We start from the raw sequence: 57,671 nt of genomic DNA, 5'->3' as shown, positions 1-57,671 counted from the left end.
GATCTTGTAGTCCTTGGCGTAGGCGGCCTCCCAGTTGAGGACGACCTTGCTGAGGTTCGCCGACGCGCCGAGGTCGACCTGGAACCACTGCGCGTCAGTGGCGGCGGACGACCAGCGGGTGGCGGTGTCACCGTCGACGGCGTACGACGCGGGTGTCCCGCCGTTCTCGGTGGAGGAGGCCGTGGCGGTCTTGCCCTGGGAGAGCGGCGTCTCGGCGGCGGCCGCCCCCGAGGTCTGGGCGGGGATGGTCAGCAGCGCCGCCGCCGTGGCGAGCGCGATCCCCAAGGATCTGTGTCTCATGCGTGTCACTCCGTGCGGGGGTGAGGGCGAGGCGCCCCGGAGGAAGCCTTCACCAACTGAGCGCACGTCTGGGACGACGGGCGCGATGGAGCGCACTCCTGCCGCGGGGCGGAAGGAGTGAACGGCTTTGTGAAACGGCTTAGTTCGAGCTTTGATTTAAGGGTCGAGGCAATTGTTCGGCAAGACCTCGGGAGCGACTTCTTTTCAGGACCCGAACGAAGCGATCACCGGGCTCGACGCGCCTGGCTCGCCCACCTGCGCCGATCCCGCGGCGGGGTGTCCGTGTGCGTGTGGGTGTTGTCAGGAAATGGAGACGTCCGCCGTATCCGGGGGTGCGTCCGGCGCGCGCCGCCTCACTCGTACATCACGTACGACGGGCGCGGACGCAGCCCCAGGACCTCGTCGGGGGTCATCAGCTTCCCGCCGCCCTCGGTGTCCTCGTCGAAGAAGAGCTTGAAGCCGGTGAGCAGCCCCTCGGGCATCGTGTCGACCAGCTGTTCCCAGGTGTCCCGTTTGAGCCGCGGGCTGCCTATCCCGTCGGCGCTCTTGACCACGGCGACGCCCTCGGGGATGTCGAGCCGCCGCTCGTCGTGCACGACCGACTCGGCGACCTGGTGGTAGACGAGCACCTTCTCCGGCAGGTCGTGGCGCTCCACGAGCGAGGAGAGATGGCGGGCGACACGGGTCAGCTCGGCGCCGCTGGTGTGCCCGTAGGTGTCGCCGGGAACCTGCCCGGGGCCCATCTCCCACTCCGGATCCAGGGCGATGCCCACGTCCGGCCGGACGAGCCACTTCTCCAGCGCCTTCACCTCGTCGAGGACGTCCGCGCGGCCCGGCTGGATGTTGAGCAGCAGCAGGGCCTTGTGCCGGCGGGCGGCCTCGTGGAAGGTGCGGATCGTCGCGTCGGGCGTGCGGGTGCGGTACGTGCCGTCGGGGCCCGCGCCGGCGTTGGCGACGACGGCGAGCAGTTCGAGGACGGGCAGCACGGAGCGGCCGTCCGCGTAGGCGCGCCCGCGCCGTTCGATCTCCGCGGCGCGGTCGTCGAGATCACCCGTGCCGAGCCGGCCGAGCGCGGCCGCGCCCGGCAGCCCGCAGTAGCCGACGAGCCGGTGTTCGGGGAAGATCCGGCGTCCACCGCGCGGCAGCTCCGGGCGGCGGCGGGTGGGCCGCGGCGACGGGCGCCGCGACGACCCGGAGGGATCGGGCGAGCTCTTCCCGGCGCCGGACGGCTGCCGCCCGCTTCCGGAGGACGCGCCGTCGGCCCCGGTGGTGCCGCACCCGGCGATGAGCGCGGCCGCGGACGTGGCCCCCGCCACGAGCAGCCGCCGCCGCGGTGAACCGTCCGCCCCGGGGCCCGTGTTGTCGTGGCCGTCGTTGTGGCCGACCGTCCGCATCTGGCCTCCCGTCCGCCGCCGCACGGGTGCGGCGGCCGCGCGCCGTGATCATCGTCCGTGGGGGCGCATTGCCGACGGGCGCGGACCGAAACGTGTGAGGTGGGGCATGCGGCGTTGATGAGCCACGGTGCGCGGAGGGCGTTGTTCCACGGCAGCCCCGCGGCGGGCGGGTCCCGCGGGCCGCCGCCGAGGTACGGAGCCGGGTCCGGCCGGGGAACTGTGGCCGGAATGCGGGCTGCCGCGAAGGGCTGTAGCCCGTCGCGGCAGCGCCGTGGAACCGATGCGTCGGAAGTCGCCTGCGGGGCGGCCGTTACGCGTCGGGGTCCGGCGGACTGCCGGGCCCCCCGTCCCCGTGCGGGCGCAGCGCGTCGGCCACGAGGTCGAGGAGCGGGCGGGTGCGGTCCTGCCGGTCGCCCGCCGCCGTGGACAGGAACACGCCGAGCAGCATGGTGATCACGTCGTCCGCGGGCACGTCGTCGCGCAGCGTTCCCTCGCGCGCGCCGGCGTCCAGGATCGTCCCGACCGCGGCGGTCAGGCGCTCCCGGGTGTTCGCGGTGACGCCGCGCCCGCCGGCCGGGGCGATGGACAGGGTGCCGGCCATGGCGCGCTTGGCCGTGACGAGATCCGCGTACCGGTCCATCCACGCCCGCAGCGCGACCTGGGGCGCCAGCTCGCCGAGCAGGGTCTCGGCGGCGGCCGTGACGGCGTCGAGCTCGGCCGAGTAGACGGCCTCGACGAGGGCCTCGCGGGTGGGGAAGTTCCGGTACAGGGTGCCGATGCCGACCCCCGCCTCGCGGGCGATCGTCTCCAGCGGCACGGTCGTGTCGTCCCGGGTGAAGGCGGCCAGGGCGGCGGCGAGGAGCCGGTCGCGATTGCGGCGCGCGTCCGCGCGGGCGGGACGGCCGCCGCCCCCGGTGGGGGCCGGAGTCGGGCCTGATGTGGACGCAGGCAAAGCGGAGGCACCTCCGGTTATGCTACTTTCGTTGTAACGGAGGAACCTCCGTTTCCCTCATTCTCGCACGAGGAGGATTCCCATGACCTCTTCCACCTCCACTCCCGTACCCACGCCCGGCGGCACCGGTCGGCTTCTCGGCCGCGACGTCGCGCGGGTCGGGTTCGGCGCGATGCAGCTGCCCCGCCTGGACCCGGACCGGGCCGCTGCCGTCGCCCTGCTGCGCCGCGCCGTCGAGCTCGGCGTCGATCACATCGACACCGCCCAGTTCTACGGACACGGCTTCTCCAACGAGATCATCCGCGAGGCGCTGCGCCCCGAGGACGACGTCCTCGTCGTCAGCAAGGTAGGCGCCACCCCCGACGAGGGCGGCCCGCTGCCGCTCCGACTCGCCCAGCGCCCGGAGGAACTGCGCGCCGGAGTCGAGGACAACCTCAAGAGCCTCGGCGTCGAGCAGGTCCCGCTGGTCAACCTGCGCCGCGCCGAGGTCGGACCCGGCCTGCGCGCCGAGGGCGACCAGGTCGTCGGCATCGACGACCAGCTCGCCGTGATGACCGCCCTGCGCGACGAGGGCAAGATCGGCGCCATCGGCCTCAGCAACGTGGGCCTCGACGAGCTGCGCCGCGGCCTGCCCGCCGGGATCGCCTGTGTGCAGAACGCCTACAGCCTCGTGGCCCGCGACGACGAGGAGATGCTGCGGCTCTGCCTCGCCGAGGACATCGCCTGGGTGCCCTACTTCCCGCTGGGCAGCGCCTTCCCCGGGATGCCCAAGGTCACCGACGAGCCCGCCGTCGTGGCGGCCGCCGACGCGCTGGGGGCGACGCCGGCCCAGGTCGGCCTGGCCTGGCTGCTGCACCACGCGCCGCACGTGCTCCTGATCCCGGGCACGGCCAACCCCGACCATCTCGCGGCGAACGTCGCGGCGGGCGGGCTGACCCTCGACGCGCAGACGCTGGCACGCCTCGACGCCGTACCGACCCGCTCGGGCGACATCGAGATCGAGGGCGAGGACGAAGAGCGGCGATGAGTCCGAACGCCGACGAACGCCGCCGTACGGGCGAGGAACTCACCAGCGACCTCGCCCTGTGCGGCCGCACTCTCCAAGAGGCCGCCGCCGACCTGGAGTTCACGCCGGAACGGCTGCTGCGCCTGCTCGACGTCGGGCCGGGCGCCGACCCGGTCGACGTGTGGCAGACCCGGGACCACCTCGAACAGGCGGCCTCGGACGCGGGCGCCCGGTCCGTGCCGTTCACCGTCCTGACGGCGCGGGCGTGCGTCATGGCCCGTGCCTGGTACCGCCTGCGCCCGGCGCCGCGGCACGCGTTTCCGGTGGACGGGTGCGCGTGACGCCGTAGCGGTCGATGCCCCGAGTCGTCTACACGAACAGCCTGTTGGTCAGTGCGCGGCGCCCTCCCAGGTGTCCCCGCACGGTCCGCCGCCGGTGCTCTCGCTGGTCCGCACGTCACGGCCGTCCGGGGCGAGCAGCGGCTGGTAGTAGTGGGCGACCTCGACGCTGGCCCGCGGAACGTAGTGGAAGATCAGCGAACGCCGGAACCGGTCCTCCGTCCGGTTCGGCAGCGAGCCGTGCACCGTGCTGCCGTGGAAGAACAGCACATCGCCCGGCCGCATCTCGGTCTGCACGACGGGCAGTCCCTCCGGGGGCCGCACCAGCCCGTCGGTGAAGGACTCGGAGCGGTCCGCGGTCTCCGGGCACACCACCTCCATGGTGTGACTGCCGGGCACCACCCGCAGCGCGCCGTTGGCCGCGTCGCACCCGTCGACCGCGATCCACGCGGCGAGACACGTCTCGGGGTGCGCGCGGAGGAAGAAGTTGTCCTGGTGCATCGCCTGGCCGCGGGCCGTCGGCGGCTTGAAGTAGAACATCGACTGAGCGGCGTGGGCCGGCCCGATGAGCGCCGTCACCACCTCGAGGACGCGCGGATCGAGGATCAACCGCCGGGCGAAGCGCCCCACTTCGAGCGCGGGGCTGCGGTGCGGCTGCATGAAGCGCGGATACCGGGCGAGGACGTCGTCGTCGGCGACGACATCGGAGGATCTGAGGCGCGCGGGGTCGGCGTTCACCTGGTTCATGAACGCGGTCCGGATCTCGTCCACTTCCCCCGGAGGGAGAACCCCCCGGACCTGGACGACACCGTCACGGTCGTACCGCTCGCGCAACGCGTCCGGCGAACCGGGATCCTCGGCGACGACGGAAGGAGTGGCTGCTGTCATGGCTCCAGCATCACGTCGTACGGGGCACGTGGGTATGGAGTGAGCGGTCCAGCTCCATGTACGTTCCTGCTGTGCAGGTTCCCGCGGGGAGGCGTCCGGGCGCGGCCACGAGCGCTCCGGTCACGCACGCCGTCCCGGACGAGCCGGTGATCGCGGGCAGCATGGTGCAGGTCGCGGCGCATCGCACCGTACGACCCGGCGGAACCGCCGACTGGCTGCTGATGGCCACCGTCGAGGGCCGTGCCCGGCTGCGGCTGCCCGACGCCCCCGACGTACTGGTGGGCCCCCGGCAGGTGACCGTCATCGAGCCGCGAACTCCCCACGACTACGGGCCCGATGAGGAATCCGGCAGCTGGTCGCTGCGGTGGGCGCACATGCTGCCGCGCCCGGAGTGGCTGCCGCTGCTCCAGTGGCCGTCCGTGGCGCCGGGGGTACGCCGGATCGACGTCGACGAGACCGTCCACGCGCGCATCGTGCGGGCGCTCGACCGCGCGATCCTCGCCCGGCGCGGCGGTCTGCGCCACGAGACGCTGTTCGCGATGAACGCGCTGGAGGAGGCACTGCTGTGGTGCGACAGCGCCAACCCGCGTGAACCGGTCCTCGATCCACGCCTGTTGGCCGTTCTCGAGCACGTCGCCGCGCGGCTGCAGGAACGGCACACGGTCGCGTCCCTGGCCCGGGTCGCCGGACTGTCCGCCTCCCGTCTTGCGCACCTGGCCGCCGAGCAGCTCGGCACCAGCCTGATGGCGTACGTGGAACGCCGTCGCATGGACGTGGCCCGCCGGCTCCTGACCCACACGGATCTGCCGATCGCCCAGGTCGCGGTCCAGGCGGGCTTCGCCGACCCGCTCTATTTCTCGCGGCGGTTCCGTGCCGCCTCGTCGCGCACCCCGTCCGAGTTCCGGGCCACGGCGACCGCGACGGACGCCTCCTCCTCCCCGCCCGCCGGGTAGCGAATTCGCCGACAGGGTGGCGAATTGGGCGTCCCCCTACGACCCCGTGTCGGCGAATCTATGCTGACATCGAGGGAGAAAACGTTCAGGGGGGTCATGCCTCATGAAGGCAGTGAACAGGGGGAAATCAGTGGTGAAATCGGGAGCCAGGAGGCTCTTGCGGCGTACCGGATTCGACATCGTGCGCAGCACCGACAACCTGGGGGGTGTCGACGACTTCATCCCGTTCGAGGCGACGATGCGGGCCGCACGGGCGGCCGGCCTTTCGGTCGGTGACCACATCGACGCGGTCATGAACGGGACACCGGGCGCCACCCAGTCCACCATCGACGAGCTGCGCGCCCTCGGTGTCTTCGCCGCCGGGCCGGACACCGTGCTCGAGATCGGGCCCGGGTCGGGGCGGTATCTGGAGAAGACGCTGAAGGAGTGTTCACCGGGGCGCTACGAGATCTACGAGACGGCGGAGCCCTGGGCCAACTACCTGGTGGAGACGTTCGGTGTGGTCGCCCAGCCGACGAAAGGCAGCTCTCTCGCCGCGACGCCCGACAGCAGCGTCGATCTCGTCCAGGCCCACAAGGTCTTCAACACCGTGACCTTTCTCTGCGCCTCCCGCTACTTCTTCGAGATGGCGCGCGTGACGCGACCCGGCGGCCGGATCGTCTTCGACGTCATGACGGAGACCTGCCTCGACCCGGCAGCGGTCCGCACCTGGGCGACACAGGGCGGCGCGGGGCACGACTCCTTCCCGGCCGCCATGCCCCGTACGACGTGCGTGGACCTCTTCAAGACCCTCGGCTGCGGCCTGGAGGCGGGCTTCCGGGCCCCGTTGGGTGTCGGGTCCACCGAGGTGCTCGTCTTCGCGAAGGGGGGATGACCCTCAGGGGGTGAGCTCGGCGGCCGGCAGCGTCCGGTCGCCGACCACCCGCCTTCCGGGCGCACGGCGGCGTCCGGAGCCCGATCGTCCCTTATCGCGCATATTGCCCAGCTTGCCGTGGGTCCGCGTTCGTTCACCTGTCGTTCGGTGCGCAACCATCAGCCGTTTCCAGACGTCTCGCAGGTGAACCACATGCGAATCACATCCGTGCGCACGCGTCTCGACATCGCTCGCGGCTCGCGCTTTGAGGAGGAACCGTGGGCATCCGCCGACCCGCCCTGTCGACCGCCGTGGCCGCCGCCCTGATCGGCTCACTGGGCGTACCGATCGTCGCGGGCAGCGCGTCCGCGCAGGCCGGCGCCACCACCGTGCGCGAGGACTTCGACGGCGACGGCTACCAGGACATCGCCGTCGCCGCCCCCCGCGCGAAGGTCGGCGGCCACCTCTGGGCCGGCTACATCACCGTCAGCTACGGCTCGGCGCACGGCATCGACCCCGCGCGCACCACGGTCATCACCCAGGACACCCCCGGAGTGCCCGGCACCGCCGGCGACAACCAGGCCTTCGGCTACGCGATGGTCTCCCGCGACCTGGACGGCGACGGCCTCACCGACCTGGCGGCGGTCGCCCGCGACTACCGGCCGGAGGACAGCGCCAACGGATCGGTGATCGTCCTGTGGGGACGGAAGACCGGCCTCACGGGACAGGACGCCGTCCGCATCGGCGCACCGGCGAACGCCCAGGTCGGCGACGACCTCACCGCGGGCGACTTCGACGACGACGGTCACGTCGACCTGTTCATGCGCAACGGCGACGACTACGACTACCACGACGTGCTCTACGGCCCCATCGGCCGGAACGGCGCCCCCGCCCGCGAGCAGCAGGTGCAGGTCTACAGCAGCGACAACTTCATCGACTCCACCGCCGCGGGCGACTTCAACGGCGACGGCATCGAGGACCTCGTGACCTTCTACGTCTACGAGAACCACGCCGAGGGCGGCAAACTGTGGCTCGGCACCAAGAACGGGCTGTCCACCACCTCGAAGCCCCTCAACTCCGCGGCCGGCACCGCCGTCGCCGACTTCGACCGGGACGGCTACGCCGACCTCGCCACCCGCACCTACCCCGGCGGCGACACCGAGGGCACCGAGACCGACCCCGGCACCGTCAAGATCTACTACGGTTCGGCGTCCGGCCCGAGCCTGACCCGGACCCAGAGCATCACGCAGAGCACGGCGGGTGTGCCCGGGGCGAGCGAGAAGGGCGACCAGTTCGGCGGCCGGCTGAGCACGGGCGACGTGAACGGCGACGGCTACCCCGACCTGGCCGTGGGCGTCCCCGGCGAGGCGATCGGCTCCAAGGCCAAGGCGGGCGCCGTGGTGGTGCTCAAGGGTGGCAAGAACGGGCTGACCGGCACGGGCGCGCAGGCGTTCCACCAGGACACGGCGGGCGTGCCCGGGGTCGCCGAGTCCGGCGACGTGTTCGGCGGGTCGCTCCGGCTGCTCGACGTGACCGGTGACGGCAAGGCGGACCTGATCGCGGGGGCGCCGGGCGAGAACCTGGGCAGCGTCGTGAACGGTGGCGCGGTGTGGCAACTGCGGGGCAGCGCCTCCGGCGTGACGGCCTCGAACTCGGTCGCGGAGAACCCGACGGACATCGGCGCACCGGCGGCGAACGCCCTGTTCGGCGAGAACCTGAGCAGTGACAACGGGCTCGGAACGGTGATCCCGTAGCGCCCACGGACGAGGCCGGGGCACTGCCCCGGCTCAGCCCGACGCGTGCATCAGGGCAGTGACGTAGGCGTCCAACCGCCGTTCCACGACGGGTGTGGTCAGCTCGGTCCTGCCCGCCTCCCGCCAGGGCCGCGCCACGGCCCCCACCTCCTCCGAGAACGCCAGCGCGTCCCGCACCCGCCAGTACAGCCGCTCGTCGGGGGAGGAGGCGAGCACCCCGCCCGCCTCCACGTACGCCTCGGCGAACCGTGTGCCCCACGCCGGGCCGTGCAGCATCGCGAGGGCGGTGGAGCAGTGCGCCACATCGAGGTCGGCCGGGCCCCAGGAAGCCTGGGCCCAGTCGACGACACCGGTGATCCGGGCGTCCGATTGCCCGGTGGGGGACACGTCGAACAGCACGTTGCCGGGCTGGAAGTCCCGGTGCAGGAACAGCCCTTCACCGGACGGCGCGGGCCCGCGGATCACGTCGATCGCCGCGGCCCACACCGCCGCGTCCGCGTCGTGCGGGGTCACGACGGTGTCGGGGGTCGTCAGCGTCTCGTACTTCGGCGGCCGCTCGGCGGGGCGCACCGCGTGGATCGCCGCGAGCTGACGGGCCAGCAGAGGGACGCGGGTCTCCAGCCCCGCGTCGCCGATGACCGGCCTGCCTGCCAGACGGGTCATCAGGAGCGATGGATACGCGCAGTGCACGGCCGTCGGATCGACCGCGACCATCCGAGGAGCGGCCACCTCGGTGCCCGTGAGCAGCGTCAGGGCGCGGGCCTCCCTGTCGAGGGCGTCCTCGGCCTGCGCCACGTAGTACGGGTCGACGAACGACCGCAGCACCAGCTCACGGCTGACGCCGTCCCGATCGCCGACGGTCAGCCTGCGCATCTCGGCGGTGATGCCGCCGTGCAGCGCCTCGACCGAGACGATCCGTTCGCCGGCGCCGAGGTGCCGGCTCACCCACGCCAGGGTCGACGGATGGACGGCCGACACCTCAGCGATCTCCCTTCGCCGCGAGCAGTTCGCGCTCCCGCTCGCCGCTGAGGCCCGCCCTGCGGGGCCGGTCCAGGCCCTGCTCCCGCTCCCAGCGCAGGACGTCGGCCAGCAGTTCCGCGCGGGGCCTGTGCCGAAGTCCGGCCGCGGCGGCCGCCGAACCGTCGCGGGCGCTGAAGCCGGCCCAGTCCGGGTCGGCCATCCACATCGCGAGCGACTCCGGGCCCATGAACTGCCCCACCTTCCGGTCGAGCAGCCAGTCGGTGCCGGCCTCGACCAGCGGCCCGGTGTGCCCGCCGATCTCCCGCGACAGCGCGACCCACTCGGCGAACGGCACGATCGGGCCGACCGCGTCGTACGTTCCGGTCGTCCCCTCCTGCGCGCAGTCGAGCAGCCACGAAGCCAGGTCCCGGGCGTCGACCGCCTGCGTCGCCATGGAGGTTGAGGCCGGTACCAGCAGGGGCGTCCGCGGCTCACGGGCCGCGCGGCCGACCCAGTATCCGGTGCGGCCGCTGTGGTCACCGGGGCCGCCGATCAGTCCGGCGCGCGCGATGAGCAGCCGGTCGCCGACCGCGGCCGACGTGGCCGCCTCGCAGGCCACCTTGGCCTCCCCGTACTGCTCGCGCTCGACCTCGTCGTGCTCGGTCGCCGGGAGCAGCTCCGCGGACTCGTCGGCGCCGAGCTGCCGGTGCGAGGCGTACGCGCTGATCGAGGACACGTACGACCAGTGGGCCGCACGTCCGCCGAGAGCGGCCAGCGCCCCGCGGACGAATCCCGGCTGCCACGACACCTCGAACACGGCGTCCCAGTCCCGCCCCGTCAGCCCTTCGTACGCCGACGGAGCACGCCGGTCCGCGACGACCAGGTCGGCGCCGTCCGCCACGGCGCCGCTCTCACCGCGGGCCAGGCAGGTCACCCGATGCCCGCGCTCCAGCGCCTGCCGCGAAATCTCCCGGCCCACCCACGCTGTCCCGCCCAATACCAAGATTTCCATCAGCCGACCCAAACACAGCCGACGCCCCTGCGGCATCCGCTTTGCCGAGGGCAGAGAGGGCCGTGGGGCGGTGTCGTCCCTCGGCCGCGCTACGGCTTCGGGTCGTCCGGCTCCTCCCAGGAGTCCTGTCGTGGCTGAGGCGTCTGCGGCGGGTTCGGGCGCCGGGCCAGCCGGCGCCTGCTCGTCCACAGCAGGACGAGCAGGGCCACGACGATCAGGACGCCGACGACGGTGAAGATCCAGGAGGCGCTGCCTCCAGCAGCCAAGGTGTGCATACCTGCCTGTACCTCGCTGCGCCGTGGTCAATCACGTCACCGGCGCGGGCCACCCGGTTGCGGGGTGGGCTTTCGGTGGAAGTGGGCGAGCGCGAGGCGCCGACGTGGTGGACCCGATGCCCGAGCCCACCACGTAGGCGCCCTCCGCCTCGTCACCCCTGCCGAGCCGTCAGCTGTTCCACCACCGCGCCCAGCAGGTCCGTCGGTACCCGCAGCGCGTGCAGCGCCGACAGCTTCGACGTCAGGGGGCCGGGGGAGGTGACGATCCGCCACATCTCCAGCTTCGTGGGGTTGTCGAACTGAGCCGCGCCGAGGATGCGCCGGACATGGTCGATGGTGCGGTCCGCGACGAGGGGCGGAGCGAGCTTCAGCTCGATCCGCGTACCGGACGCGGTGGCGGCTTCGACCGTGACGCTGAACCGGCCCGCCTCTCCGGTGATCTCGACCGGCTCGCCGTCGACCAGGGCTGGTCCTGTCGGCAGGTCCGCGAAGAAGGTGACGGTCCAGGTGCGGGTGGCGGGCACCGTGCCCCCGAGGTCCTCGGGTCCCTCCGCCGGGCCGATGCGCAGCACGCCGGACGCGGCGTCCCACTCCAGGGCCGTGGTGACCGTGCGCAGGTTGGTGCCGTCACCCTGCCCGTCGTCCTCGATCAGGGTGAACGTGCCGCTGTCGGAGGGCGCGACGAGCAGTTCCAGGTGCTCGGGGTTGCGGGTCGCGTCCAGGTCGTCCGGACCCGCCAGCGGAAGGATGCCACCGCCGCGCAGCAGGGCCGGCACCCCGTCGAGGCCGCGGTGCAGCTCGATGTGGCGGTCGCCGTCGTACACGGTTCCGGTGAAGATGTCGGTCCAGGTGCCGGGCGGCAGCCAGGCCGACGTGGCGGAGAGCAGGGTGACCGGGTCGCGCGGGGTGGTGATCGGGGCGACCACCAGTTCGCTGCCGAAGGCGAACTGGTTGGGCACCCCGTACGCCTCGTCGCGCTCCGGCTCCACGTGGTACATCGGGCGCACCAGGGGCGTACCGGTGGCCGCGACGTGGTTCATGGTGTGCAGATAGGGGACGAGCCGGTGCCGGAGGCGCAGGGCCTCGCCCATCGCCTGCCGGGGCTCGGCCGGGAACTGCCACGGCTCCTTGCGGATGAACGGATTGCTCGCCGAGTGCAGCCGCAGAACGGGGGAGAAGACGCCCAACTGGAGCCAGCGCGTGGCGAGTTCGTCGTCGCGGATGCCGCGCGTGTGCCCGCCGATGTCGTGACTCCACCAGCTGTAACCGATGTTGGCCGCCGACGCGGTGAACTCGGGCTGGAAGGCCAGGGACTCCCAGGAGACGACCGCGTCGCCGGAGAAGCCGACGCCGTAGCGCTGGCTGCCGGGGCCGGCGTACCGGGAGAAGGCCATCGGGCGGCGGCCCTCGCGCCCGGAGTCGAGGAAGTGGAAGTGGTTGAGGAGCCAGAGCGGGTCCACGTCCGGGATCCGCGACGTGCTGCCCTGCTGCCAGTCGATCCACCAGAAGTCGACGCCCTGGTCCTCCAACGGGTGGTGCAGGAGGCGGAAGTAGGCGTCCAGGAACGCGCGGTCGGTGAGGTCGAACGGGATCGTCGCGTCCGACGCGGGATCGACACCCACCGCCCGCGCCACCTCCGGATAGGCGTCCTCGAACGGACGGACCCCGTCGGCGGGATGGAGGTTCAGGGTGGTCCACAGGCCCCTGCGGTGCAGTTCGCCCAGGAACGCCTCCGGGTCGGGGATGAGGCGGCGCTCCCACGAGTAGCCCGTCCACCCGGTCCCGTACCGGGGCGGCACCGAGTCGACGCGGTGCCAGTCCATGTCGATCACGGCCACGGAGAACGGCAGCTGCTCGGCGTCGAAGCGGTCGAACAGCTCCAGGTACGCGTCCGCGGTGTACGCGTGGTAGCGGCTCCACCAGTTGCCCAGCGCCCAGCGCGGCAGCACCGGCGGCCGCCCCGACAGCGCGTACAGCGCCGCGACCGCCTCGCCGTAGTCGTGGCCGTACGCGAAGACGTACAGGTCGCGCCGCCCGGGCTCGCGCGGTGCGACCCACCCCTCGTCGTCGAAGAGGAACGACGCCGAGTCGTCGATGACGGCGATCCCGTCGCGGGCGGCGACACCGTCCTCCAGGGGGATGCGCCCGTCCGCGTCGTCCAGGGTGCGGGCGGTGCCGCCCAGGTTGTCCGCGCGGCGCTCGCCGAACCGCCAGCGGCCACCCGCGGGCACCGTGACCACGAGCCCGTTCGCGCTGAACTCCCGCCGGTCGTACAGGAGATGGAAGCGGTCGGTGGACACCTCCAGAACGTCGTCGCTCTCCCGGACGGTGAACTGTGGTGTGGGCAGGTCGCGGTGGAGGGCGAAGCTCGACGCCCGGTCCTCGAACGCGCCGTCCTCGGACCATTCGAGGCGCAGCAGACCGTCGGTGAGCACGGTGACGCGCCAACGGTCACCGCGCAGGACCGAGGCGTCCTGGGCGCGCGGGCGGGAGGGGATCTTGCTGAGTGGTGCCGCTGTCATTGCTTGACTGCCCCTTGAGTCACTCCGCTGATCACCCAGCGCTGGGAGAACAGGTAGACGAGTACGGTCGGCGCCATCGCCATGAGGTACGAGGCGAAGGCGATGTTGTAGTTGGTGTCGAACTTGCTCTGGAAGATGTTCTGCAGGACCGGCAGGACCTGCTGCCCCGGATCCGACGTGATCAGCGAGGGCAGCATGAAGTCGTTCCACGAGGCGAGGAACGCGAAGATGCCGACGGTCGCGTTCATCGGCCCGAGCAGCGGGACGATGATGCGCCGGAAGATCTGCCAGGTGGTGGCCCCGTCCATGCGGGCGCTCTCCTCCAGCTCCATCGGGACCGAGCGCAGGTAGGCGGTGTACAGGAGCACGCTGAACGACAGCTGGAACACGATGTGCAGCAGAGCGACCCCCACCGGACTGTCGATGCTCAGCATCGCGGTGAGCTTGATCTGCGGCAGCGCCACCACCGGGAACGGCAGGAACATCGCGCCCAGCAGATAGAAGAACGACCAGCGGAACAGGCGCCGGTCCCAGTTGCGGGCGATGGCGTACGCGGCGAGCGAGCTGAGCGCGAGCGTCCCGAGGACACTGGCCGCCGCGACGGCCACGGAGATCGTGAACGAGACCGGGAAGTGCGTGATGCGCCAGGCGTCGGCGAAGCTGCTCAGGTCGATCGGCCACGGCAGCGAGAAGGCATTGCCGTCCGCTGCCTGGGAGGGCGATTTGAGGGCCATGGCGACCGTGACGTACAGCGGAATCAGGACCGCGAGCGCGGCGACCATGAGAAGCAGGGTGACCGGCCGGTTCGGGGCGTCGCCGCTTCGGCGGCGGACCCGGGTGACGGCCTGGCGCAGCGGCGGTGTGTGCCGTGCGCGCCGAGGCTGCTCGGACTGTTCGGTCTGCGGGAGGGTGGTGGTCATGACAGCCTCAGGCCCCTTCCTCGGGTGGCCAGGAGTTGCAGCAGGGACACCGCGACGGTGAGCACGAAGAAGATCGTGGCATTGGCCATCTGGTAGGCGTAGTCGCCGCCCGTGTAGCCGAGGAAGATCGTCTTGGCGACGCTGTACGTCGCTGTTCCGGGCCCGCCGTCCGTGAGGCCGACGATGATGTCGTAGGCGTTCAGATAGCCCTTGACCCCGAGGATCGTGTTGATGACGAGGTACCCGGAGACCAGGGGCAGCGTGATCGACCGGAACCTGCGCCAGGCCGATGCCCCGTCGATGGCGGCCGCCTCGTACAGCTCGCCGGGGATCGACAGCAGGCCGGCGATGTAGATGAGCAGGGCGCCCGGAATCGTCTGCCACGCGGAGACGATCACGATGGCGATCCAGGCGAGATCCGGATTGCCCAGGATGCTCTGCTCCAGCGGCCCGAATCCGATCGAAGAGGCAAGGGCGGGAAGGGAGTTGGAGAAGAGGTAGTTGAAGACGTACGCGACGACGATCCCGGAGATCACCATCGGGATGACGAAGATGCTCCGCAGCGCCGTCAGGAACCGGATGCGGCTCGTCAGGCCGAGCGCGAGACCCAGGGCGACACTCTGCGCGAGGACCACGGTCACCACGGCGAACCCGAGGGTGAACTTGTACGAGTCCCAGATGGACGGGTCGGAGAAGAGCGCCAGGTAGTTCGTCAGGCCGGTGAACCGCCAGGTACCGAAGCCGACGTAGTCGGTGAAGCTGTAGAAGATGCCGACCAGGGCAGGGCCCAGCACAAGTGCGGTGAACAGCAGGAGAGTCGGCAGCAGGAACCAGTAGTAGAGGGGCTCGACACGGCGCCGCCGTGGGGCGGGCGGCGCGGCGGACGCACCTGATGGGACAGGGTGAGGCACAGCCATGAGGTCTCCTCGATGCGGTGCACTACGGCGCGATGCGGAGCGGTGCGCGCGGGGTCGGTGGGGCTACGCCGAGGTGCGGATCGCGATCCGCCGCCAGTCGGCGTCGAGTTGCCGGAGCATCGCGTCGAAGTCGCCGGTGGCGATGGCGCTCTGCAGGTAGTTGCCGAGCGGGATCGAGGGCGGCACGAAGGTGCCCGCCCCCAGATAGAAGGCCGCCGAGTCGACATAGGGCTGAAGCCCGGACAGGCGCGGGTCCTTCGCCGCCGGGGCGTCCTTGGTGACGCCGTACGCGAGGTTGTCCCGGTTGTACGCGTCGATGATCTCCGGCCGCATCAGGAAGTCGACCAGCTCCTTGGCCTCGTCCGGGTGGTCGGCGTCGGTCGGGATCCACAGGGCCAGGTCGATGTTGACGCGTGCCTTGCGGTCGGCGGCCCGCTCCGTCACCGGCAGCGGGAAGGTGCCGATGTCCAGGTGCGGATCGACCGCGGCGATCTGGGTCAGCGCCCAGGGGCCCTGGAGATACATGGCCGCGCGACCCTTGCCGAAGGCGAGGTTCCCGTCGGGGTACGAGCGGGTGGACGCGTCCCGGTTGAAGAACTTCGTGAGCGTACGCGCCCGGTCCATGGCCTCGGCGAAGTCCTGCTGGAACGAGACGGGCGAGGACGGTCCGACGTCGGTGCCCTGATCCTGCAGTCTGCGGAAGAACGACGCCGTGTCGACGAGCCCTCCGGCGCAGTAGTCGAACAGTCCCTGCCAGACCGTCCAGACCTCCTTGTTGGTCGCGTAGATCGGAACGATCTTCGCAGCCTGCAACTCCTTGCATACGTCGAGGAATTCGGACCACGTCGTCGGCACCGGCAGGCGGTGCTCGGCGAAGATCCGCTTGTTGTAGATGACCCCGGCGGCGGCCAGCGAGTACGGCAGGACGCTCGTGCGCCCCGGGTACGTCGCGTACTGCTCGGCCAGCCGGGCCACGCTGCCGGTGATGCGGCGGGCCGCGGGCCGGTCCGACACGTCGGAGAGCACGCCGCGTTCGACGTACCGGGCCAGTTCCAGATTGTTGTTGAAGCAGCCCACGTCCGCTGGTTCGGCGCGGACGAACTGCGGCGCGATGGCGTCCGTCGTGTCGTGCACCACCCGGATTCCGGGCCGACGGCGCTCGAACTTCCGCAGCACCTTGTCGAAGTAGGCGATGACCTCCCGTTTCTGCAGATAGAAGCGCATGGTGGTCCGGGACTGCCCGGCCGCGGCGCCTCCGCAGCCGGTGAGTCCCAGCGCGCCGAGCGCGGCTCCGGCTCCGGCCGCCGCGACGACGCCGCGCCGGCTCGGACCGCGGGCACCCCGGATCACGGCACGCTCTGGTCCGATCGTCACCTCGTCGCCTCCTGAGGTTCGTGTCACGCGTCCTCAGGGCGCGTGAACCTGTTACGAGCAGAGCGCGGCGAACTTACAGCGCTGTAAATTTGAGTGTCAACCACCCTTCACGCACTCTCCATCGGCCTGTCCGGGGCCCGTTGCCCGGCGGTAGGGTCGGCGCGCAGTCGGCGGAGCGTCCCACCAGGCGCGGAGCCCGTGTCACCCCACCAGGAGGCGAAGTGCCCAATGTCCGCCTGAGCGATGTCGCCCAGCACGCCGGCGTCTCGACGAAGACGGTCTCGAACGTCGTCAACGGCTATGTCCACGTCCGCGAGAGCACGCGCGCCCGTGTCCAGCAGGCCATCGACGAGCTGGGGTACCGGCCCAACCTGCGCGGCCGCAACCTCGCCACCGGCCGCACCGGCATGATCGCGCTCGCCTTCCCCGACCTGCGGATTCCCTACTTCGCCGAACTCGCCCACGTCCTTTCGCGGGCAGCGGCGGAGCGCGGATACCGGCTGCTGCTGGAGGAGTCGGGCGGCGCCCCGGAGGTCGAGCGAGCCCTCCTGTCGGCGCAGGAGGCGGGCGTCGTCGACGGCGTGCTCCTGCAGCCCGCCTGGCTGAACTCCACGGAGATCGCCCAGCACCGCAGGGGGGTCCCGGTCGTGCTCCTGGGCGAGAGCACCGCGCCGCTCAGCGTCGACCACGTACGGATCGACAACATCGGCGCGGCGGTGCAGGTCGTGGAGCATCTCGCGGCCCTGGGGCGCCGCCGCATCGCCTACCTGTGCGCCGAGCCGTCGGCGCCGAGCGAGACGTCCCAGCAGCGCCTCATCGGCTACCAACAGGGCCTGGAATCCTGTGGACTTCCGGTCGACAGCTCCCTGATCGTCACCGGCCAGGTGGCCAACGCGCACTCCGCCGCGCAGGCGCTCGGGGCCGCCCTCGACGACGGGATGGCACCGGACGCCGTCTTCTGCCGCGACGACCTGGCCGCGTTGGGCGCCCTGCGCGCCCTGGCGGAGCGGGGCCTGCGGGTGCCGGAGGACGTCGCCGTCACCGGCTGGGACGACAGCACCCTCGCGTCGGCGATACGCCCGAGCCTGACCTGCGTACGGGCCGACGAGGCCGAACTCGCCCGGCGTGCACTGGACTTGCTGATCGAGCGCATCGAGGGCTTCGACGGCCTGGGGCGGCACGAGATCGTCGCGCACTCGCTGGTCGTACGGGAGAGCGCGCCGCAGCCGACCGGGTGAACGGAGTTCGGGCCGGGATCCGTGCTGTTCGCCGGTTCTCGTTTACAGCGGTGTAAATCGATGCTGTGATGGCTGGCGCACCACACACCCCGACGCAGCCGTCACGACGACCCAGGAGAGCGCATGGCCTCGTCCAGTCCGCAGCCCGTGCCCGGCGACCCGACCGCCGCGCAGGACCTTCCCCGCCCGGAGTACCCGCGCCCCGGATTCGTCCGCGCGGACTGGCTCAACCTCAACGGCTCGTGGCAGTTCGCCCGGGATCCCGGCGACAGTGGCCTCGAACGCGGCCTGGTGGACGCCGAGTTGCCCGACCGGATCACCGTCCCGTTCTGCCCGGAGTCGGAGCTCTCCGGCATCGGCGACACGGACTTCCACGCCGCCGTCTGGTACCGGCGCACCGTGCGGGTGCCCGCCGAGTGGGCCGGGCGCAGGCCCGTGCTGCACTTCGGTGCCGTGGACCACGACGCGACGGTGTGGGTCGACGGGCACGAAGTGGCTCGGCACAGCGGCGGTTTCACCTCGTTCAGCGCCGATCTGGGCGAGGTGGTGCGGCCCGGCGAGGACGCCACGATCGTGGTACGCGCCCGGGACAGCGCCACCGGCCCGCAGGCGCGCGGCAAGCAGTCGGACCACTACGCCAACTACAGCTGCCTGTACACCCGGACGACAGGGATCTGGCAGACGGTCTGGATGGAACCGGTGGCCGACACCCACCTCGGACGCCCCCGCATCACCCCCGACCTGGCCGCGGGCTGCTTCCACCTCGAACTCCCGCTGTCCGGAAGCCGGACCGGCCACCACGTCCGTGCCCGCCTCACCGACGCACAGGGCACCGTGGCCGAGGCCTCGGTCGCCGCCCACCTCGACCTCGCACCACGCCTGGTCCTGCCCGTTCCGCAGGACCGGCGCAGGAGTTGGTCACCGCGGGACCCGCACCTGTACGAGATCCACCTCGACGTCGTGGACGCCTCCGGCGTGGTCGTCGACGCGGCGGTGTGCACGGCGGGACTGCGCTCGGTCACCGTCGACGGCAAGCGGGTCCTGCTCAACGGCGAGCCGGTCTTCCAGCGCCTCGTCCTGGACCAGGGCTGGTACCCGGACGGCCTGATGACGGCCCCCGACGACGCCGCGCTCGTCCGCGACATCGAACTCTCCCTCGCCGCGGGCTTCAACGGAGCCCGCCTGCACCAGAAGGTCTTCGAGGAGCGCTTCCTGCACCACGCCGACCGCCTCGGCTACCTCGTATGGGGTGAGTTCGGCGACTGGGGCGCGAGCACGGGACCCGTGAGCACGGACAACCAGCAGCCGACCAGCGGCTTCGTGGCGCAGTGGCTGGAGGCCGTCGAACGCGACTACTCCCACCCGTCGATCATCGGCTGGTGCCCGCTCAACGAGACTCGCCAGAGACTCTCGGACCGGCAGAGCGTCCTCGACGACGTCACCCGGGCGATGTTCCTCGCCACCAAGGCCGCCGACACCACACGCCCCGTCCTCGACACCTCCGGCTACGCGCACCGCGTACCGGAGACGGACATCTACGACTCGCACTGCTACGAGCAGAACCCGGAAATCTTCGGCAAGTTGATGAGCGGCCTCGCCGAGGACAAGCCGTTCGTCAACCCGCAGGACGAGGCACCGGACGCCACCTGGTCCGTTCCCTACCGCGGACAGCCCTATTTCTGCAGCGAGTTCGGCGGCATCTGGTGGAACCCCGACGAGGTACAGGCCGCGGGCGAGGACCGCGACGTCTCGTGGGGGTACGGTCAACGGCCCCGCGACGAGGCGGAGTTCCACCACCGCTTCGCCGGTCTCACCGGGGTGCTCCTGGACGACCCGGACATGTTCGGGTACTGCTACACGCAGCTGACCGACGTGTTCCAGGAGCAGAACGGCATCTACCGCTTCGACCGTTCCGAGAAGCTCGACGTGTCCCGCGTCCGCGCCGCCCAGCTCAGGCCCGCCGCCATCGAGGGGGACGGCCGCTGAACCCGGCACGTCCGCGCCGACGGGACACTCCGCCGGCGCGGACGTGCCGCCCGCTCAGTCGTAGCTGCGGTCGAGCAGGTCGAAGAACACGTCACCGCGCACGACCTCGAACGGATCGTCCAGCAGCTTCGCCAGATCGGCGATGTCGCTCGGGGTCCAGCTCCACGCGTTGATCGCGGCGGCCACGAACATCGGCCGGTCGGTGTCGCGCCCCTCGACGAGCTCCAGCAGCGCGTCGCGGAAGTCCGCGCCCTTGCCCTGCGGATAGAAGTTGCCGATGACCGGGATACCGGCCGGGCGAGCCTGCAGATCGCCGGTCTCCCAGGACTGGATGACGCCCCGCAGCGGTGTGTTCTTCCGGTAGGACGCCATGACGCGCTCGTCGAACGGTATCCAGCCGTCGTTGGCGGCGTTGCGCGGGTTGTAGGCGTACGCGAGGTCCATGCCCGTGCGGCGCATATAGCGTCCCGTCAGCGCGGTGTACGCGTCCAGCGCGTCCTTCGGCCACGACTCCGGGTACGTGTACCCCGCGCCGGAAGGGCCGCAGACGAGCAGGTCGTTGGCGGTGGCCGTGCGCTGGTAGTAAGCGAGTTGGGCCGGCCCGATGTCGGCGAGCAGCGGGCTGACCGTCCAGTTGACCGGCACCTCTCCGCGCTTGGGGTCGTCCCAGATGTCGCGCATCCGGCGCTGGCAGTACTGGATGTTGTCGCCCTCGCCGACGGTGAACGTGACGTACACCCGGTTGCGCAGCGTGCTCCTCGGCCGCTTCGGCACCCGATCGGAGATCTTGGCGGGGACACCGGCGTGCACGGTGCCGTTCATGTAGAAGTCGGCGGCGACGACCTCCACACCGTGCTGCGAGGCACGGTCCACTCCGCCCCACTCGCCGGCCACGTCGTTGGGGAACCAGCCGGTGTACGGGGTCGTGGGCGCGAGGCGCGTGAGGGTCTCGTCGAGCAGCTTGCCGGTGTCGCCGGACGGCGGGAGCCACAGCACCATGGCCCGGCTCGCCACCACGTAGTCCCGGAAGTAGGGGAAGGGCTCGACGCGGGTGGGCGCCGTGGCGGTGGCGGTCACCAGGAACTGGTTCCACAGGTCGACGTCGACCGTGAGTTTCTTGGTGCCCGCCGGGGCCTTGAAGTGATAGACGAAGTAGCCGCCGCCGTCGGCGAAGCGGTTCGACTTGTCGCCGAGGGAGGAGTTGAGACCGTCGAACAGATACGGCTTCTCGGCGTCCGTGCCGGGCGTGAAGGCGACGATCTCCTTGCCGTCCGCCGTGACCTTGACGGATCCGACGGACGCACCCCACCCGTCGTCGCCGAAGGAGTCCTGGAAGCGCACGTAGACATCGTTGTCACCGCCCAGTTCGGGGCTCAGGTCGAGCGTGCGCACCTTGCGGTTGGAGATGTCGCGGATCCGTTCGGTCTCGCGGGCCACCTCCCGCCATGTGACGCCGCTCACGCTGACGGTCCGGGTCGGTGGCAGGCCGGCCAGCAGCGCATGGCTGCAGTGCGGGAAGAGCTGGTCGAGCTGCCAGCGGTAGACACCCTCGACGTCGGCGGGGTCGAACCGGCCGCGCAGGTCCATCAGGGTCTTGAGGCCGTGGGCGTCGGCCTGTTCGGCGGTCGCGGCGACCCCGTCCTTGAGCCCGGCGAGCGTGGTGGCGACGTTCACGGAGTCGGGCACATCGGGATCGACCAGGATCGCGCCCCGCACCCGGTCACGGTAACGGCCCAGGAGATCAAGGGCGTTGTCGTGACGGGTGATCGACGCGCCGGTGCTCGACAGCCACCGGCGGTCCGCCGCGCCGTCGTCGAAGTTGAAGTACAGGCGCGGTCCGCCGCGGTTCACCGTCCCCTGGAGGGTCGTCAGCAGAAGCTGGTCGTCACCGTTCAGGGCGCCGACGTCGGCGACGTCGAGCCGGGTCGGGCGGCCGAAGGACGGGAGCAGCCGGGCCGCCGAGGTGCGCTCGGCGGCCGAGGCCCGGCCCGGCAGGGAGATCCCGAAGGCCCCGGCGGCCAGGGCCGCTCCACCGGTCTGCAGGAGGTTTCTTCGTGTCACCATCGACGTTCACGGCTCCTCGTTCAGCGGCTCTTGAGCCCGACAGCTCTGACATCGTTGTCGGCCGTCGGCGAACGTAATCAGGTGACGGGCCGTTGTCCATGGGGTGCGCGCAAACTTCCGGTGCTGGTGTCGATCTTTGGCCGATCTTCGCCGCGCCGCGCATCGGTGCCGCCGAACGTGTTGACTGCGTGCGAGCAAGTCGCCTACGTTGCGCGGGACTTGGCTTTTCAGCGCTGTAAAAAGTAGCGGTCGAAGCGATTCGGGCAGGCCGGATCGGTGAAGGGACAGCACGTGCGCATCCTCAGTGTCCGGCCCACCGACCTTTTCACCGGCCCGGCCGACGACCCCCTGCAAGTGGTCCGCGTCGAGCTCAGCGAGCCCGGCCGGGTCGTCATCGAGGGACCCGGCCTGCACGGGGAGGGCGCGGACGGCGAGATCGGTGTGCGCTGCGCGGCGCCGCCCGGCACCGTCGTCCCGCTCACCGTGACCGCGGGAGGGGCGACGGCCCACGCCGAGCTGACCGTGGCGGAGCCCGGCTGGACGGTGTGGATGGTCCCGCACTTCCACTACGACCCCGTCTGGTGGAACACCCAGGCCGCGTACACCACCACGTGGGACACGGCGGGCGAGACGGCGCAGCGGTTCCGCATCGACTGGCAGTACACCGGCTTCGAGCTGATGCGGCTGCACCTGGAGACGGCCCGCCGCGACCCCGACTACAAGTTCGTGCTCGCCGAGGTCGACTACCTCAAGCCCTACTGGGACGCGCACCCGCAGGACCGCGCCCACCTGCGCCGACTGCTCGCCGAGGGTCGCGTGGAGCTGATGGGCGGCACCTACAACGAACCCAACACCAACCTCACATCGGCCGAGTCGACGGTCCGCAACCTGGTGTACGGCATCGGCTTCCAGCGCGGCATCATGGGCGGCGACCCGCAGACCGCCTGGCAGTTGGACGTGTTCGGGCACGACCCGCAGTTCCCCGGCCTGGCCGCCGACGCGGGCCTCACCTCCTCGTCGTGGGCGCGCGGCCCGTACCACCAGTGGGGCCCGATGCTCACCGACCGTGACCGGGAGAAGGACGGCTGGGGCGACCCGTCGACGATGCAGTTCCCGGCCGAGTTCGAGTGGCTCTCGCCCAGCGGTCGCGGGGTGCTCACGCACTACATGCCGGCGCACTACAGCGCGGGCTGGTGGATGGACTCCGCGACCTCGCTCGCCGACGCCGAGGATGCCGTCCTCGACCTGTACCGCCTGATGAAGAAGGTCGCCGCGACCCGCAACCTGCTCCTTCCCGTCGGAACCGACTACACCCCGCCCAACCGCTGGGTCACCGAGATCCACCGCGACTTCGCCGCCCGCTACACCTGGCCGCGCCTGAAGTGCGCGCTGCCCGCGGAGTTCTTCGCGGCGGTCCGCGCCGAACTGCCCGAGCCCTCGCCGCAGACCCGGGACATGAACCCGGTGTACACCGGCAAGGACGTCTCCTTCATCGACACCAAGCAGGCGCAGCGCGCGGCCGAGACCCTCCTCACGGAGGCCGAGACCTTCGCGACGCTCGCCTCGGTCGAGACCGGTGCGGACCATCCCCACGCCCGGATCGACAAGGCCTGGCGGCAGCTCGCCTACGGCGCGCACCACGACGCCATCACCGGCTCCGAGTCCGACCAGGTCTACCTCGACCTGCTCACCGGTTGGCGGGAGGCGTACGACACCGGACGCGAGGTCCTCGACGTCGCGCTGAGCCGTCTGGGCAGCGCCGACGGCGACGCCGTCACGGTCTTCAACCCGTCCGCATGGCCCCGCACCGACCTCGTACGCGTACACCTCACCCCTCCCGAACCCGGCTTCCAGGGCTGGGAGTTCGAGGACGGCACCCCGCTCGTCCTGGAACACGAACGCCACCACGCCGACGGCACGCTCGCCGAGGCCGACGTCGTCTTCCTCGCCGCCGACGTGCCCTCGCTCGGATACCGCGTCTTCCGGCCCCGGCCGTCCCGTACGGCGTCGCGCTGGGCCCCGGCCGACGACGCGACCCGCATCGCGAACGCCACGCACACCCTGGAGATCGACCCGCGCCGCGGCGGCTGTGTCTCCCGGCTGACCGTCGAGGGCCGCGAACTGCTGCAGGCCGGCCGCGTCGGCAACGAACTCCTCGTCTACGACGAGTACTCGGCGCACCCCCGCTACCACGAGGGCCCCTGGCACCTGGTCCCCTCCGGCCCGGTGACCGGCTCGGCGTCATCGCCCGCCACATCGGTGCGCACGGAACGGTGCGCGGCCGGCGAACGCATCACGGTCACGGGGACGGTCGGCCCGGTCACCTACACCCAGACCCTCACTCTCTGGCACGGTCTCGACCGGCTCGACGGGGTCACCCACATCGACACCTTCGACGGCGCCGACCGGCTGCTGCGGCTGCGCTGGCCGGTGCGGGTGCCCGGCGCCCTGCCGGTGAGCGAGGTCGCCGACGCCGTCGTCGGCCGCGGCTTCGGCCTGATCGACGTCGACTCGGCCGAACACCCGTGGACCCTGGACAACCCGGCCAACAACTGGTTCGCGCTGTCGTCGACGGCGCGCGTGCGGCTCCCGGACGGAGACCGGGCCATCGGCATCGCGGAGATCGTCACCGCCGACGGCGCGGGCACCCGCGAGCTGGCCGTGGCCCTGGTCAGGTCCGGTGTGACCAGCACCTGTTCGGCCGCGCCCGGCGCCCGCTACGGCGACCTCGCGGTGGACTCCAACCTCCCCGACGTCCGCATCGCGATCGGCGGCCCGGACGAGAACCCCTTCACCGCGCAGGTGCTGACCGGTGCGTACGCCGAGACGTTCGAGGCGCAGCTCGCCGCCACCGGCCGCGCCCGCGTGTGGATCCCGGCCGAGAGCCCGCTGGAGAAGGTGTGGGTGCCGGGCGCCGATCTGCGGTCCGCCCGCGCCCTGCCGGTGCTCGTCGTGGCGGGGGAGGGAGCCGTCGAGGAACTTGTCGCCGACCTGGACGACTCCACGATCGAGGTCGCCGACAGCGGCCCGCTCACCGAGCCCCCGCTCGACGACTACACGGTCGCGCTCGTCAACCGGGGTGTGCCCGGCTTCGCCGTCGACAGCACGGGCGCCCTGCACCTGTCGCTGATGCGCTCCTGCACGGGCTGGCCGTCCGGCATCTGGATCGACCCGCCGCACCGCACCCACCCCGACGGCTCCGCCTTCCAGCAGCAGCACTGGACCCACTCGTTCGACTACTCCCTGGTCGCGGGCCCCGGCGACTGGCGCGCACAGCGCCTCGTACCGCGTGCCCATGACGTCAACCACCCACTGCGTCCGGTGGTGCGCGGCGAGCGCGCGGACCAGCCGGACACGCGGTCCTACCTCGCGGTGGAGCCGGCGGGACAGGTGGTGGTGACCGCCCTCAAGCCGACCGGCAACCCGCTGGCCGAAGGCCAAGTCGCCCGGCCCGTCGACGGGTTGACCCTGCGGCTGCACGAGGCCGAAGGGCGCCCGACCCGGGCCCGCATCGTCACCGACCTGCCGCTCACGGCCGCCCACCGCGCCGACCTGCTGGAGCGCGCGCACCAGCCGCTCGACGCCCTCGCGCTCGACCTCGGCGGCATGGACATCGCCACGGTCACCGCACAGCTCGCGCGGCCGCGCGGCGGCGTCGCACCCGGCACCGAACCCCACCAGCCGGTCTTCACCCGCTACTGGCTGCACAACACCGGCCCCGCACCGACCGGCAACCTCCCCGTCGCCGTCCACCTGGACCCGCCCGTGCTGCACGGCGCCGCCGAGACGACGGTGACCGTCGCGTCGAGCCTGGCCGCACACCCGGCGGCCGGCGAGGTCCACCTGATCCTCCCCGAGGGCTGGTCGGCGGACACGACCGTGATCCCGTACGCCATCGAACCCGACGGCCACCTCGCCCACCGGACGCGGGTCGCCCCGCCCGACGACGCGGAGCCCGGCACGTACTGGCTACGGGCGCGGACGACGCACGACGGGCAGACCTACGAGGACGTGACACGCGCCGTGATCGGCGCCGAGTCGGTGACCGAGCCCACCGCGAAGCTGCTGACGCCGGTGGTCAGGCTCGCGGCGGGGGAGCGGGGCACGATCGAGGTCCGCCTCGCGTCCGACGTCCTGACCCCGGTCACCGTCCAGGCCCAGCTTATCAGCCCCTGGCAGACCTTCGGCCTGTTCCCGCAGTGGAACACGGGCGCCGAGGTCCCGGCGCGCGGTGCTCACACTCTGCGCTTCCCCGTCTCCGTACCCTTCGGTGCCCGGCCCGGCCGCTGGTGGGCCGTGGTCAAACTGGCCGCCGCCGGCCGGCTGCACTACACCGAGGCGGTAGAGGTCGAGGTGATCGCGTGACCGGGCCGCGCGTCGCCGCCCTCGTCGACGGACAGCCCGTCACCGAGGACGCGGTGGAGGCCCGGGTGGACGAACTGCGCCGCGGCCCGCTGGCGGCGAGACTCCCGCGCCCCGGCACCGCGGACGCACGCAACCTGCGCCGCTGGGTGGTGCAGGTGATGACGTACGAGGCGGTCGTCGCCCACGAGGCTGTCGCCCTCGGCCTGACCGTCCAACAGGGCCAGGAACCAGCCCCGTTGAGCTTCACGGACGCCCTGCGCACGGGTGGTGTCACGGCGGCCGTCCTCGCGGCGCGGCCACTGGCCCGCGCCGTGCGCGCACGGATCGTGGCCGATGTCGCGGTACCGGAGTCCGACGTCCGCGCCTACTACGACCGCAACCGAGACCTGCACCCGGGACCGTACGGCGAGGCCCGCCCCGCGATCGCCCGCGACCTGCAACAGGCCGCGGCCGACCGGCACTTCGGCCTGTGGCTGGAGCGTCGCCACGCCGAGTCGGTGACCCTGCTGCCGGGCTTCGAACACCCGGCGGACCCACGACACGCGGACGCGACGCACCGGCATTGATCCGGCCCTCGCACGTACACAGGGAGGCGCTGCCCAGAATGAACGTCGACGAACTGCTGCGCCAGGCGCTGCGGATCCATGACCTGTACGACGAGCTCAACCTGCGGGAGCGGGGGCGGGTGTGGACGCGTGAGGAGTTCATGCTCGGCTTCGTGGGCGATGTGGGGGACCTCGCCAAGCTGGTGATGGCCGAGGAGGGCGCACGTGAGGTCCCCGGCGGGCGCACCGCGCTCGAACACGAACTCGCCGACTGCCTCTGGTCGGTGCTGATCCTCGCCCATCGGTACGACGTGAACCTGGAAGATGCCTTCTGCCGGACCATGACCGAGCTGGAGACGGCGATCGGCCGCGACGTGGCGGCCGACGGGCAGGAGAGCGCGTGAAGCGCCTGGACATGGATCTGGACGCCTACACGGAGCGGGCCCGAAACGGCCCCTGCTACATCTGCGCCCATGTGGCCGGCGATCCCGCACACCGGCACGAGAGCGTCTACGAGGACGACGCTCACGTGGCCTTCCTCGACAGGTATCCGACGTTGCCCGGCAAGGTGCTGGTCGCGCCGAAGGCACACATCGAGCACGTCGTCCGGGACCTCGACGACGAGGGCTTCGAGCGGATGATGCGTGTCGTGCGCAGGGTGGCCCTGGCCGTGGAGGCGGTCTTCGCGCCGGAACGCACGTACCTGCTGTCGCTCGGCAGCCGTCAGGGCAACGCCCACCTGCACTGGCACATCGCCGCGCTGCCGCCCGGTGTGCCCTACCAGCGGCAGCAGTACCACGCGCTGATGGCCGAGAACGGTGTGCTGGTGATGAGCGGTGAGGAGCGTGCGGACGTCGCCGCTCGGCTCCGCGCTCGACTCGGCTGATCGCAGCACCGTTGGAGACGCCCGGCACGCGGTGTGCGTGCCGGGCGTCCGCGTCACTGCCCGCCGAGGCCCGTCGTCGCGACGGACTTCACCATCTGGCGCTGGAAGATCATGAAGACCAGGATCAGCGGGATGGAGGCCAGCAGACCGGAGGCGGCGAGTTGGGCGTACTGGAGGCCGTAGGAGTCCTTCACCGTCGCCAGGCCCACCGGGAGAGTCATCAGGTACTGCTTGCTGGTGCTGATGAACGGCCACAGGAAGTTGTTCCACGCACCGATGAAGACGAAGATCGCCACAGCCGAGAGGATCGGCCTAGACAGGGGCAGGACGACGCTCAGGAAGACGCGGGCGTTGCTCGCGCCGTCGAGCCGGGCCGCCTCCTCCAGCTCGCGGGGGATGGCGTCGAAGAACTTCTTGAGGATGTACACCATCGGCGGCGCCACGACCTGCGGCAGGATCATGCCGGCGTAGGTGTCCACGAGATTCAGCGAGAGCATCTCGCGGAACAGCGGCACGATGAGGATCTGCGGCGGCACCATGATCGACGCGATCGTCGCCGCGAACAGCACCTTGCGCCCGCGGAAGAGCGTGCGGGAGAACCCGTACGCCGCGAGCGCGGACACGGTCACCGTCAGTACGGTCACCGCCGCCGCCACGATGAAGCTGTTCAGGGCCCACGTCGGGATGTTGCCCTGGCTGAAGATCTTGCCGTACGCGGAGCCGGTGAAGCCGTGCGCGGGAATCCAGCCGTCGCCGACGGCCGCCGCGTCGGGCTCGGTCTTGAGCGAGGTCACCAGTGCCCAGGCGATCGGGGCGAGCCAGAGGGCCGCCATGAGCACCAGGGCGATCGCGGCGCCGACCTTGGCGGCCGGGCCGGAGCCGAGGACCATCTGCGGCCGGGTGCTGCGCCGGGCACGCCGGCGCAGCTCGACCGGGACGGTCGAGGGGGTCTTCGGGCGAGTGAGAGTGTCGGCAGCCATCGTCACGCCTCCTTGCGCGAGAAGAACTTCACCTGGGAGATGGAGAGGATGAGCAGGAGCGCGAAGAAGACGTACGACATCGCGGCGGCGTAGCCGAGCCGGTAGCCGGTGAAGCCGGAGTCGAAGATGTACTCGAGGACCGGCCGGGTGGAGCCGTCGGGACCGCCCTTGGTGAGCATGAAGATCTGGTCGAACACCTTGAGCGAGGCGAGAACCTGCAACACCGTGATGAGCGCGGTCGTCCGGTTCAGCTGGGGGAGTGTGATCGACCAGAGGCGGCGCCAGGCGCCCGCCCCGTCGATCGCCGCGGCTTCGTACAACTGGTCGGGGATGGACTGCAGGGCCGCCAGGTAGAGGAGGAAGTTGAAGCCGACCGTCCACCACACGGTGATGAGGACGACGGACCACATCGCGTACTTCTCCTCGACCAGCCAGCCGACACCGTCCAGGCCGACGGCCTTCAGGACGGTGTTGAGCATCCCGGAGTCCGTCTGGAACAGCAGGAGCCCGACCTGCCAGACGACCGCGCTGGTGAGCAGGTACGGCGCGAAGAACGCGAGCCGCCACAGCCACTGACCCGGCAGCCCTATATGGACGAGGAGTGCCATCACCAGGGCGAACACGACCAACGGGACCGTTGACATGACCGTGAACAGCGCGGTGTGGCCGAGTGTCTCCCACATCTTCGGGTCCGTGAGGGCCTCGGCGTAGTTGCCGAAGCCGACGAACGTCGAGTCCCCGCGCCCGGTGAGGCTGGAGTCGGTGAAGCTCATCCACAGCCCGTAGCCGAGCGGGACCACCAGGAAGAGTGCGAAGACCACCAGGAACGGGGTGACGAACAGCGGCCCCGACGCGCGGCCGCCGAGCGAGCGGCGGGCGGTGCGGCCGCCGCGGGCCTGCCATGTACTCATGACGCGGATTCCTCTCGTGCGGCTCAGGCCGGGTCCGGCTTGCTGAGGTAGAAGTCGAGCGCCTTGATCATCTTGTCGACGGCGACGGCCGCGGAGTTGGCGCCCACCAGTGCGGTCTGCATGGCCTGGCACAGCTGGACCTGTGCTTCGGCACCGGCCCCCATGAACCAGGCCGGCGGGTCGAGTGCCGGTGTCTTCGCGGCGGCCGCGTACTCGACCTGCGGCTCCAGCTGCCGGTACTTCCGCGACTCGACGATCGGCAGATAGCCGGGAATGTGTCCGGCCCGGGCCCAGGTGAAGCTGGCCTTCAACAACTCGGCGACCATCCGGTGCACGGTGCGGCGCCGTTCCTCGTCCGGATTCTTCTGGTGCGGCAGCACGAACATGTGGGCGTCGGCCCAGCCCGCGGGGCTGTCGTAGATCTGCGGGAACGGAGCCGCGCCCAGCTCGATGCCCTTGATCTGGCTGAACGCCGCGGAGTCCCACTCACCGGTGAAGATCATCGGAGCCTTGCGCGAGGCGAAGGAGCCGACGGACGTGGTCGGGTCCATGGTCCGGCACTGGGGCGCGACCAGCTTCTGCATGAACGTGAGGACCTTGACGGCTGTGTCCCGGTCCACCTGGGTCTTCTTGCCGGTGAGGACGAACTCGGCGCCCGTCTGCCGGTACAGGGACCAGAACATCCGCCAGTTCTGCGCCGCGTCGTTGACGTGACCGTAGACCGGCCCGAGGCCGCCCTTGTTGACGGAGCGGAGCTTCTCCGCGGCCTCCAGATAGCCGTCGGGGCCGCCGAACGGAATGAGCCTGCCGTCGCTGTCGACCAGGCCCGCCCTGTCCATCACGTCCTTGTCGTAGAAGACGACGAAGGGATGCGTGTCGAGCGGCAGCGCGTACTGGTCGCCGTCGTACCGGCCACGCTTGCCCGTGACCGGGTTGATGTCGTCCAGGGTCACCCCGAACTCCCGGAACAGATCCATGTCCCAGGGATCGAGCAACCCGCCCGGCGCGTACCCGGCGAACCGCGACACGTGCATGATCGCCACGTCGGGCCCACGGCCGCCGGCCGACGCCATCGCCAGCTTGGTGTAGTACGACTGCCCCCAGTCCAGGACCGTCGTGTCCACCTTCAGACCGGGGGCGGCGCCCTGGACCTCGGTGACCATCTCCTTCATCAGGGCGCCGTCGCCACCGGTGAACGGGTTCCAGTACTGGACCGCGTCGGTGCTCGCTGCCGCGCTCGCTCCGCACGCGCTCAGCGCCGGGGCGAGCGCGGCGGCACCTCCTCCGAAGAGGGCTCCACGCAGCAGGGTCCTCCGTGCCAGAGCCATCAGACCTCCCCGACGGGCGAGGTCTCGAAGGCGGCCGGGCGCTCCTGGGCCCGCCGTACCCGGTCCACGTCCAGCTTCCGCGAGCGGTCGAACCGGTAGATGCCGTTCTGCTCCTGGAACACGTCGGTGAGCTGCGTGTAGCAGTAGCCGAACATGTTCGGGTCGTCGAGCAGGACGCCGGTCAGGCCGGCGAAGCGGTGGTGGAACTCCTCCTCGCCGCGGGGGCGTTCGCCGTAGCCCCAGGAGGTGCTGCGGTCCGTGTCGTCGGGTACGGCGTCGTCCGGATTCCACCAGATGCCGCCGAACTCGCTGCAGAAGTAGGGCTGCCCGGCGTAGGGGGTGGACCAGATCCCGGCGTCCGGGTTGTCCTCGGGGTTCACGAAGGGGCGGTTCTTGTCGAGGCCCGCCATCAGGGCCCGGAACGCCTCGGGGTCCTGCTCGTAGCAGTGCGAGTCGTAGACGTCGGTCTCCGGTACCCGGTGCGCGTAGCCGGAGGCGTCCAGAACCGGGCGGGTGGTGTCGGCGGCCTTGGTGGCCAGGAACATGCCGCGGGTGACGTCGTCGAGGGTGGAAGGGCGGTCGGTGAGCAGTTGCTGCGTCTCGTTCAGCGGGCACCAGCCGACGACGGACGGGTGGTTGTAGTCCCGCTCCACCGCCTCCAGCCACTGCGTGACGAACCCGGCGGTGGGCTGCTGGTTGTCGCCGCTGAGCGGCCCTTCGTTCGAGCCCCAGTCACCGAACTCGCCCCAGACCAGATAGCCCATCCGGTCGGCGTGGTGCAGGAACCGCTCCTCGAAGACCTTCTGATGCAGGCGGGCGCCGTTGAACCCGGCGGCGAGGGAGAGTTCGATGTCGCGGATCAGGGCGGCGTCGTCGGGGGCCGTCATCAGGCCGTCCGGGTAGTAGCCCTGGTCGAGCACGAGCCGCTGGAAGACCGGCTCGCCGTTGATGAGGATCCGCTTTCCGTCCACGGAGACGGACCGCAGGCCCGTGGTGCTGACCGTGGCGTCGACGACGGTTCCCTCGGCGTCCAGCACGTCGATGTGGACCTCGTACAGGTGCGGGTCCTGCGGCGACCACGGTCGGCGGCGGTCCGCGGGCACGGGCAGCACGATCCGCGGGGCCACGCTCAGATGCGCCGGCACCTCGGCCTCGGCCACCGTGCCGGCGGCGTCGACGAGCCGTGCGCGAACGCGCCGTCCGGTGCGGCCGCCCGCCAGTGGAAGCTCCAGGTGGAAGCAGCTCGCGGCGAGATCGGGGGTGATCCGGGGACGCTTGAGATGGGTGTCGGCCACCGGCTCCAGCCACACGGTCTGCCAGATCCCGGTGGTGCGGGTGTACAGGCAGGTGTGGTTGGCGTACAGCCGGGACTGCTTGCCGCGGGCCTGCGGTCCCTCCCAGGTGTCACGGGCGCGCACCACGATCACGGCCTCGTCACCCGCGCCCACCACACCGCCGAGGTCGGCGCTGAAGGACGTGAACCCGCCGCTGTGCCGGGCCACTTCGGTGCCGTTGACCCACACCGTCGCGTCGTGGTCGACGGCACCGAAGTGCAGTACGGGACGGCGTCCCCGCCACTCCTGAGGGATCCGCACCGTGCGCCGGTACCAGACCGCACGGTGGAAGTCGGTGTCGCCGATGCCGGACAGCTCCGACTCGGGACAGAACGGGACCGTGATCCGGCCGCTCAACTCGGCGTGCAGCAGACCGCGTTCGAGGCCGCTGTCACTCGGGTCGAAGGCGAACTGCCAGGTGCCGTTGAGGTTGAGCCAGTCCTCGCGGACGAAGCCGGGGCGTGGGTACTCCGGGCGTGGCAGGCCGCCGGCCTGCCCGTCGCGGTGAGATCGCTGGTCGGACACAGTTGACATCGTTGTCTCCATGGAGGGGGATCAGCGTCGGCGAGATCGGCCGGGTCGACGGTGAAGAGGGCGCGACGGGTAGGCGCGGGAGGGGCTCATGACCGGCTGAACCCCTCCCGCACCGCGGTCTCACCCCTGCTCGGGAACCAGCCGCACCGTCAGGATCTGGAACGGGCGCAGCCGCAGCCTGACCCCGTCATCGGTTGCTTCACAGCACGACTCGTCGGCGGCGCGCGGGCGTTCCAGGAGGTCGGTGGCGGTAGCCGACGTGATCCGGAAGCCGGGCGTGAGCAGTGCCGTGGCGCGGGCTCCGTGGGCCTCGTAGAGGCGGACCACGACATCGCCGGAACGGTCGTCGGCGAGCTTGACCGTCTCGACCACGACGGCCGGGGCGTCGACGGACACCAGCGGCGCCACCTCGGCCGAGCCCGGCACCACGCGCTCGGGCAGGTTGAGGTGGTACCCCTCGCGGATCGCGTCCTCGACACCCGCCCCGATCACCAGGGCGTAGCGCAGCCGGTGGGTGCCCTGGTCGGTGTCGGGGTCGGGGAAGCGGGGCGCGCGGGCCAGGGACAGACGGACCGTGGTGGTGGTCCCGCCGTCCTCCCGCACGTCACGCGTCACGTCGTGGCCGTACGTCGAGTCGTTGACCACCGCCGCGCCCCAGTCCCGCTCCCCGACGTGCAGGAAGCGGTGCGCGCACACCTCGAACTTCGCCGCGTCCCAACTGGTGTTGGTGTGCGTGGGCCGCTCGACGTGCCCGAACGGGACCTGCGCCGTCGAGTGCGCCGCCCGCACGTCCAGCGGGAACGCCACCTTGAGCAGCTTCTCCGTCTCGTGCCAGTCCAGGACCGTGTCGACGTCCAGGCGGCGAGCGTCCGGCGCCAGGCTCAGGGTCTGCTCGACGCGGGAGGCCCCGAAGGCGCGCGTCACCTTCACCGCGCCGTCCACCACGGTCACCGACTCCGCGTCCGTCAGGTCCGTGACGGTGTTGCGGTAGAAGGCGTCGACGTCCCAGGCGTCCCACTGGTTGGGGAAGTCCTGGTGGAGCTGGAGCAGGTTGGCGCTCGCGCCGGGCGGCAGCGCCTCACGGTCCGCCTCCACGTCGTACGCGGAGGTGACCAGGCCCCGCTCGTCGATGACGATGCGGACGAGCCCGTTGTCGAGGACGTAGCCGCCGTCGCGCGCGATCGGGACGACGGTGGCCGACTCCTGCCGGGCGCGCCGCGCGGCGCCCAGGGCCGCCGTGCCGCCACGGGCGTGCGGAGCGGCGTTGAAGACGACCTCGGAGCCGTCGGCGTCGGCCGGTCCGGCCAGTGCCGTCTGCGCCGATGCGATCAAGTCTCCCAATTCAGTGGCGACCTGACGGTACGTCTCCTCCGCCTCCCGGTGCACCCATGCGATCGACGTGCCCGGCAGGATGTCGTGGAACTGGTGCAGCAGAACCGTCTTCCACAGCCGGTCCAGTGCCTCGTAGGGGTACGGGGCGCCGGTGCGGAGCGCGGCCGTCGCCGCCCACAACTCCGCCTCGCGTAGCAGGTGTTCGCTGCGCCGGTTGCCCTGCTTGGTCGCGATCTGGCTGGTGAGTGTGCCGCGGTGGAACTCCAGGTAGAGCTCGCCCACCCAGACCGGGGCGTCCGGGTACTCCTCCAACGCCTTGGCGAAGAAGTCCCCCGGCCGCTCGATCTCGACCCGGGCCGAGCCCTCCAGGTCGGCGAGGCGCTCGGCGCGCGCGAGCATCTCGCGGGTGGGGCCGCCACCGCCGTCGCCGTAGCCGAACGGGGCGAGCGATCGGTTCGCCGCGCCCTTGTCCTGGAAGTTGCGGACGCTGTGCGCGACCTCCGCGCCGGACAGGTCGCTGTTGTACGTGTCGACCGGCGGGAAGTGGCTGAAGATCCGGGTGCCGTCGATGCCCTCCCACCAGAACGTGTGGTGGGGGAACTTGTTCGTGGTGTTCCACGAGATCTTCTGCGTCAGGAACCAGCGCACGCCCGCCAGCTTCATCAGCTGCGGCATCGCCGCGTTGTAGCCGAAGGTGTCCGGCAGCCACATGTCCTCGGTCTCGACGCCGAACTCTTCGAGGTAGAACCGCTTGCCGTGGATGAACTGGCGGGCCAGCGCCTCACCGCCGGTGATGTTGGTGTCCGGCTCCACCCACAGGCTGCCGGTCGGCACGAACTGCCCCGTCTTCGCCTTCTCCTGGGCACGCTCGTACACCTCGGGGCGGTGCTCCTTGAGCCAGGCGAGCTGCTGCGCCTGGGACATCACGAAGCGGAACTCCGGGTGTTCGTCCATGAGTTGGGTGACGTTGGAGACCGTGCGGGCGACCTTGCGCACCGTCTCGCGCAGGGGCCACAGCCAGGCCGTGTCGATGTGGGCGTGGCCGACCGCGGAGATGCGGTGCTCACCCGTGGTGGCGGAAGGCGCCAGGGCGGGCGCGAGGATCTCGCGGGCCGCGGTCGCGGTGCCGCTGATGTCCTGCAGGTCCACGGCGTCCAGGGCGTTGGACAGCGTTCGCAGGATCTGCCAGCGGCGCGGCGACTGCTCGGGCAGCTCGCGCATGAGCTGGTCGAGCACTTCCATGTCGTGTACGAGCTCGTAGACCTCCGCGTCGAAGAGGGCCAGGTCGAGCCGGCGCAGCCGGTAGATCTGCTCGCCGCCCGAAGCGTTCGGATCGTCCAGCCACGGCGCGCGGCCGCCGATCGGGGTGATCGCGTAACTGCGGTCCTCGGGCCCGGAGTGCATGACGAGGGGGTTCGCCGCGGCTTCGACGTAGCAGACGAACTCCTCGCCGCCCGTGGCCCGTTCGGTGACCGGCAGCCAGATGTTGCGCGGGTTGAGCGCCTTCACGGGAGTGCCGTCGGGCCGGTACGCGAGGCCCTCCGCGGAGAAGCCCGGTTCGGTGGTGCCGAAGCCGAGGTCGACGACGGCCTCGACCCGGCGCCCCGCCCACTCCTCGGGGACGCGGCCGCTGAGCCTGAACCAGCTGGTGGTCCAGGCGGGGCCCCAGTGCGCTCCCGGTTCGGTGGGCCGGTAATCGGCGGCCAGGCCTTCCGCCACCGGGACGGGCTCGCCCGGCACCTGCCAGATGCCCACCTCGAGCGGGACGGAAACGGCGTGGACGGCGGGCCGGATGCGTTCGTCGAGTACGCGCCGCAGCCGACGCTCGACGATGTCGCGGTCGGAATGCACAGAACACCTTTCGAAGGACGTACGTGAACAGGTGGGGCAGGAAGGTGAGTTCAGCCCTTCAGGGCGCCGCCGAGCGCGAATCCGCCGCCCAGCTTGCGGGTCAGCAGCAGGTAGAGCATCACCACGGGCAGCGTGTACACGAGGGAGAACGCGGCCAGTTGCCCGTACTGCGTCTGGTCGTGGGCGCTGAGGAAGGTGAACACACTCACCGACGCCGGCAGCTTCTCCGGCGACAGCAGCAGCACGAACGGGACGAAGAAGTTGCCCCACATGCTGATGAAGGTGAACACGGTGACGACGGTGACACCCGGCCACATCAGCGGCAGTACCACCCGCGTCAGCGACTGCATGGCGTTCGCGCCGTCGATCCGGGCCGCCTCCTCCAGGACGATGGGCACACCGTCCATGAAGTTCTTCATCAGCCAGATCCCGATCGGCAGCGCGGACGCCGTCAGGAACAGCGTGGTCGCGGCCATCGAGTCGATCAGCTCGACCTGTACGAACATGCTGTACACGGGGATCATCACCGCGGTGATGGGCAGCCCGGTGGTGAACAGGACGGTGTACAGGAACGGGCGGCGCAGCCGGGAGCGGTAACGCGACAGCGGGTAGGCCGCCAGGATCGAGACGACCACGCACAGCAGCGTCGCGCCGCCGCACAGCAGCAGGCCGTTGAGCATCGGCCGGTAGGTGGTGTCGGTGTTGAGGATCGCGTGGAAGTTGTCCAGCGTCGGCGGCGAGGGCAGGCTCAGTTCGAAGCTGGCCGTGGAGCTGATGGACGCGAACACCATCCACACCAGCGGCAGGACGAACAGCAGGCTGATCACCAGCAGGACGAGGTTGACCGCGATGCGGGAGGGCCGGATCCGGCGGCGCGCGGTGCCCACGACGGGTGCGGGGCGGGTGTTCCCGTCAAAGTGGCCCGCCTTGGCCGTCGGCCTCAGGTCGGTGGTGGCCATCAGTCCTCCTCCACCTTGAGCAGCTTGAGATACACGACGGAGAACAGGGCGCCCACGACCAGCAGGACGAGCGCGATCGCCGTGCCGTAGCCGATCAGGCTGTTCTGGAACGCCTGCTGGTACATGAACACCGGCAGGGTCTGGCTCTTGTTGCCGGGGCCGCCGCGCGTCATGGCGTAGATCAGCCCGAAGACGGAGAGCGTCTGCAGGGTGATCAGCATCAGATTGGTCATGACGGTGCGGCGGATGACCGGCAGCGTGACGTGCCACAGCCGGTGCCACACGCCCGCGCCGTCCATCTCGGCGGCCTCCACCAGCTCGCGCGGAACCTCGTTGAGCGCGGCGGAGTAGACCATCATCGAGAAGGCGGTGCCCCGCCACACGTTGGCCAGGCACACCGCCAGGATCGGCATGGTGTACAGCCAGTTCTGCCGCGGCAGGCCGAGCAGGTCGAGTACGTCGTTCAGCGATCCCTGCTGGAAGAAGAACGCGTACATCAGGTAGCCGGCGACGACCTCTGGCAGCACCCAGGCGGCGATCACCACGCCGTTGACGATCGAGCGCACCGGACGGGTCGCCTTCTCGGCCATGACCGCAAGGCTCAGCCCGAGCGTGTTCTGCCCGATGACGGCGGAACCCACGACGAACACCAGCGTCAGCCACAGGGAGTTGAGGAAGTCCGGGTCGTCGAGCGCCCGCGTGAAGTTGTCCAGGCCCACGAAGTGCGTCTCGGCGGCGCCGGTCAACTGGGCGTCGGTGAACGCGTCGTAGACGCAGTACAGGATCGGTCCGGCCAGGAACACGGCCAGCAGGACGAGCGACGGCAGCAGCGGAAGGCCACGCAGCAGCGACTGGCCCGCCGCGCGGCCGCCGGACGCACGCCTCAGGGGCGCGGCGTCGGCGGTTGCGGCAGCGGATTTCATCAGTTGCCCTTGGCGGTGCTGTCGGAGCCGACGGCCGTGGCCAGCTCCTGGTCGTACGTCTTGGCCGCCTCGTCCACCGAGCTCTGGCCGGTGGTGACGGACTCCATGGCCTTGGTGATGGCGTTGGAGACCTGCGGGTACTTCGGCAGCGCCGGGCGGAAGTGGGTGTACTTGACCAGGCCGGTGAAGAACTTGTTGGTCGGCGTGGCGTTGAGGTACTTCGGGTCGACGGCCACATCGGTGCGGACGGCGGTCGTCGACTCGATGATGTTCCACTGCGTCGAATGGGCCTTGTTCTTGATCGACTTCATGAACTTCCAGGCCAGATCGGGGTTCTTGGCCTTCGACGGGATGGACCAGGCCCAGCCGCCCGACATGCTGACCTTGCCGGGTGCCTGACCGTGCTGCGTCGGCATGGCGGCGGAGGCCATCGTCTTCGTCCACTCGGGCCACGGACGCGGGCCCGTCTTCAGCCAGTTGTTCGCCATCCACGAGCCGTCGATGTTGATGGCGAGCTTGTTCTCGGGAAGCAGCTTCGTGCCGACCTCGGTGCCCGCGTTGGCACCGAGCGCGGTCGACCTGGACAGGCCCAGGTCCTCGCCGTAGACGGTGTGGACGAACTTCAGCGCGTCCTTGAACCCCTGCGAGCCGGTGATCCACTTCTTGCTCTCGGCGTCGTACAGGGAGTCGCCCGCGGCGTCGGTCCCGTACAGCAGCATCTCGAAGCCCTGCATGGTGGACTGCTCGCCGCCGGCCTGACCGGTGTAGAGGTTCATCGGCGTCACACCCGGCAGCTTCTTCTTGACCGTCCGGGCGACGTCGAGGATGTCCTGCCAGGTCTTCGGCTGCCAGGGAGTCTTGATCCCCGCCTTCTTGAGCAGTTCCTGGTTGTACCAGATACCCCGGGTGTCGGTGTCGTCCGGGACGGCGTACGTCTTGCCGTCGGTGGGCGAGGAGACGGCGGCCTTGGCGGCCTTGGCGAACTTGCCCCACTCCGACCACTTGGCCACGTACTCGTCGATCGGCTTGAGGTATCCGCTGGTGATGTCGGAGTTGATCAGTGCGGTGTCCTCGTAGACCAGGTCGGGCGCGGTCGAGGGCGAGCGCATCATCAGCTGGATCTTCGTGTAGTAGTCGTTCTCGGACGCCGTGACCGGGACGATCTCGACCTTCTTGCCGGGGTGGGCCTTTTCGAAGGACTGCTTCATCGAGCCGAGGAACTTCTGCTGCTTCTTGTCGTTCTGGTCCAGGTGCTGCCAGTACACGACCTTGATCGTGTTGCCGCCGCCGGCGGTCCCGGAGCCGCCGCAGCCTGCGGCTGACAACGTTGTCGCGATGGTGATCGCGAGGGCGGCGAGAAGTTTCTTGCGCAAGGGAATCCTCCGAAGGTGCGGCTCATGCGCCTGGCTCGGGCGCGCGACTGCGAGGGGTGCGGGGCGTAGCTGCGGGAGACACGGGACGTACGGGAGGGGTACGGGGGCTGGACGTATGCGTACGAAAAGGGCGTCGGCTCGGTGGCTGTGCAAGGGGGGAGCTGTGCACGGGGCAGGGCGAGTGGTGCGGAGGGCGCAGCAGGTGCTGGTGGGGTGCATGGTGCGTCTGGCGCATTACCTAAATCCAATGGATGGACTAAGTCAACGCCTGCTGCATAATCTCGGTGGCCAAGTTCCGCCAGCGGGAGCCGAGTTCCTGGCCGTCGGCTGTACGGACCCGCACGAGCGAGGAGCGCCGCGTCATGCGAAGCGGGACCAATCTGCCCCGAGTGGGTGGCTACAACCAGGCCGTCGTCCTGGACGCCATCCGCACCAAGGGGCCTGTCAGCCGCGTCGAGTTGGGGCCGCTCACCGGGCTCACCAATCAGACGGTGTCCAACGTCGTACGGCGGCTGCTGGACGAAGGCCTGATCGCCGAGTCCGGGCGCGCCCCCTCGAGCGGCGGCAAACGTCGCACGCTGCTGGTGCCGCGTGCCGACGGCGCCTACGCCCTCGGGGTGCACCTCGATCCGGATGCCGCCGTCATCGCCCTCGTCGACCTCGCCGGATCGGTGCTGCTCAGCCGCCGGCTCGCGCTGCCGCGGCCGAGTGTCCCCGGCGAGGTGGTCGACAAGGTGGCGCGTGCCGCGCTGCGGCTGCCCGAACGCGCCGCCATCGACCGCGGCCGCCTGCTCGGTCTCGGGATCGCCTCGCCGGGCCCCATCGACACAGAGGCCGGAACGGTGGTGGACCCGCCCAACTTCGACGGCTGGACATGCGTGCCGCTGCTCGACATGTTCGCGAAGGCGACCGGCATGCCGGTCGCGATGGACAACGACGCGACGGCCGCGGCGATCGGCGAACGCTGGATCGGCGGCAAGGAGCGCGCCGGTGGCTTCCTGTTCCTGTACATGGGTGCGGGCATCGGAGCCGGCATCATGCTCAACGGCCAGACCCTGCGCGGTGATTCGGGCAACGCGGGCGAGATCGGTCACGCCCAGATCGAGGCCGGAGGCCGCCTGTGCGATTGCGGGAGCAACGGTTGTCTCGGCCCGAACTGCAACCCCGCCGCCCTGGTCGACGACCTGTTCACCCTGCACGGCCGTGCCGCCGCGCGGCGCATCGGACTCAGCGGCGGCCCCGAAGCGGTGCGCGCCGACTGGAAGTTGCTGCGGCGTGCGGTGCGCGCCGGTGACCCCGCGGCCTGTGACGTGGTGCGCCTGGCGGGCCGCCGGATGGGGCAGGCGGTGCGCGGGGCCGTGGCGCTGCTCGACGTGAGCCGGGTCGTGCTGGGAGGCGAGGCGCTCGTCGGCGTCGAGCATGTCCTGAGCGAGGAGATCGACGCCGCCGTCAACAACACATCGGTGACCCGCGCACTGGGCAGAGTGACGGTCGAACGCAGCCTGATCGGCGAGACGGCCGGGGCGGTGGGCGCCGCGTCACTGGTCCTGCACGGCCGCTATGCGCCGGGGTGGCGGATGTTGACGGAGACACGGGAGTGAGAGCGTGCGCACGGGGAGGCGTACAGAGTCGGCGGTTCGGGGGGTGCGTACCGGCGGGTTCGCGGTTCCGAGCCCCGCCGGCCGCCGCCTCGACGGGTTCGGCGGGCCGGCCGACGCGACACCTTTCATCGCGGTGATCCCTGCTGCCGAGGGGCCGGGCGGCTTCGCACGCCCCTACGCGTACGAGGAGTCATCGTGCGTCGGCCCGGGCGTGATCCCGCGAGGCACCGTCCTCAGCGCGGAGCTACGACCCGAGGCGCGACCGTCGGCACCTAGGGCCTGTCTTCACACTCCCGTCGTCGCCCGGAGGGCGGCCTCGCGGCGTCAATGGGGTCTCCCCTGCTCGAACGGAGTTGAGAGCTTGGGGAAGCGTGCTCTCGGCGTGCCGGGCGCACGACACCCACGATGGGCCGGACGTACTTGGCCTTGTGCCCGGTGCGGCGAATGGGGTCTCCCCTGCTCGGAGCCTGTCGGAGAGCTTGGGGAAGCGTGCCAGGCGTCGCGGGGCAGACGGGAGTTTGAAGACAGGCCCTAGATCAGGGGCACCCAACGGGCCCGCAACCCCGGCACGGGGCCTCGCCAAGAGGCGCGGCGACCACGTTCCCGCCCCCGCGGCACGGGACCGCTGGAGTGTGCCGTCCCGCACCGCGGGCGGCCGGTCAGGCGGCCTCCTGGTGTACCGACGGCCCGTTGGCGTGGTCGCGGATCTGTGCGCAGCTGCGCGTGATCAGCCGGGACACGTGCATCTGGGAGATGCCCATCCGCTCGCCGATGCGCGCCTGGGTCATGTCCTCGAAGAACCGGAGGTAGAGGATGGTGCGTTCGCGTTCCGAGAGGTGCTTGAGGCCTTCCTTGGCGGCTTCGCGGTCGGTGACGAGGTCGTAGCCGGACTCGGTCTCGCTCAGGGTGTCGGACAGGCTGAACCCGTCGTCCGACGTGGTGACCTCGGCATCGAGGGAGAGCGTCTTGTAGCTCTCCAGGGCTTCCATCCCGGCCCGCACCTCGTCGAGGGTCAGGCCGGCTCCGGCGGCGATCTCGGCGATCCCGGGCTCGGCGGCGTGGCCGGGCCGGTTCATCAGGTCGCGGCGCGCGCCGCGGACCTTGTTGCGCAGGTCCTGTACGCGACGCGGCACGCGGACGTCCCAGGTGTGGTCGCGGAAGTGGCGGCGCAGTTCGCCGGTGATGGTCGGCACGGCGTACGACTCGAACGCGCCGCGCTCGGGCTGGTAGCGGCCGACGGCCTTGACCAGGCCCATCGCCGCGACCTGCTGAAGATCTTCCTGGCTCTCGCCCTTGTTGCGGAAGCGGCGTGCGATGCGGTGGGCCATGGGCAGCCATGCCTCGATCAGCTCGGCGCTCAGCAGGTCGTGTTCCGGGCCCGGCGAGGTGTCGGCGAGACGTTCGAAGGTCCGCCGGGTGGCCGGGGCGTCGTCGTGCGAGCGGTGAGTCGCCATCAGGGGGTGCTCCTCAGGACGTGCTGTCAACGATGTGACCGCGAGGAGCACAAGGACCGGTGTCCAGGCACACTGCTCCCGCAGCTGCGCCTGTGGTCCCAAGCACTCAATGCCGCTTGCCCTGCGCCTTGGCGGGCAAACAGGGGGACTTCTCGGTGGAGGCGATCGGGCGGTACGACCGAGCCGTGGGGTCCGGCGGCGCCGTACCGGGTGTCGACCGCTCCTTCCCCTCCTTCCCCTCCTTCCTCCCGGAGCCGTGACGGCTCAGCCGGTCGGGGCGGTTGGGGCGGTCGAGCGTGCCGTGTCGCTGAGGCCGTCGAGCAGGAGGAGTCCCGCCAGCAGTGCTCCGCTCCCCGCGGGGCAGATGCCGTAGCGCCGTGCCAGGACGTCCAGTTCGCGGAGTCGGTGGGCGCCTTCGGCACTGCCCGCTCCGCCCGCGTCCAGGGTGGCCGCGGCATCCTGCTGGATCAGGCGGAGAGCCAGTGGGCCGTGCTCGTGCAGCACCCGGGAGTCGTCCAACGAGGCGATCAGATGGAGCAGGACGTCGAGTTGGGCGGCTTCCTCCGGTTCGCCGCGCCCGCGCGCCTCCCGGAGCATCGGCAGCGCCGACTGGACGAGCGCGAGTGCCTCCTCGTCGGTCTTCGCCGGCCACGCCGGACCGGAGCCGTCGTGCGGGTTCCGTTCGTCGGTGGCCCTGCCCAGATCCAGGGCGATGCGGCAGGCGTCGGCGGCGTCCGCGGCGCCGTACCCGCAGGCGGCCGCCAGCAGGCACAGCAGGCGGGCGGCGGCGTCCAGGCCCGCCCAGGCGCCCGTGTGCGGAAGCTCCGCCTGAGCGGCACGGCAGGCGGCGGCCAGGCGGCGGGTGTCGGACGCCGCGGCGGCGGCCTCGCGAAACGCGTCGTGAAGCCGTTCGCCGGAGTCGACGAAGGAGTGGAAGGAACTCTGCCGCGCGGAGACGCTGCGGCAGTCGGGCAATCCGGGCTTGGGCGTCAGAACGACCTTCGCCGTGAGCGCGGCCGTCGCCGCGTCCGCCAGCTCGTCCACGGAGACGGCATCGAGCGGTACGGGGGCCGCAGGACGCGGGGTGGGGGCGTGCGGATGGCCGGGGGTGCTGCCGAGCATGGACCTCTCGCTTCTGACGGTGGCGGTGCTGACTGCCAGCGTGCCCACCTGAAACATACGAAATCGGGACTAAAGGCCCTAAGGGTGAAGGTCGGGCCGGGCCGTCCCGGGGGTGCCGCCGGGGCGCTCGCCGACCGGTCGGCCTGTGAGCCCACCCATATGAGCTGCGGCACATGCGATCGACGGTAGTAATCCCGCCACGCCGGGAGATCCAGCGAGGGCCCCGTCCGGATTCGTCGCGGACCGGCTCGATGTCCCGCTTCTCCGTACTCGGGTAGTACGTCACACCTTTGCGCCGGGTCGCTCCGCGCCGCTAACCCTGACGGAAGTTCCGAGCGGCGGGACCGGCCGGATGCCCCGGCACCGGCTCGCCGCGCATGACGCAACGCCGTACTTCATTGGAGAACCCCCCACCATGGCCAACGCCACGACACTGCCCCGCGCCGGCCGCACCGCCCGGATCCGCAGGATCTCCGCCGCCGGTATCGCCGCGACAGGTGCCGCCGCCGCGATCCTGACGCTGGTTCCCTCGTCCGCCCAGGCCGCCGAGCCCGCTGCCAAGAGCGCCGGGACGACACAGGCCGCCGCGGCGGCGAAGTCGTACCCCGACAACCTCGACGGCTGGATCCGTCAGTCGCTCGACATCATGAAGGCCAAGGGCATCCCCGGTACCTACGACGGGCTGCAGCGCAACATCATGCGGGAGTCGTCCGGCAACCCGAACGCCCAGAACAACTGGGACATCAACGCCCAGAACGGCACCCCGTCCAAGGGGCTGCTGCAGATGATCCAGCCCACGTTCGACACGTACCACGTCGCGGGCACCTCCCAGAGCCTGACCGACCCGGTCGCCAACATCACCGCGGCCGCCAACTACGCCGCCGACCGCTACGGCTCCATCGACAACGTCGACTCCGCCTACTGAGCAGCCGGTCACCGAGGAAGGGCAGCACATGCCGCACGAGAGCGGGGACGAGCACCGGGCGCACCCGGCCGACGCGCCCGCGGTGCCCGCCTACGGGCCCGCGCGACTGCGCCGGTCCCGGCACAGGAAGCGCAAGCGCGCCCTGCGCTGGATCGCCGGGGGCACCCTGGGCGCGGTCCTGGTCGGCGGTGGCGGCGTGGCCTACGCCTGGCAGCACCTGAACGGCAACATCAAGGGGACGGACGTCAACGCCGCCCTCGGCAGCGACCGGCCCGGTGAGCAGCACAACGGAGCGATGAACATCCTCCTGCTGGGCTCCGACTCGCGGGCCGGGACCCATGGCCAGTACGGCAGCGGCGTCGTCGGCGCCCGCGCCGACACGGCGATGGTCCTGCACGTCGACAAGACCCACAAGAAGGCGTCGGTCGTCAGCATCCCGCGCGACACGCTGGTGCAGCGCCCCAGCTGCGATCAGCCGCACGGCGGCACCGTGCCGCCGGAGCAGGCCATGTTCAACTCGTCCTACGCGCTGGGCGGGCCCGCCTGCACCGTGAAGACGGTCGAGAAGATGTCGGGCCTGCGCATGGACCACTACCTCGAAGTCGACTTCAAGGGCTTCCAGAAACTCATCGACGAACTCGGCGGCGTGGACATCACCACCCGCACCGCCCTGCACGACCGGGGCAGCGGCCTCTCCCTGGACAGCGGCAAGCACCGGCTGAAGGGCAAGGAGGCCCTGGCGCTCGTACGGACCCGGCACGCGGTCGGCGACGGCAGCGACCTGGGGCGCATCCAGTTGCAGCAGGCGTTCATCAAGGCCCTGATCCACCGCGCCGACACGGTCGACCCGCTGGGCAGCCCCGCCAAGTCCTACGCGCTGGCGGACACCGCGACCAAGAGCGTCAGCGCGGACTCCGAGCTGGCGTCCGCCGGCAAACTGCTCGGACTCGCCAAGGAACTGAAGGGCATCAGCCCCGACCGCACCACCATGGTGACGATGCCGGTCACCTACGACGCACAGGACGCGGGCCGAGTCCTGCCCCTGGAAAAGGCGTCGCACCGCGTGTGGAAGGCCCTGCGCCACGATCAGCCCGTCCCGAAGACGGCGACCCGGGGATCGGTGGCGGACCGGACCGACACACCGGTGGTGTCGGGGACCTGACGTCGCGGCCCCCGGCGCCGCCGGGACCGGTTCGGTCCGGGGCCGAACCCCGGGCGCCAGGTCGTGTCCGCAAAGTCCCTCCGTCCGCCCGGTGCGGCGAATGGGGTCTCCCCTGCTCGGAGCTTGTCGGAGAGCTTGGGGAAGCGTGCCAGGCGTCGCGAGGCAGGAGGGACTTTGCGGACACGACCTAGTCCCGCCGGAACACGAGCAGTTCGGTCCGGCCGCCGCTGAGCGGCACGAAGTGGCTGCCCAGGAAGGACAGTTGGCGCTCGGCGAGACGATCGACGAGCCAGGAGCGCGAGATCATGCTGTAGAGGGTCGAGCCACTGGAGACCCACTCGCTCGTGGTCGAGTCGTCGAGGCAGTTCTCGCTCACGACGTCGAACGCGACCACTCCCTTCGGGCGGACGACCCGGGCCATCTCGTCGAGATAGCCCACGGTCACGACGAGCGGCAGGTAGACGAACACCTTGTGGGCGTGCACGAGATCCACGGACTTGTCGGCGGTGGCGCTCAGCGTGTGCCCGTCGGCGGGTTGCACGACCACGTTCGGCAGCGCCTTGAGGCGGGGGAGCCAGTCGCCCGCGGTCTCGTAGATCTCGTACGTGTCCGGGTGCGTCGCGGCGATCACCCGGGCCGAGTACCGGCCCGACCCCGGACCGATCTCGCACACGCGCTCCACGTGCTCGCCCAGATCCGCCAGCCGCAGCAGCGCGTCCACGGTCTCGGCGGTCGCGCCCGGAGCGGCGCTGTAGTTGTCGATGTAGTCCTCCAGGGACAGTCCCGCCCGCCGGGCCGCCGCCAACGTCCTCCGGGCGGACAGGAAGGGTTTGATCGCCGGATCGTCGCTCTGCCCACGGACCACCCGCACGTTGAAGGGGCGCAGTACGCGGTTCACCCCGTCCCGAGCGGTGCTCGGTATGGACATGTCTACCTCCATCGCGAACTTCGTCGGATTTGCAGACGGTCGCAAGGAAAACGGAGATCTCGGCCGCCCGCCACACCGGGCCGGGGACTTCGCGCCAACCCCCACCCGGAGCACCCTGGAACGGCGACACCGAGCGCCTCATGCGTGACCTCTCACGGACACCGCACGCCACTCGCGGCGGAGTTGGGACGCACGAGTGCGCACCCGCTCGGCACCTGTTGCGTCGGGGTTCGCCCTGACGTCACCGCGTAAGCGCTTTCCGACCGGGAGGTGCAGGCGCGAGTCGGACGTGCCCGAGCTCTGCCGGGAGAGCGGTCGGAAGGTCGGCCGGATCAGGCGGCGATCGGCTTGCGGTAGCGGACGTACTCGCTCCGGCGCCGGAACCCCACGCTTTCGTAGAGGTCGTAGGAACGGTGCGGATTCGCGGTCCCGGTGTACAACCGGGCACTCTTCGCGCCCTGTTCGCGAAGCCGGCGCAGCCCCTCCAGCAGCAGGGCCCGCCCGAGACCCAGACGCCTCGATCCTGCCCGGACGCTCAACTCCTCGACTTCCCCCACGACCGGCTCGGGACCGTGGAGGGAGCTCAGAGCGACCCCGGCCATGCTGTCCCCGTCCCACGCGGCCCGCCAGCAGGTCGGGTCGGCCGTGGCGAGGAAGCTCTCGAACGTCCACATCGGGGTGAAGGCGGTGTCCGCGTACGAATCTACGACGGTCCTCCAGGCCGCGCGGTAGTCGCCGGGATCGATCGCGCCGATGCGGATGCCGGCCGGCAACGGCCGTGCGTCGGGGAGCTGCCGGAGGTCGGCCAGCTCCAACTCGACCAGGCTGAAGACACGCCGGTATCCGGCTCCGAGCAGCAGCGCCGTCGCCTCCTGTTCGGACGCCGTGGCATTCGCGCCGATCACCGCCGTTCGCGCCGTTCCGTGCCGGTGCGCCAGCCGACGGATGCGGCTCTCCGCCCAGGCGAGCATGGCCGAGCCGACGCCCCGGCCGCGATGTCCGGACAGCAGGTGGCCACGGTGCAGGTACAGCCACGTCCCGTCCCGCTCCTGCCACCACCTGATCGTCGAGTAGCCGACCACGGCGCCGTCGTGCTCCACCACCACCTGGTCCCGGGACGGGTCGTCGAGCCCGGCGGAGGCTTCGGCGATCTCGGCCGCCGTCGGGAGCCGCTCCACGACCGACCGGGCGTCGGCCCGATCCCGCCGCGCACAGCCCAGCCGCACAGCGGCCATCGCGTCAGGGTCGCCGTGACCGCGGTACGGCCGGAAGACGTAGCCGGGCAACCGTTCCCACGACGCGAGGCCGCTCCCGCTGTGCACGTCCACCTCAAGCCCCCGTCGGGTCGGATGCGCGATGTCATCGGCCGAAGAAGCGTAGGCCGGGCCGATCAGACGGCGGAACCGATTTTTCGCTCACCGGGCGGCCGGTCCGGCGAGCCCGGTCATGGCCTCGCGCAGTCCGCCGGGACGTTTCGTCCCCTCGACCGGGGCCGGACCCCACCCGGGACCGGCGAGGTGGACCAGGGGGCGTTGGCGCGCTCCCTTCAGACCCCACGCCGTGCGGACCAGATGCGCCGCCAAGGGCGTGCTCGCCGAGGAGCGGGACTGGGACCACAGCATCACGGCGGACGGGCCGGTGCGGCGGACGGACTCCGTCAGTGCCTCGGCCGGGACCGCGGCGCCCAGCATGCGCACGGGCAGACCGGCCACCACAAGGGCCGCGTACACCGCTTCCAGGGGCAACGTGTGCTGCTCGCCGGGCACACAGGCCAGCAGGATCGGCGCCACCCCGTGCACGCGCGCACGACCGCCGAGCAGGAGAGGGGCGTTGCGCAGGGTGGTCGACACGTGCCAGGACAACAGGTGCTCCACCTCGACGTAGCGGTCGCCCGACGTCTCCCACTTGCGGCCGACCGCGTGCAGCGTCGGCATCATGACCTCCTCCCAGGCGGCCACGACACCGTGCTCGCGCACGAAGGCGTTCAGGTGTTCCTGCACCGCTTCGGAGTCGAGGCGCACGGCGGCGCGGGCGAGTCCGCGGCACTCGGCACGGACGACTCCCAGCGGAAGCGCCGCCCCGCCCGGAGCCGCGAGCGGGAGGGCGGCGTCCGCCACCGCGGGCTGCGGGTGACCCGCACGGGCGCGTTCCTTTGCCACCCGTGCCGCTTCGCCGGGCGGCGCACCCGCCGCGGTCAGGCGGCACATCTCCTCGAGCATCGCCACGTCGTCGGCCGACCAGCGGCGGTGCCGGCCGACGGGACGAACGGCCGGGCCGAGTCCGTAGCGCTGATCCCAGGAGCGCAGCGTCGTGGGGGAGACGCCGAGGCGGCGGGCCAGGGACCCCGTCGTGATTCCGGCTCCGTCGACGGGCGCCACGGGATCGGCCGCCACCTGATCGTTCGCCACGGGGTCGTTCACCGCGAGGCGCCTGAGAGATCGTCCATGGTCCGACTTTACGACGCAGAATCGACGCACGACAAAGGCGCATGCCTGGACGAGGACTCGGGGGCGGTCCGGGCGCGGCATGCATCCACAGCCTCCGTATCCGCGGAACGGTAGAGAAGCAATGGTGGGCGCCCTTCCCGCCCGCGTGGAAAACAACGCAGATTCGATGCGAGTGGAACGGCCGGGGTCCGGCTGGTGAAGGTGGGAGCCACCAGACAGCGGCGAAGGGGAAGCCTCCCATGACTGCTCAACCCGCCCCCGATGCTTCAGCGCGCACTCCCTGGGCTCCGGTCGAGGAGTCCCTCGCCGATGAGCAGCTGGCCGCCGGCCTGCGCGACGGACAGGAAGCGGCCCTCGAGGCCGCCTACCGGCGTTGGAGCGCGCTCGTGCACACGCTGGCCTACCGCTCCCTCGGTGACGCCCGCGAGGCGGAGGACGTCAGCCAGCAGGTCTTCCTCGCCGCCTGGCGTGGTCGCAACGGCTTCGACCCCGTACGCGGGACGCTCGCCGGATGGCTGGTGGGGATCACCCGCCGGAAAGTGGCCGACGCGCTGAGCGGACGGACCCGGCGCGCCGAGTTGGTGGCGGCGTCCGGCGCCGCGCTGAGCGTCACGGGCGTGGTGAGCCGGGACATGGCGAACCACGTCCTGGACCGGGTCGTCGTCCAGCACGAGCTGACCCGCCTGCCCGCACCGCAGCGACGGGTGCTGGAGCTCGCCCTGTACGACGACCTGACCCAGCCCCAGATCGCCGAGCGGACAGGATGGCCCTTGGGCACGGTGAAGAGCCATGTCCGCCGCGGCATGAACCGCCTGCGTGAGCAGCTTCTGCGCAGCGACTTCTCCCGATGAGAGAGAGGAGAGGTCCGGGCACCTCGCAGGAGCGTTCGTTCGGCGGCACGGCCGTCGACGCGGAGGCCAAGGCACTCACCAGCGGCCCGGAGCGCATGACATGACAGCACAGCAAGCTGCCGCGGTTCACTGGCTGTTCGGCGACCAGCTCGGTCCTCACTTCACCGACCCCGCGGGCGGCGGACCGTCGCGCGACGCCCCGCTGCTGATGATCGAGTCCCGTGCCGTGTTCAGGCGCCGCAGGTTCCATCGCGCCAAGGCCCACCTGATCCTCTCGGCCATGCGGCACCGTGCGGCGGAACTCGGCGACCGCGTCCGGTACGTGCGGGCCGACACCTACCGCGAGGGGCTGCGGCAGGCCGTGGGCGATCGCGCCGTCACGGTGCACCACCCCACCTCCCGCGCCGCCCTCGACTTCGTACGGACCCTGCCGTCCGTGCGGGTGCTTCCGGCGCGCGGCTTCCTCGTGACCCACGACGCCTTCGAGCGCTGGGCGGACGACCGGACGGGCAAGCGCCTTCGGCAGGAGGACTTCTACCGTTGGGTGCGGGAGACGCACGACCTGCTCATGGAGGGCGACCATCCGGCGGGCGGCCGCTGGAATCTGGACCACGACAACCGCGAGCCCCCGCCCCGCGGCGCCACCGAGCTGGGCGTCCCGGCGCCCTATCACCCTCGGGAGAGTGAGATCGACGACGAAGTGCGCGCCGATCTCGACCGCTGGGCCCGCGACGGCGACGTCGAGTTCATCGGCGAGGACGGGCCGCGTCGCTTCCCCGCCACCCGCCGCGAGGCACTGGCGGCGCTCCGCCGCTTCATCGATCACCGGCTCCCCACCTTCGGCGCGCACGAGGACGCCATGCTCGCCGGGGACCCCACGATGAGCCACAGCCTGCTGTCCTCCTCGCTCAACCTGGGCCTGCTGGACCCCGCGGAGTGCGTCGAGCGGGCGCAGGCCCGGTGGCGCTCCGGTGACGCGCCCCTCAACAGCGTCGAGGGGTTCGTTCGCCAGGTCGCCGGATGGCGCGAGTTCGTCTGGCACGTGTACTGGTACTTCGGCGAGGAGTACCGGGCGGGCAACGCGCTGGGCCACCGGGCCCCGCTGCCGGACTGGTTCACGGAACTCGACCCGGACGGCACCGAGGCCCGCTGCCTCGCCCATGTGCTGGAACAGGTCAGGGAGACGGGCTGGACGCATCACATTCCGCGCCTGATGGTCCTGGGCAGTCATGCGCTGCAACGGGGCTGGGAGCCGGGCGCCGTCACGGACTGGTTCCACCGCAGCTTCGTCGACGGGTACGACTGGGTCATGGTACCCAATGTGGTGGGGATGTCGCAGTACGCGGACGGCGGGCGCATGACCACGAAGCCGTACACGTCAGGCGGCGCCTACATCGACCGCATGAGCGACCTGTGCCGGGACTGCCGTTTCAAGCCGTCCGTACGGGTCGGTCCGGAGGCCTGCCCGTTCACCGCCGGATACTGGAACCTCCTGCACCGCCATCGTGATCGCTTCTCGCGCAACGCGCGGATGAGCCAGGCGGTACGGGGCCTCGACCGCCTCTCCGACCTGGAAGCACTCCTCGAGCAGGAGCGCGACCGGTCGCAATGACGGTGCTGGGGTGAGGCGAAGAGCGACATCGTGCGCGCGTCACCTGCTGGTGACGGCGGCGCGGAAAGGAAGGAAGCGTGCCCCGGTCACCGGCCGATCCGTCCGCGAACGCGCCGGAGCAGCAGGCCCTGTTCGACTGGCAGGACCCGGCTCCGGCCGCCCCGGCGGACACCGGATTCCGTCACAGTGCCGAGGCGCGGCGCATGCTCGACGTACGCGAGGTCTACGCCGAACCCGCCGCCCTCGCCTCCCCGCGCGGCCGGCAGATCATGGCCCGGCTGCCCGACGTCCCTGTGACCGAGGTGCCCAGCCACTGGCGGATCCCGTCCCTGCACGGCAACGACGGCAACGTCGCCCGCTGGACGCGCGTCAAGACGCAGACGCTGGTGCTGGGCACGAAACGCACGCTGGAGACACGGCCCAACGGCAGGTCGGCGGACTGGATCGCGCCCGGCCCCTCCAACGGCTGCGCGATGGCCTGTGCGTACTGCTACGTCCCACGGCGCAAGGGGTACGCGAACCCGATCACGCTCTTCACCAACATCGAGGCCATCGTCGCCCACATCCACCGCCACGTGCGGGCCCAGGGCCCCAAACGCGAACCCAACCAGTGCGATCCGCGGTCCTGGGTCTACGACATCGGGGAGAACGGCGACTGCTCCGTCGACGCCCTCGTGTGCGACAACACCGCCGACCTCGTCGCCGCGTTCCGTGAACTGCCCACCGCCAAGGCCTCGTTCGCGACGAAGTTCGTCAACCCCGACCTGCTGGGGCTCGACCCGCGAGGCCGTACCCGGATCCGCTTCTCGGTGATGCCGCGGGAGGATTCGAGGCTGCTGGACATCCGCACGAGCCCCGTCGCCCGGCGTATCGCGGCGGCCGCCGACTTCGTCGACGCGGGCTACGAGGTGCACTTCAACCTCTCACCGGTCGTCCTGCGCCCCGGCTGGCAGCGGGACTGGGCCGAGCTGCTGACGCACCTGGACGACGTACTGCCGGACCGGGTGAAACAGCAGGCGGCGGCCGAAGTGATCATGCTGACGCACAACCAAGGACTGCACGAGGTCAATCTGGGCTGGCACCCGCGCGCCGAGGACGTGCTGTGGCAGCCCGCGGCGCAGGAGACGAAACGCTCGCAGAACGGTGCCGTCAACGTCCGCTACTCCCGGGAGATCAAGCAGCAGGCGATCGCCAGGCTGCGGGAACTGCTGTCGACGCACGCTCCCTGGCTGACGATCCGGTACGCGTTCTGAATCCGTACGGTCCCGCTAGCCAAAAAAAGAACATTTCGCGACAAGTGCATCCGAAAGGAACTGTCGAGTGGAACAGGGGGGCAGGGGGCACAACGAGCGGCATGCGATCAGAGAGGTGCCCAGGTCATGGAGCTCAAAGACGAACTTCCTGTCGACCACAAGCTGGCGCAGGTGTACCGCTGGGGCGCCGCGTTCTGCGGCGTCGTGCTGCTGGTCTTCGGACTGCTCGGTTTCGCCGACCAGCTGAGTCCCTTCAACACCGACGGCAGCCGGATCGCGGGTCTGAGCACGAACGGCGTGCTGAGCCTCATCTCCGTCGTCGTCGGCCTCGCCCTCGTCGCCGGGGGATTCATCGGCGGAAACATCGCCTCGACGCTGAACATGGCCGTGGGTGCCCTGTTCCTGATCAGCGGTTTCGTCCACCTGTTCATCCTGGACAAGGGCGCGAACGTGCTCGACTTCGGCATGACCAACGTCCTCTTCAGCTTCGTGATGGGGCTGGTCATCCTCACGTTCGGCATGTACGGGCGCGTGTCCAGCAGGCTGCCGCACGACAACCCCTACTGGCGCCGGCGCCACCCGCGGGAAGCGGCACGGGAAGCGGCGGCGCGCCGCGCCGCGCAGGCCGGCGGCCCCGTCACGGTCACCCGGAGTGTGCCGTCCAAGGCTCTCGGCGCCGGACCGGAATGAGCGCGGACGTCATCGCGTCCCGTCCTCGACCAAGCGCCGCAGGTGAGGGAGGAGGGCTTCGAGGTCCTGGCCGGTCCGGAAGGCGACGACGGTGGTGCCGTCGCCGAGGGGCCCGGCCTCCGGTGACCGGGCGGGGAAGAGGTCCAGCACCTGCCGCATCGCCTCGTCGATCTCCGCGACCGGGTCGGCGGACTCGCCGCGCAGCCAGCGGCGCAGTACGTGGTTGTGGGCGGCGACCACGTTCGCGGCCATCAGCTCGGCCCGGAGCGAGGCCGATTCGGTCGGGTCGCCCATCCAGTCGGCGATGAACTCGCGGAACAGCCGCTGGTAGCGGGCCACACTCGCGATCTCCCGGTCGCGCAGAGCGGAGACCTTGCTGGTGAGGCGGTAACGGCGACGGGCGAGGTCGCCCTCCTCCAGGTAGTGCAGCAGTACGAGGCGGACCGCGTCGGAGACGGCGACCAGCGCGGTGCCGCTGCTCGACGTGTTCAGCCGGTCCCTGATCAGGTCGAGGAGCCGGTCGTGGTCCGGGAAGATCACTTCTTCCTTGGACCGGTAGTGCCGGAAGAACGTCGTACGTCCGACCCCGGCCCGTTCGGCGATGTCGTCGACGGTGGTCTGCTCGTATCCACGCTCGTCGAAGAGGGCGAACGCGGCGTCGGCGAGGCGGGTCCGCGCGGCTGGCTTGCTCATGATCGCCCATCTTTCCTCGTCTCGGCATGTGAGGGCCACTTGCCCCAGGGGAATGGTACTGAGTACCGTCAAGGCGATATCGAGTACCGAGGGAGATTCGCCGTGGAATCCGTTGCGCGCAGTGAGTCCGGCCTGCCCATCAAGCCGCTGTACGACGGCTCGGACCTGGCGGACTTCGACGCCGACGCCCGCCTCGGCGCGCCCGGCCGGTATCCGTACACCCGTGGCGTCTACCCGACGATGTACACGGGGCGGCCCTGGACGATGCGCCAGTACGCCGGGTTCGGCACGGCCAAGGAGTCCAACGAGCGCTACCACGAGCTGGTCGACGCGGGCACCGGCGGCCTGAGTGTGGCGTTCGACCTGCCGACGCAGATGGGGTACGACTCCGACGAGGCGGTGGCGCAGGGCGAGGTCGGCAAGGTCGGTGTCGCGATCGACTCGCTCGACGACATGCGCACCCTGTTCCAGGGGCTGCCGCTGGACAAGGTCTCGACGTCGATGACCATCAACGCGCCCGCCTCGACGCTGCTCCTGATGTACCAGCTCGTCGCGGCCGAACAGGGCGTGTCCGGCGCCCAGTTGACCGGCACGATCCAGAACGACGTGCTGAAGGAGTACATCGCCCGCGGCACGTACATCTTCCCGCCGAAGCAGTCGCTGCGCCTGATCAGCGACATCTTCGCCTACTGCCACCGCGAGCTCCCGCGGTGGAACACCATCTCGATCTCCGGCTACCACATGGCGGAGGCCGGGGCCACGCCCGTGCAGGAGATCGCCTTCACCCTGGCCAACGCCAAGGAGTACGTGCGGGCGGCGATCGCCGCCGGCCTGGACGTCGACGACTTCGCGCCACGCCTGTCGTTCTTCTTCGTCGCACGCACGACACTCCTCGAAGAGGTCGCCAAGTTCCGTGCAGCGCGCCGTATTTGGGCGCGCATCATGCGCGACGAGTTCGGGGCGAAGAACCCCAAGTCGCAGATGCTGCGTTTCCACACCCAGACGGCGGGCGTACAACTGACCGCGCAGCAGCCCGAGGTGAACCTCGTCCGGGTCGCACTCCAGGGCCTCGGCGCGGTGCTCGGCGGTACGCAGTCCCTGCACACCAACTCCTACGACGAGGCCATCGCGCTGCCCACGCAGAAGGCGGCGCGGCTCGCCCTGCGCACCCAGCAGGTCATCGCGTACGAGACCGACGTGACGTGCACCGTCGACCCGTTCGCCGGGTCCTACGTCGTCGAGTCGATGACCGACGACATCGAGGCGGCGGCCATGGAGCTGATCCAGGCCGTCGAGGACCGCGGCGGCGCCGTCGCCGCGATCGAGCAGGGCTTCCAGAAGTCCGAGATCGAACGCTCCGCCTACAGCGTCGCGTTGGAGATCGACAACCAGGAACGGACCGTCGTCGGCGTCAACAAGTACGCCCTCGACGAGGAGGAGCCCTACGAACCCCTCCGCGTCGACCCGCGGATCGAGGCCGACCAGTGCGAGCGGCTCGCGGTCCTGCGCAAGGAGCGCGACAGCGACGCGGTCGAGCGGGCGCTCGACGCCCTGCGCGCCGCGGCCCGTGGTACGGACAACGTGCTGTTCCCGATGCGCGAAGCGCTGCGGCTGCGCGCGACGGGCGGCGAGGTCGCCCACGCGCTGCGCGACGTGTGGGGCACGCACGTCCCCGTCGACACATTCTGACCGTCTCAAGAAAGGCTGGAGTACACCTCATGACCCTCACCTACGCCCCGCCGCGCAGGCATCCGGTGCTGGCGGACGCGCTGCTCACGGCATCGGCGGCCCGCACGGCGCTCCTGGTGGTGCTCGGCACGGGCCTCACGGCCGTCGCGGCACAGATCGCCGTCCCGGTCCCGGGCTCCCCGGTACCCGTGACCGGGCAGTCCTTCGCGGTACTGCTCACGGCCGCCGCGCTCGGCCCGGCCCGCGCACTCGCCTCCCAGGCGCTGCTGCTTGCGCTGGGCATCGCCGGGCTGCCGGTCTTCGCGCAGGGCGCGGGCGGCGCGCACGTCGTGTTCGGCGCGACCGGCGGTTACCTGGTGGGCTTCCTGCTCGCCGCAGCGATCGTGGGGCAGGGCGCGCGCCTCGGCGCCGACCGCTCCCCGTGGCGGGCGCTGCCGATGTACGCACTCGCCACCGCGGCCGTCTACCTCGCGGGCGCGAGTTGGCTGGCGATCAGTACGGGCATGTCGGCCGGAGCGGCGATCGCGGCGGGCGTGGTGCCGTTCCTGGTCGGCGACGCGCTCAAGGCGGTGCTCGCGGCAGGGCTGCTTCCGGCCGCCTGGCGCCTGGTGGGACGTATCGACGGAACGGCGGACAACCGGTGAGCGACATCGACACGGACATTCACACGACCGCTGGGAAGATCGAGGATCTGCGGCGCAGGATCGGTGAGGCGACGCATGCGGGTTCGGCGCGTGCGGTCGAGAAGCAGCATGCGAAGGGCAAGTTGACGGCGCGTGAGCGGATCGATCTGCTGATGGACGAGGACTCGTTCGTGGAGCTGGACGAGTTCGCGCGGCACCGCTCGACGGATTTCGGGCTGGAGGCCAACAAGCCGTACGGCGATGGNGTGGTGACCGGTTACGGCACGGTCGACGGCCGGCCGGTGGCGGTGTTCTCGCAGGACTTCACGGTCTTCGGCGGGGCGCTGGGCGAGGTGTTCGGGCAGAAGATCATGAAGGTGATGGACTTCGCGCTGAAGACCGGCTGTCCGGTGATCGGGATCAACGACTCCGGTGGTGCCCGCATCCAGGAGGGTGTGATGGCGCTGGGCATGTACGGGGAGATCTTCCGCCGCAACACGCATGCGTCGGGGGTGATTCCGCAGATCAGTCTGGTGGTCGGGCCGTGTGCGGGCGGCGCGGTGTACTCGCCGGCGATCACCGATTTCACGGTGATGGTGGACCGGACGTCGCACATGTTCATCACCGGCCCGGACGTCATCAAGACGGTCACCGGCGAGGACGTGGGCTTCGAGGAGCTGGGCGGGGCGCGGGCGCACAACTCCCGTTCCGGGGTGGCGCATCACATGGCCGGGGACGAGAAGGACGCGATCGAGTACGTCAAGTCGCTGCTGTCCTATCTGCCGTCGAACAACCTGTCCGAGCCGCCGGCCTTCCCCGAGGAGGCCGATCTGGCGCTCACCGACGAGGACCGCGAGCTGGACGCGCTGATCCCGGACAGTGCGAACCAGCCGTACGACATGCACACGGTGATCGAACACGTCCTGGACGACGAGGAGTTCTTCGAGACGCAGGCGCTGTTCGCGCCGAACATCCTGACCGGCTTCGGCCGGGTCGAGGGCCGTCCGGTGGGCATCGTCGCCAACCAGCCGATGCAGTTCGCCGGCTGTCTGGACATCCACGCGAGCGAGAAGGCGGCGCGGTTCGTGCGCACCTGTGACGCCTTCAACGTGCCGGTGCTGACCTTCGTGGACGTGCCGGGTTTCCTGCCCGGGGTGGAGCAGGAGCACGAGGGCATCATCCGGCGCGGCGCGAAGCTGATCTACGCCTACGCGGAGGCCACCGTCCCGCTGATCACGATCATCACACGCAAGGCGTTCGGCGGCGCCTACGACGTGATGGGCTCCAAGCATCTGGGCGCGGATCTGAACCTGGCCTGGCCGACCGCGCAGATCGCGGTGATGGGCGCGCAGGGCGCGGTCAACATCCTGCACCGCAAGACCCTGGCCGCCGCCGACGACGTAGAGGCCACCCGGGCCCGGCTGATCCAGGAGTACGAGGACACCCTCCTCAACCCCTACACGGCGGCCGAGCGCGGCTACATCGACGCCGTGATCCTGCCCTCCGACACCCGCGCCCACATCGTGAAGGGCCTGCGCCAGCTGCGCACCAAGCGGGAGAACCTGCCGCCGAAGAAGCACGGCAACATCCCCCT

The 57,671-nt window shown here is 70.7% G+C and carries 47 protein-coding genes (1 of these 47 running past the window's edge); 21 read left to right on the top strand and 26 right to left on the bottom strand.

Annotated features, from left to right (window positions below):
• The 3 genes from B072_RS0130430 to B072_RS0130420 form a co-directional block, all read right to left on the bottom strand.
• Positions 1-300: the 5' portion of a discoidin domain-containing protein gene (locus B072_RS0130430; RefSeq protein WP_026246464.1), read on the bottom strand. The gene continues 2,250 nt to the left of window position 1, outside the view; 300 of the gene's 2,550 nt are visible here — the first part of the coding sequence; the start codon lies at positions 298-300; its stop codon lies off the left edge, out of view.
• A 353-nt stretch (positions 301-653) separates the two neighbouring features.
• Positions 654-1,694, bottom strand: a complete 1,041-nt coding sequence (locus B072_RS0130425; protein WP_018533737.1) for a hypothetical protein — start codon at positions 1,692-1,694, stop codon at positions 654-656.
• Between the two features lie 310 nt (positions 1,695-2,004).
• Positions 2,005-2,646: a TetR/AcrR family transcriptional regulator gene (locus tag B072_RS0130420; protein ID WP_018533736.1), complete on the bottom strand. Its 642-nt coding sequence runs from the start codon at positions 2,644-2,646 to the stop codon at positions 2,005-2,007.
• A gap of 82 nt (positions 2,647-2,728) precedes the next feature.
• Here B072_RS0130420 and B072_RS0130415 point away from each other — a divergent pair, with 82 nt between their 5' ends.
• Both B072_RS0130415 and B072_RS44415 read left to right on the top strand, forming a co-directional pair.
• Positions 2,729-3,673 (top strand): aldo/keto reductase, encoded by a 945-nt coding sequence (locus tag B072_RS0130415; protein WP_018533735.1) that lies wholly within the window; start codon positions 2,729-2,731, stop codon positions 3,671-3,673.
• Positions 3,670-3,993: a DUF2316 family protein gene (locus tag B072_RS44415; protein ID WP_018533734.1), complete on the top strand. Its 324-nt coding sequence runs from the start codon at positions 3,670-3,672 to the stop codon at positions 3,991-3,993. Before B072_RS0130415 ends, B072_RS44415 begins: the two co-directional genes overlap by 4 nt.
• Positions 3,994-4,041: 48 nt before the next feature.
• On the opposite strand, the gene B072_RS0130405 is transcribed toward B072_RS44415, so the two are convergent.
• Entirely contained in the window at positions 4,042-4,878 is an 837-nt protein-coding gene (locus B072_RS0130405; protein ID WP_018533733.1) for a phytanoyl-CoA dioxygenase family protein, read from the bottom strand.
• A 71-nt stretch (positions 4,879-4,949) separates the two neighbouring features.
• Between B072_RS0130405 and B072_RS44410 the strand changes: the two genes are divergently transcribed.
• The 3 genes from B072_RS44410 (at position 4,950) to B072_RS0130390 (ending at position 8,438) form a co-directional block, all read left to right on the top strand.
• A complete protein-coding gene (locus tag B072_RS44410) occupies positions 4,950-5,831 on the top strand; it encodes a helix-turn-helix domain-containing protein (RefSeq protein ID WP_018533732.1) in 882 nt (293 codons plus the stop codon).
• A gap of 157 nt (positions 5,832-5,988) precedes the next feature.
• The gene (locus tag B072_RS0130395) at positions 5,989-6,705 is read left to right on the top strand and encodes a methyltransferase domain-containing protein (RefSeq protein WP_018533731.1); all 717 of its coding nucleotides are present in this window, start codon (positions 5,989-5,991) and stop codon (positions 6,703-6,705) included.
• Positions 6,706-6,962: 257 nt separating this feature from the next.
• A complete protein-coding gene (locus B072_RS0130390) occupies positions 6,963-8,438 on the top strand; it encodes an FG-GAP-like repeat-containing protein (RefSeq protein ID WP_018533730.1) in 1,476 nt (491 codons plus the stop codon).
• 33 nt (positions 8,439-8,471) lie between these two features.
• Here B072_RS0130390 and B072_RS0130385 read toward each other — a convergent pair whose 3' ends face one another.
• The 7 genes from B072_RS0130385 to B072_RS0130355 form a co-directional block, all read right to left on the bottom strand.
• Positions 8,472-9,383, bottom strand: coding sequence for a phosphotransferase family protein (locus B072_RS0130385; protein ID WP_078506655.1), 912 nt, complete (start codon positions 9,381-9,383; stop codon positions 8,472-8,474).
• 34 nt (positions 9,384-9,417) lie between these two features.
• Positions 9,418-10,410, bottom strand: a complete 993-nt coding sequence (locus tag B072_RS0130380; protein WP_026246463.1) for an oxidoreductase — start codon at positions 10,408-10,410, stop codon at positions 9,418-9,420.
• A gap of 89 nt (positions 10,411-10,499) precedes the next feature.
• Positions 10,500-10,685 carry a DUF6479 family protein gene (locus B072_RS0130375; protein ID WP_018533727.1) on the bottom strand — a complete coding sequence of 62 codons (186 nt, stop codon included), beginning with the start codon at positions 10,683-10,685 and terminating at the stop codon, positions 10,500-10,502.
• Positions 10,686-10,837: 152 nt separating this feature from the next.
• Positions 10,838-13,207, bottom strand: a complete 2,370-nt coding sequence (locus tag B072_RS0130370) for a glycoside hydrolase family 31 protein (protein ID WP_018533726.1) — start codon at positions 13,205-13,207, stop codon at positions 10,838-10,840.
• Complete coding sequence (locus B072_RS0130365; protein WP_018533725.1) at positions 13,204-14,127, bottom strand: carbohydrate ABC transporter permease; 924 nt, start codon at positions 14,125-14,127, stop codon at positions 13,204-13,206. The genes B072_RS0130370 and B072_RS0130365 overlap by 4 nt, the downstream gene beginning before the upstream one ends.
• Positions 14,124-15,044, bottom strand: a complete 921-nt coding sequence (locus tag B072_RS0130360; protein ID WP_018533724.1) for a carbohydrate ABC transporter permease — start codon at positions 15,042-15,044, stop codon at positions 14,124-14,126. Before B072_RS0130360 ends, B072_RS0130365 begins: the two co-directional genes overlap by 4 nt.
• Before the next feature lie 63 nt (positions 15,045-15,107).
• The gene (locus tag B072_RS0130355) at positions 15,108-16,418 is read right to left on the bottom strand and encodes an ABC transporter substrate-binding protein (RefSeq protein ID WP_106432968.1); all 1,311 of its coding nucleotides are present in this window, start codon (positions 16,416-16,418) and stop codon (positions 15,108-15,110) included.
• Positions 16,419-16,639: 221 nt separating this feature from the next.
• Here B072_RS0130355 and B072_RS0130350 point away from each other — a divergent pair, with 221 nt between their 5' ends.
• The gene (locus B072_RS0130350) at positions 16,640-17,656 is read left to right on the top strand and encodes a LacI family DNA-binding transcriptional regulator (protein WP_018533722.1); all 1,017 of its coding nucleotides are present in this window, start codon (positions 16,640-16,642) and stop codon (positions 17,654-17,656) included.
• Positions 17,657-17,779: 123 nt separating this feature from the next.
• Positions 17,780-19,642, top strand: a complete 1,863-nt coding sequence (locus B072_RS0130345; protein WP_018533721.1) for a glycoside hydrolase family 2 protein — start codon at positions 17,780-17,782, stop codon at positions 19,640-19,642.
• A gap of 54 nt (positions 19,643-19,696) precedes the next feature.
• Here the strand turns inward: B072_RS0130345 and B072_RS0130340 are convergent, their stop codons facing one another.
• Positions 19,697-21,706, bottom strand: a complete 2,010-nt coding sequence (locus B072_RS0130340; protein WP_018533720.1) for a GxGYxYP domain-containing protein — start codon at positions 21,704-21,706, stop codon at positions 19,697-19,699.
• A gap of 291 nt (positions 21,707-21,997) precedes the next feature.
• Here B072_RS0130340 and B072_RS0130335 point away from each other — a divergent pair, with 291 nt between their 5' ends.
• Genes B072_RS0130335 through B072_RS0130320 form a run of 4 tightly spaced genes read left to right on the top strand, consistent with a single transcriptional unit; the run spans position 21,998 to position 27,502 of the window.
• Positions 21,998-26,071 (top strand): NEW3 domain-containing protein, encoded by a 4,074-nt coding sequence (locus B072_RS0130335; RefSeq protein ID WP_018533719.1) that lies wholly within the window; start codon positions 21,998-22,000, stop codon positions 26,069-26,071.
• Positions 26,068-26,637 (top strand): DUF7158 domain-containing protein, encoded by a 570-nt coding sequence (locus tag B072_RS0130330; RefSeq protein ID WP_018533718.1) that lies wholly within the window; start codon positions 26,068-26,070, stop codon positions 26,635-26,637. Before B072_RS0130335 ends, B072_RS0130330 begins: the two co-directional genes overlap by 4 nt.
• A 38-nt stretch (positions 26,638-26,675) precedes the next feature.
• Positions 26,676-27,020 (top strand): MazG nucleotide pyrophosphohydrolase domain-containing protein, encoded by a 345-nt coding sequence (locus B072_RS0130325; protein ID WP_018533717.1) that lies wholly within the window; start codon positions 26,676-26,678, stop codon positions 27,018-27,020.
• A complete protein-coding gene (locus tag B072_RS0130320; protein WP_018533716.1) occupies positions 27,017-27,502 on the top strand; it encodes an HIT family protein in 486 nt (161 codons plus the stop codon). Before B072_RS0130325 ends, B072_RS0130320 begins: the two co-directional genes overlap by 4 nt.
• Positions 27,503-27,555: 53 nt before the next feature.
• Here the strand turns inward: B072_RS0130320 and B072_RS0130315 are convergent, their stop codons facing one another.
• The 8 genes from B072_RS0130315 to B072_RS0130280 form a co-directional block, all read right to left on the bottom strand.
• A complete protein-coding gene (locus B072_RS0130315) occupies positions 27,556-28,482 on the bottom strand; it encodes a carbohydrate ABC transporter permease (RefSeq protein ID WP_026246460.1) in 927 nt (308 codons plus the stop codon).
• A gap of 2 nt (positions 28,483-28,484) precedes the next feature.
• The gene (locus tag B072_RS0130310) at positions 28,485-29,393 is read right to left on the bottom strand and encodes a carbohydrate ABC transporter permease (protein ID WP_018533714.1); all 909 of its coding nucleotides are present in this window, start codon (positions 29,391-29,393) and stop codon (positions 28,485-28,487) included.
• Positions 29,394-29,416: 23 nt separating this feature from the next.
• Positions 29,417-30,721 carry an extracellular solute-binding protein gene (locus B072_RS0130305; RefSeq protein ID WP_018533713.1) on the bottom strand — a complete coding sequence of 435 codons (1,305 nt, stop codon included), beginning with the start codon at positions 30,719-30,721 and terminating at the stop codon, positions 29,417-29,419.
• Positions 30,721-32,589 carry a glycoside hydrolase family 2 protein gene (locus tag B072_RS0130300; RefSeq protein ID WP_026246459.1) on the bottom strand — a complete coding sequence of 623 codons (1,869 nt, stop codon included), beginning with the start codon at positions 32,587-32,589 and terminating at the stop codon, positions 30,721-30,723. Before B072_RS0130300 ends, B072_RS0130305 begins: the two co-directional genes overlap by 1 nt.
• Positions 32,590-32,709: 120 nt before the next feature.
• Positions 32,710-35,772, bottom strand: a complete 3,063-nt coding sequence (locus B072_RS0130295; protein WP_018533711.1) for an alpha-mannosidase — start codon at positions 35,770-35,772, stop codon at positions 32,710-32,712.
• A 50-nt stretch (positions 35,773-35,822) separates the two neighbouring features.
• Positions 35,823-36,731 (bottom strand): carbohydrate ABC transporter permease, encoded by a 909-nt coding sequence (locus B072_RS0130290; RefSeq protein ID WP_018533710.1) that lies wholly within the window; start codon positions 36,729-36,731, stop codon positions 35,823-35,825.
• Complete coding sequence (locus tag B072_RS0130285) at positions 36,731-37,654, bottom strand: carbohydrate ABC transporter permease (RefSeq protein WP_018533709.1); 924 nt, start codon at positions 37,652-37,654, stop codon at positions 36,731-36,733. The genes B072_RS0130290 and B072_RS0130285 overlap by 1 nt, the downstream gene beginning before the upstream one ends.
• Positions 37,654-39,027 carry an extracellular solute-binding protein gene (locus B072_RS0130280; protein ID WP_018533708.1) on the bottom strand — a complete coding sequence of 458 codons (1,374 nt, stop codon included), beginning with the start codon at positions 39,025-39,027 and terminating at the stop codon, positions 37,654-37,656. Before B072_RS0130280 ends, B072_RS0130285 begins: the two co-directional genes overlap by 1 nt.
• Positions 39,028-39,389: 362 nt before the next feature.
• On the opposite strand from B072_RS0130280, the gene B072_RS0130275 reads away from it, so the two are divergent.
• Positions 39,390-40,628: an ROK family transcriptional regulator gene (locus tag B072_RS0130275; protein WP_043245010.1), complete on the top strand. Its 1,239-nt coding sequence runs from the start codon at positions 39,390-39,392 to the stop codon at positions 40,626-40,628.
• A 659-nt stretch (positions 40,629-41,287) separates the two neighbouring features.
• Here the strand turns inward: B072_RS0130275 and B072_RS0130270 are convergent.
• Positions 41,288-42,082, bottom strand: coding sequence for a SigB/SigF/SigG family RNA polymerase sigma factor (locus tag B072_RS0130270; protein WP_018533706.1), 795 nt, complete (start codon positions 42,080-42,082; stop codon positions 41,288-41,290).
• A 264-nt stretch (positions 42,083-42,346) separates the two neighbouring features.
• Positions 42,347-43,204 (bottom strand): triphosphoribosyl-dephospho-CoA synthase, encoded by an 858-nt coding sequence (locus B072_RS44405; RefSeq protein WP_018533704.1) that lies wholly within the window; start codon positions 43,202-43,204, stop codon positions 42,347-42,349.
• 415 nt (positions 43,205-43,619) lie between these two features.
• Here B072_RS44405 and B072_RS0130255 point away from each other — a divergent pair, with 415 nt between their 5' ends.
• Both B072_RS0130255 and B072_RS0130250 read left to right on the top strand, forming a co-directional pair.
• Positions 43,620-44,129 carry a transglycosylase SLT domain-containing protein gene (locus tag B072_RS0130255; RefSeq protein WP_018533703.1) on the top strand — a complete coding sequence of 170 codons (510 nt, stop codon included), beginning with the start codon at positions 43,620-43,622 and terminating at the stop codon, positions 44,127-44,129.
• 28 nt (positions 44,130-44,157) lie between these two features.
• Positions 44,158-45,291, top strand: a complete 1,134-nt coding sequence (locus tag B072_RS0130250; RefSeq protein ID WP_018533702.1) for an LCP family protein — start codon at positions 44,158-44,160, stop codon at positions 45,289-45,291.
• A 187-nt stretch (positions 45,292-45,478) separates the two neighbouring features.
• Here the strand turns inward: B072_RS0130250 and B072_RS0130245 are convergent, their stop codons facing one another.
• The 3 genes from B072_RS0130245 to B072_RS0130235 all read right to left on the bottom strand — a co-directional run bounded on the left by B072_RS0130245 (position 45,479) and on the right by B072_RS0130235 (position 48,627).
• Positions 45,479-46,219, bottom strand: coding sequence for a class I SAM-dependent methyltransferase (locus B072_RS0130245; protein ID WP_018533701.1), 741 nt, complete (start codon positions 46,217-46,219; stop codon positions 45,479-45,481).
• Positions 46,220-46,551: 332 nt separating this feature from the next.
• Complete coding sequence (locus B072_RS0130240) at positions 46,552-47,547, bottom strand: GNAT family N-acetyltransferase (protein ID WP_018533700.1); 996 nt, start codon at positions 47,545-47,547, stop codon at positions 46,552-46,554.
• 87 nt (positions 47,548-47,634) lie between these two features.
• Entirely contained in the window at positions 47,635-48,627 is a 993-nt protein-coding gene (locus B072_RS0130235; RefSeq protein ID WP_234018955.1) for a MerR family transcriptional regulator, read from the bottom strand.
• Between the two features lie 278 nt (positions 48,628-48,905).
• On the opposite strand from B072_RS0130235, the gene B072_RS0130230 reads away from it, so the two are divergent.
• The 4 genes from B072_RS0130230 (at position 48,906) to B072_RS0130215 (ending at position 53,072) form a co-directional block, all read left to right on the top strand.
• A complete protein-coding gene (locus tag B072_RS0130230; protein ID WP_018533698.1) occupies positions 48,906-49,517 on the top strand; it encodes a sigma-70 family RNA polymerase sigma factor in 612 nt (203 codons plus the stop codon).
• Between the two features lie 100 nt (positions 49,518-49,617).
• A complete protein-coding gene (locus tag B072_RS0130225; protein WP_018533697.1) occupies positions 49,618-51,129 on the top strand; it encodes a cryptochrome/photolyase family protein in 1,512 nt (503 codons plus the stop codon).
• Positions 51,130-51,206: 77 nt separating this feature from the next.
• Entirely contained in the window at positions 51,207-52,382 is a 1,176-nt protein-coding gene (locus B072_RS0130220; RefSeq protein ID WP_018533696.1) for a spore photoproduct lyase family protein, read from the top strand.
• A gap of 126 nt (positions 52,383-52,508) precedes the next feature.
• The gene (locus B072_RS0130215; RefSeq protein ID WP_018533695.1) at positions 52,509-53,072 is read left to right on the top strand and encodes a DUF4383 domain-containing protein; all 564 of its coding nucleotides are present in this window, start codon (positions 52,509-52,511) and stop codon (positions 53,070-53,072) included.
• Between the two features lie 9 nt (positions 53,073-53,081).
• Here the strand turns inward: B072_RS0130215 and B072_RS0130210 are convergent, their stop codons facing one another.
• Positions 53,082-53,765, bottom strand: a complete 684-nt coding sequence (locus B072_RS0130210; protein WP_018533694.1) for a TetR/AcrR family transcriptional regulator — start codon at positions 53,763-53,765, stop codon at positions 53,082-53,084.
• 102 nt (positions 53,766-53,867) lie between these two features.
• On the opposite strand from B072_RS0130210, the gene B072_RS0130205 reads away from it, so the two are divergent.
• The 3 genes from B072_RS0130205 to B072_RS0130195 all read left to right on the top strand — a co-directional run.
• Entirely contained in the window at positions 53,868-55,454 is a 1,587-nt protein-coding gene (locus B072_RS0130205) for an acyl-CoA mutase large subunit family protein (RefSeq protein WP_018533693.1), read from the top strand.
• 29 nt (positions 55,455-55,483) lie between these two features.
• Positions 55,484-56,098 (top strand): biotin transporter BioY, encoded by a 615-nt coding sequence (locus tag B072_RS0130200; RefSeq protein WP_018533692.1) that lies wholly within the window; start codon positions 55,484-55,486, stop codon positions 56,096-56,098.
• On the top strand, positions 56,095-57,671 hold a 1,577-nt coding region (locus tag B072_RS0130195; protein ID WP_018533691.1), incomplete at its 3' end, for an acyl-CoA carboxylase subunit beta. The genes B072_RS0130200 and B072_RS0130195, both read left to right, overlap by 4 nt.

It is taken from the genome of Streptomyces sp. HmicA12 (assembly GCF_000373565.1).
Classification (GTDB): domain Bacteria; phylum Actinomycetota; class Actinomycetes; order Streptomycetales; family Streptomycetaceae; genus Streptomyces.
The sequence above is the reverse complement of the archived record's forward strand: the minus strand, read 5'-3'. Positions and strand labels throughout refer to the sequence as shown.

What these genes read in the sequence shown, in the direction of transcription:
- B072_RS0130425 (WP_018533737.1), bottom strand. Translation starts at nt 1,694, where the DNA reads ATGCGGACGGTCGGCCACAACGACGGCCACGACAACACGGGCCCCGGG.
- B072_RS0130415 (WP_018533735.1), top strand. Translation starts at nt 2,729, where the DNA reads ATGACCTCTTCCACCTCCACTCCCGTACCCACGCCCGGCGGCACCGGT.
- B072_RS44415 (WP_018533734.1), top strand. Translation starts at nt 3,670, where the DNA reads ATGAGTCCGAACGCCGACGAACGCCGCCGTACGGGCGAGGAACTCACC.
- B072_RS0130405 (WP_018533733.1), bottom strand. Translation starts at nt 4,878, where the DNA reads ATGACAGCAGCCACTCCTTCCGTCGTCGCCGAGGATCCCGGTTCGCCG.
- B072_RS0130380 (WP_026246463.1), bottom strand. Translation starts at nt 10,410, where the DNA reads ATGGAAATCTTGGTATTGGGCGGGACAGCGTGGGTGGGCCGGGAGATT.
- B072_RS0130375 (WP_018533727.1), bottom strand. Translation starts at nt 10,685, where the DNA reads ATGCACACCTTGGCTGCTGGAGGCAGCGCCTCCTGGATCTTCACCGTC.
- B072_RS0130370 (WP_018533726.1), bottom strand. Translation starts at nt 13,207, where the DNA reads ATGACAGCGGCACCACTCAGCAAGATCCCCTCCCGCCCGCGCGCCCAG.
- B072_RS0130365 (WP_018533725.1), bottom strand. Translation starts at nt 14,127, where the DNA reads ATGACCACCACCCTCCCGCAGACCGAACAGTCCGAGCAGCCTCGGCGC.
- B072_RS0130360 (WP_018533724.1), bottom strand. Translation starts at nt 15,044, where the DNA reads ATGGCTGTGCCTCACCCTGTCCCATCAGGTGCGTCCGCCGCGCCGCCC.
- B072_RS0130345 (WP_018533721.1), top strand. Translation starts at nt 17,780, where the DNA reads ATGGCCTCGTCCAGTCCGCAGCCCGTGCCCGGCGACCCGACCGCCGCG.
- B072_RS0130340 (WP_018533720.1), bottom strand. Translation starts at nt 21,706, where the DNA reads ATGGTGACACGAAGAAACCTCCTGCAGACCGGTGGAGCGGCCCTGGCC.
- B072_RS0130325 (WP_018533717.1), top strand. Translation starts at nt 26,676, where the DNA reads ATGAACGTCGACGAACTGCTGCGCCAGGCGCTGCGGATCCATGACCTG.
- B072_RS0130315 (WP_026246460.1), bottom strand. Translation starts at nt 28,482, where the DNA reads ATGGCTGCCGACACTCTCACTCGCCCGAAGACCCCCTCGACCGTCCCG.
- B072_RS0130310 (WP_018533714.1), bottom strand. Translation starts at nt 29,393, where the DNA reads ATGAGTACATGGCAGGCCCGCGGCGGCCGCACCGCCCGCCGCTCGCTC.
- B072_RS0130305 (WP_018533713.1), bottom strand. Translation starts at nt 30,721, where the DNA reads ATGGCTCTGGCACGGAGGACCCTGCTGCGTGGAGCCCTCTTCGGAGGA.
- B072_RS0130300 (WP_026246459.1), bottom strand. Translation starts at nt 32,589, where the DNA reads ATGTCAACTGTGTCCGACCAGCGATCTCACCGCGACGGGCAGGCCGGC.
- B072_RS0130290 (WP_018533710.1), bottom strand. Translation starts at nt 36,731, where the DNA reads ATGGCCACCACCGACCTGAGGCCGACGGCCAAGGCGGGCCACTTTGAC.
- B072_RS0130285 (WP_018533709.1), bottom strand. Translation starts at nt 37,654, where the DNA reads ATGAAATCCGCTGCCGCAACCGCCGACGCCGCGCCCCTGAGGCGTGCG.
- B072_RS0130275 (WP_043245010.1), top strand. Translation starts at nt 39,390, where the DNA reads ATGCGAAGCGGGACCAATCTGCCCCGAGTGGGTGGCTACAACCAGGCC.
- B072_RS0130270 (WP_018533706.1), bottom strand. Translation starts at nt 42,082, where the DNA reads ATGGCGACTCACCGCTCGCACGACGACGCCCCGGCCACCCGGCGGACC.
- B072_RS44405 (WP_018533704.1), bottom strand. Translation starts at nt 43,204, where the DNA reads ATGCTCGGCAGCACCCCCGGCCATCCGCACGCCCCCACCCCGCGTCCT.
- B072_RS0130255 (WP_018533703.1), top strand. Translation starts at nt 43,620, where the DNA reads ATGGCCAACGCCACGACACTGCCCCGCGCCGGCCGCACCGCCCGGATC.
- B072_RS0130250 (WP_018533702.1), top strand. Translation starts at nt 44,158, where the DNA reads ATGCCGCACGAGAGCGGGGACGAGCACCGGGCGCACCCGGCCGACGCG.
- B072_RS0130245 (WP_018533701.1), bottom strand. Translation starts at nt 46,219, where the DNA reads ATGTCCATACCGAGCACCGCTCGGGACGGGGTGAACCGCGTACTGCGC.
- B072_RS0130230 (WP_018533698.1), top strand. Translation starts at nt 48,906, where the DNA reads ATGACTGCTCAACCCGCCCCCGATGCTTCAGCGCGCACTCCCTGGGCT.
- B072_RS0130225 (WP_018533697.1), top strand. Translation starts at nt 49,618, where the DNA reads ATGACAGCACAGCAAGCTGCCGCGGTTCACTGGCTGTTCGGCGACCAG.
- B072_RS0130215 (WP_018533695.1), top strand. Translation starts at nt 52,509, where the DNA reads ATGGAGCTCAAAGACGAACTTCCTGTCGACCACAAGCTGGCGCAGGTG.
- B072_RS0130210 (WP_018533694.1), bottom strand. Translation starts at nt 53,765, where the DNA reads ATGAGCAAGCCAGCCGCGCGGACCCGCCTCGCCGACGCCGCGTTCGCC.
- B072_RS0130200 (WP_018533692.1), top strand. Translation starts at nt 55,484, where the DNA reads ATGACCCTCACCTACGCCCCGCCGCGCAGGCATCCGGTGCTGGCGGAC.